This is a genomic window from Kitasatospora sp. NPDC048715, assembly GCF_043198905.1.
GTDB classification, from domain to species: domain Bacteria; phylum Actinomycetota; class Actinomycetes; order Streptomycetales; family Streptomycetaceae; genus Kitasatospora; species Kitasatospora lactacystinica.
This window is the reverse complement of record NZ_JBICVH010000018.1, coordinates 225,178-276,993: the sequence shown is the minus strand read 5'-3', so window position 1 is coordinate 276,993 and position 51,816 is coordinate 225,178. Positions and strand designations below refer to the sequence as shown.

General features: G+C 72.5%; 47 protein-coding genes (1 of these 47 only partly in view). 29 read left to right on the top strand and 18 right to left on the bottom strand.

All coding sequences use genetic code 11. From position 1 onward, the window contains the following. Positions 1-202: 202 nt before the first annotated feature. Both ACGFSC_RS31330 and ACGFSC_RS31325 read right to left on the bottom strand, forming a co-directional pair. A complete protein-coding gene (locus tag ACGFSC_RS31330) occupies positions 203-895 on the bottom strand; it encodes a transposase (RefSeq protein WP_359907266.1) in 693 nt (230 codons plus the stop codon). A 712-nt stretch (positions 896-1,607) separates the two neighbouring features. Beyond that, positions 1,608-3,095 carry a hypothetical protein gene (locus ACGFSC_RS31325; RefSeq protein ID WP_359907259.1) on the bottom strand — a complete coding sequence of 496 codons (1,488 nt, stop codon included), beginning with the start codon at positions 3,093-3,095 and terminating at the stop codon, positions 1,608-1,610. Positions 3,096-3,822: 727 nt separating this feature from the next. Between ACGFSC_RS31325 and ACGFSC_RS31320 the strand changes: the two genes are divergently transcribed. The 8 genes from ACGFSC_RS31320 to ACGFSC_RS31285 all read left to right on the top strand — a co-directional run bounded on the left by ACGFSC_RS31320 (position 3,823) and on the right by ACGFSC_RS31285 (position 14,026). Continuing rightward, entirely contained in the window at positions 3,823-4,437 is a 615-nt protein-coding gene (locus tag ACGFSC_RS31320; RefSeq protein ID WP_359907258.1) for an HAD-IA family hydrolase, read from the top strand. Between the two features lie 146 nt (positions 4,438-4,583). Beyond that, a complete protein-coding gene (locus ACGFSC_RS31315; RefSeq protein WP_359907257.1) occupies positions 4,584-5,288 on the top strand; it encodes a VIT family protein in 705 nt (234 codons plus the stop codon). Positions 5,289-5,553: 265 nt separating this feature from the next. Beyond that, positions 5,554-8,100, top strand: a complete 2,547-nt coding sequence (locus ACGFSC_RS31310) for an ATP-dependent Clp protease ATP-binding subunit (protein WP_359907255.1) — start codon at positions 5,554-5,556, stop codon at positions 8,098-8,100. Between the two features lie 92 nt (positions 8,101-8,192). After that, a complete protein-coding gene (locus ACGFSC_RS31305) occupies positions 8,193-9,449 on the top strand; it encodes a sensor histidine kinase (RefSeq protein ID WP_359907252.1) in 1,257 nt (418 codons plus the stop codon). Then, the gene (locus ACGFSC_RS31300) at positions 9,446-10,123 is read left to right on the top strand and encodes a response regulator transcription factor (protein WP_359907250.1); all 678 of its coding nucleotides are present in this window, start codon (positions 9,446-9,448) and stop codon (positions 10,121-10,123) included. Before ACGFSC_RS31305 ends, ACGFSC_RS31300 begins: the two co-directional genes overlap by 4 nt. Before the next feature lie 269 nt (positions 10,124-10,392). Next, positions 10,393-10,704 carry an SHOCT domain-containing protein gene (locus ACGFSC_RS31295; RefSeq protein WP_359907247.1) on the top strand — a complete coding sequence of 104 codons (312 nt, stop codon included), beginning with the start codon at positions 10,393-10,395 and terminating at the stop codon, positions 10,702-10,704. Next, on the top strand, positions 10,701-11,456 hold the full coding sequence (locus tag ACGFSC_RS31290) for an ABC transporter ATP-binding protein (RefSeq protein ID WP_359907244.1): 756 nt from the start codon (positions 10,701-10,703) through the stop codon (positions 11,454-11,456). The genes ACGFSC_RS31295 and ACGFSC_RS31290 overlap by 4 nt, the downstream gene beginning before the upstream one ends. Then, on the top strand, positions 11,453-14,026 hold the full coding sequence (locus tag ACGFSC_RS31285) for an ABC transporter permease (RefSeq protein ID WP_359907242.1): 2,574 nt from the start codon (positions 11,453-11,455) through the stop codon (positions 14,024-14,026). Before ACGFSC_RS31290 ends, ACGFSC_RS31285 begins: the two co-directional genes overlap by 4 nt. A gap of 70 nt (positions 14,027-14,096) precedes the next feature. Here ACGFSC_RS31285 and ACGFSC_RS31280 read toward each other — a convergent pair whose 3' ends face one another. The 3 genes from ACGFSC_RS31280 to ACGFSC_RS31270 all read right to left on the bottom strand — a co-directional run bounded on the left by ACGFSC_RS31280 (position 14,097) and on the right by ACGFSC_RS31270 (position 15,883). After that, a complete protein-coding gene (locus ACGFSC_RS31280; protein ID WP_380353439.1) occupies positions 14,097-14,912 on the bottom strand; it encodes a metallophosphoesterase family protein in 816 nt (271 codons plus the stop codon). A gap of 347 nt (positions 14,913-15,259) precedes the next feature. After that, positions 15,260-15,673, bottom strand: coding sequence for a DUF4190 domain-containing protein (locus ACGFSC_RS31275; RefSeq protein ID WP_392864270.1), 414 nt, complete (start codon positions 15,671-15,673; stop codon positions 15,260-15,262). Between the two features lie 54 nt (positions 15,674-15,727). Further along, positions 15,728-15,883, bottom strand: a complete 156-nt coding sequence (locus ACGFSC_RS31270) for a hypothetical protein (protein WP_359907236.1) — start codon at positions 15,881-15,883, stop codon at positions 15,728-15,730. A 120-nt stretch (positions 15,884-16,003) separates the two neighbouring features. On the opposite strand from ACGFSC_RS31270, the gene ACGFSC_RS31265 reads away from it, so the two are divergent. The 6 genes from ACGFSC_RS31265 to ACGFSC_RS31240 all read left to right on the top strand — a co-directional run bounded on the left by ACGFSC_RS31265 (position 16,004) and on the right by ACGFSC_RS31240 (position 23,165). Next, positions 16,004-16,633 (top strand): TetR family transcriptional regulator, encoded by a 630-nt coding sequence (locus ACGFSC_RS31265; protein ID WP_359907233.1) that lies wholly within the window; start codon positions 16,004-16,006, stop codon positions 16,631-16,633. A 397-nt stretch (positions 16,634-17,030) separates the two neighbouring features. After that, positions 17,031-17,885, top strand: coding sequence for a serine protease (locus ACGFSC_RS31260; RefSeq protein WP_359907230.1), 855 nt, complete (start codon positions 17,031-17,033; stop codon positions 17,883-17,885). Between the two features lie 215 nt (positions 17,886-18,100). Then, positions 18,101-19,621, top strand: a complete 1,521-nt coding sequence (locus ACGFSC_RS31255) for a S28 family serine protease (protein ID WP_359907227.1) — start codon at positions 18,101-18,103, stop codon at positions 19,619-19,621. A 214-nt stretch (positions 19,622-19,835) separates the two neighbouring features. Then, positions 19,836-20,570 carry a TetR/AcrR family transcriptional regulator gene (locus ACGFSC_RS31250; protein WP_359907224.1) on the top strand — a complete coding sequence of 245 codons (735 nt, stop codon included), beginning with the start codon at positions 19,836-19,838 and terminating at the stop codon, positions 20,568-20,570. Beyond that, on the top strand, positions 20,554-22,188 hold the full coding sequence (locus tag ACGFSC_RS31245) for an acyl-CoA dehydrogenase family protein (RefSeq protein ID WP_359907221.1): 1,635 nt from the start codon (positions 20,554-20,556) through the stop codon (positions 22,186-22,188). Before ACGFSC_RS31250 ends, ACGFSC_RS31245 begins: the two co-directional genes overlap by 17 nt. A 137-nt stretch (positions 22,189-22,325) precedes the next feature. After that, positions 22,326-23,165 carry an amidohydrolase family protein gene (locus ACGFSC_RS31240; RefSeq protein WP_359907261.1) on the top strand — a complete coding sequence of 280 codons (840 nt, stop codon included), beginning with the start codon at positions 22,326-22,328 and terminating at the stop codon, positions 23,163-23,165. On the opposite strand, the gene ACGFSC_RS31235 is transcribed toward ACGFSC_RS31240, so the two are convergent. Next, the gene (locus tag ACGFSC_RS31235) at positions 23,166-23,969 is read right to left on the bottom strand and encodes an inositol monophosphatase family protein (protein WP_359907219.1); all 804 of its coding nucleotides are present in this window, start codon (positions 23,967-23,969) and stop codon (positions 23,166-23,168) included. It abuts the gene before it with no gap. Between the two features lie 213 nt (positions 23,970-24,182). Here ACGFSC_RS31235 and ACGFSC_RS31230 point away from each other — a divergent pair, with 213 nt between their 5' ends. Further along, the gene (locus tag ACGFSC_RS31230) at positions 24,183-25,175 is read left to right on the top strand and encodes an Lrp/AsnC family transcriptional regulator (RefSeq protein WP_359907216.1); all 993 of its coding nucleotides are present in this window, start codon (positions 24,183-24,185) and stop codon (positions 25,173-25,175) included. A 143-nt stretch (positions 25,176-25,318) separates the two neighbouring features. Continuing rightward, the gene (locus ACGFSC_RS31225; RefSeq protein WP_359907214.1) at positions 25,319-25,753 is read left to right on the top strand and encodes a hypothetical protein; all 435 of its coding nucleotides are present in this window, start codon (positions 25,319-25,321) and stop codon (positions 25,751-25,753) included. On the opposite strand, the gene ACGFSC_RS31220 is transcribed toward ACGFSC_RS31225, so the two are convergent. The 3 genes from ACGFSC_RS31220 to ACGFSC_RS31210 form a co-directional block, all read right to left on the bottom strand. Further along, on the bottom strand, positions 25,750-26,637 hold the full coding sequence (locus ACGFSC_RS31220) for a helix-turn-helix transcriptional regulator (protein WP_359907211.1): 888 nt from the start codon (positions 26,635-26,637) through the stop codon (positions 25,750-25,752). The genes ACGFSC_RS31225 and ACGFSC_RS31220 overlap by 4 nt on opposite strands. A 152-nt stretch (positions 26,638-26,789) precedes the next feature. Further along, complete coding sequence (locus ACGFSC_RS31215; protein WP_359907208.1) at positions 26,790-27,272, bottom strand: hypothetical protein; 483 nt, start codon at positions 27,270-27,272, stop codon at positions 26,790-26,792. A gap of 225 nt (positions 27,273-27,497) precedes the next feature. Beyond that, on the bottom strand, positions 27,498-28,205 hold the full coding sequence (locus ACGFSC_RS31210; protein ID WP_359907205.1) for a 4'-phosphopantetheinyl transferase superfamily protein: 708 nt from the start codon (positions 28,203-28,205) through the stop codon (positions 27,498-27,500). Positions 28,206-28,505: 300 nt separating this feature from the next. Here ACGFSC_RS31210 and ACGFSC_RS31205 point away from each other — a divergent pair, with 300 nt between their 5' ends. Beyond that, positions 28,506-29,936, top strand: a complete 1,431-nt coding sequence (locus ACGFSC_RS31205; protein ID WP_359907202.1) for a choice-of-anchor A family protein — start codon at positions 28,506-28,508, stop codon at positions 29,934-29,936. 208 nt (positions 29,937-30,144) lie between these two features. Here ACGFSC_RS31205 and ACGFSC_RS31200 read toward each other — a convergent pair whose 3' ends face one another. Beyond that, positions 30,145-30,774: a TetR family transcriptional regulator gene (locus ACGFSC_RS31200; protein ID WP_359907199.1), complete on the bottom strand. Its 630-nt coding sequence runs from the start codon at positions 30,772-30,774 to the stop codon at positions 30,145-30,147. Between the two features lie 76 nt (positions 30,775-30,850). Here ACGFSC_RS31200 and ACGFSC_RS31195 point away from each other — a divergent pair, with 76 nt between their 5' ends. Then, positions 30,851-31,798 (top strand): hypothetical protein, encoded by a 948-nt coding sequence (locus ACGFSC_RS31195; protein WP_359907196.1) that lies wholly within the window; start codon positions 30,851-30,853, stop codon positions 31,796-31,798. A gap of 52 nt (positions 31,799-31,850) precedes the next feature. On the opposite strand, the gene ACGFSC_RS31190 is transcribed toward ACGFSC_RS31195, so the two are convergent. From ACGFSC_RS31190 to ACGFSC_RS31170, 5 genes are all read right to left on the bottom strand, one after another. Further along, on the bottom strand, positions 31,851-32,348 hold the full coding sequence (locus ACGFSC_RS31190) for a F0F1 ATP synthase subunit B (RefSeq protein WP_359907193.1): 498 nt from the start codon (positions 32,346-32,348) through the stop codon (positions 31,851-31,853). Positions 32,349-32,463: 115 nt separating this feature from the next. Beyond that, a complete protein-coding gene (locus tag ACGFSC_RS31185) occupies positions 32,464-33,228 on the bottom strand; it encodes an SDR family oxidoreductase (RefSeq protein ID WP_359907190.1) in 765 nt (254 codons plus the stop codon). Continuing rightward, positions 33,225-33,860 (bottom strand): TetR family transcriptional regulator, encoded by a 636-nt coding sequence (locus ACGFSC_RS31180; RefSeq protein WP_359907188.1) that lies wholly within the window; start codon positions 33,858-33,860, stop codon positions 33,225-33,227. Before ACGFSC_RS31180 ends, ACGFSC_RS31185 begins: the two co-directional genes overlap by 4 nt. Positions 33,861-33,925: 65 nt before the next feature. After that, complete coding sequence (gene kynU, locus ACGFSC_RS31175; protein ID WP_359907185.1) at positions 33,926-35,152, bottom strand: kynureninase; 1,227 nt, start codon at positions 35,150-35,152, stop codon at positions 33,926-33,928. Between the two features lie 113 nt (positions 35,153-35,265). Then, on the bottom strand, positions 35,266-36,096 hold the full coding sequence (locus ACGFSC_RS31170; RefSeq protein ID WP_359907183.1) for a tryptophan 2,3-dioxygenase family protein: 831 nt from the start codon (positions 36,094-36,096) through the stop codon (positions 35,266-35,268). A 187-nt stretch (positions 36,097-36,283) separates the two neighbouring features. Here ACGFSC_RS31170 and ACGFSC_RS31165 point away from each other — a divergent pair, with 187 nt between their 5' ends. Continuing rightward, positions 36,284-36,745: an Lrp/AsnC family transcriptional regulator gene (locus ACGFSC_RS31165; RefSeq protein WP_359907181.1), complete on the top strand. Its 462-nt coding sequence runs from the start codon at positions 36,284-36,286 to the stop codon at positions 36,743-36,745. Between the two features lie 112 nt (positions 36,746-36,857). After that, a complete protein-coding gene (locus ACGFSC_RS31160; RefSeq protein WP_359907178.1) occupies positions 36,858-37,397 on the top strand; it encodes an NADPH-dependent FMN reductase in 540 nt (179 codons plus the stop codon). A gap of 88 nt (positions 37,398-37,485) precedes the next feature. Here ACGFSC_RS31160 and ACGFSC_RS31155 read toward each other — a convergent pair whose 3' ends face one another. Then, entirely contained in the window at positions 37,486-38,118 is a 633-nt protein-coding gene (locus ACGFSC_RS31155) for a MarC family protein (RefSeq protein WP_359907175.1), read from the bottom strand. Positions 38,119-38,348: 230 nt separating this feature from the next. On the opposite strand from ACGFSC_RS31155, the gene ACGFSC_RS31150 reads away from it, so the two are divergent. The 3 genes from ACGFSC_RS31150 (at position 38,349) to ACGFSC_RS31140 (ending at position 41,797) form a co-directional block, all read left to right on the top strand. After that, positions 38,349-38,909, top strand: coding sequence for a DoxX family protein (locus ACGFSC_RS31150; protein ID WP_359907172.1), 561 nt, complete (start codon positions 38,349-38,351; stop codon positions 38,907-38,909). A gap of 123 nt (positions 38,910-39,032) precedes the next feature. Continuing rightward, positions 39,033-39,659 carry a hypothetical protein gene (locus ACGFSC_RS31145; protein WP_359907169.1) on the top strand — a complete coding sequence of 209 codons (627 nt, stop codon included), beginning with the start codon at positions 39,033-39,035 and terminating at the stop codon, positions 39,657-39,659. Between the two features lie 314 nt (positions 39,660-39,973). Continuing rightward, the gene (locus tag ACGFSC_RS31140; protein WP_359907166.1) at positions 39,974-41,797 is read left to right on the top strand and encodes a glycosyl hydrolase family 18 protein; all 1,824 of its coding nucleotides are present in this window, start codon (positions 39,974-39,976) and stop codon (positions 41,795-41,797) included. A gap of 124 nt (positions 41,798-41,921) precedes the next feature. Here ACGFSC_RS31140 and ACGFSC_RS31135 read toward each other — a convergent pair whose 3' ends face one another. Continuing rightward, the gene (locus ACGFSC_RS31135) at positions 41,922-42,503 is read right to left on the bottom strand and encodes a MarR family transcriptional regulator (protein WP_359907163.1); all 582 of its coding nucleotides are present in this window, start codon (positions 42,501-42,503) and stop codon (positions 41,922-41,924) included. A gap of 144 nt (positions 42,504-42,647) precedes the next feature. On the opposite strand from ACGFSC_RS31135, the gene ACGFSC_RS31130 reads away from it, so the two are divergent. The 4 genes from ACGFSC_RS31130 to ACGFSC_RS31115 all read left to right on the top strand — a co-directional run bounded on the left by ACGFSC_RS31130 (position 42,648) and on the right by ACGFSC_RS31115 (position 47,583). Further along, positions 42,648-43,952: an MFS transporter gene (locus ACGFSC_RS31130; RefSeq protein WP_359907161.1), complete on the top strand. Its 1,305-nt coding sequence runs from the start codon at positions 42,648-42,650 to the stop codon at positions 43,950-43,952. Between the two features lie 187 nt (positions 43,953-44,139). Continuing rightward, the gene (locus ACGFSC_RS31125; RefSeq protein WP_359907159.1) at positions 44,140-45,771 is read left to right on the top strand and encodes a phospholipid carrier-dependent glycosyltransferase; all 1,632 of its coding nucleotides are present in this window, start codon (positions 44,140-44,142) and stop codon (positions 45,769-45,771) included. A 117-nt stretch (positions 45,772-45,888) separates the two neighbouring features. After that, positions 45,889-46,674 carry an ABC transporter permease gene (locus ACGFSC_RS31120; protein ID WP_359907158.1) on the top strand — a complete coding sequence of 262 codons (786 nt, stop codon included), beginning with the start codon at positions 45,889-45,891 and terminating at the stop codon, positions 46,672-46,674. A gap of 324 nt (positions 46,675-46,998) precedes the next feature. Next, a complete protein-coding gene (locus tag ACGFSC_RS31115; RefSeq protein ID WP_359907155.1) occupies positions 46,999-47,583 on the top strand; it encodes a TMEM165/GDT1 family protein in 585 nt (194 codons plus the stop codon). A 56-nt stretch (positions 47,584-47,639) separates the two neighbouring features. On the opposite strand, the gene ACGFSC_RS31110 is transcribed toward ACGFSC_RS31115, so the two are convergent. Then, positions 47,640-48,860: a hypothetical protein gene (locus ACGFSC_RS31110; RefSeq protein WP_359907152.1), complete on the bottom strand. Its 1,221-nt coding sequence runs from the start codon at positions 48,858-48,860 to the stop codon at positions 47,640-47,642. Positions 48,861-49,297: 437 nt separating this feature from the next. Between ACGFSC_RS31110 and ACGFSC_RS31105 the strand changes: the two genes are divergently transcribed. Continuing rightward, the gene (locus ACGFSC_RS31105; protein WP_359907149.1) at positions 49,298-51,370 is read left to right on the top strand and encodes an MFS transporter; all 2,073 of its coding nucleotides are present in this window, start codon (positions 49,298-49,300) and stop codon (positions 51,368-51,370) included. A 44-nt stretch (positions 51,371-51,414) separates the two neighbouring features. Continuing rightward, positions 51,415-51,816: the 5' portion of a hypothetical protein gene (locus tag ACGFSC_RS31100; RefSeq protein ID WP_359907147.1), read on the top strand. It continues 78 nt past the right edge of the window; only the first 402 of its 480 coding nucleotides appear in the window; the start codon lies at positions 51,415-51,417; the stop codon falls past the right edge of the window.

Below are 51,816 nucleotides of genomic sequence, written 5' to 3'. Positions count from 1 at the left end.
CGTTGAACGCCTTCGAGATCGCCTTCGACGGCCGACTCTCCGCCGGCCGCCGCTAACTCAACCCAACCGAGTTACACCGTTCACTGGACACACCCAAACCACCTCGCTCCACTCCAGCGAACTGCCGAACAGACGACCTGTCAGCACTCCTAACAAGATCGCCAACAGAGTCCGCCGTTCAGTTAGGACGGTTGGGGCTGCGTCAAGGGTCGGTTGTGGGCATGTTGATGCTGATGGTGGCTTTGTAGGTGGCTCGGTCGATGCTGGGTCCGCGTGCGTTGTATTTGGAGATCGCTCGTTTGACAATGCGGTCTTTGGTGCGGACCCGCCGTTCGGGCAGGAGCTGGTTCAGTACCTGATGTCCAATGGCGCCGACCAGGTCGATCACGGTGTCGGCGATGATGCCCGCGGCCAGCACGAGCTGGTCGCGGGCGGCGGACAGTGCGACGGTGAAGCCCGCTCGGTCGGGGTCGATGCCCGGAACGCTGTCGGTGGCATCGGTCATCGCGGTCCGCAGTGCCTGGTAGGCGATCAGCAGTGCCCAGACTTCCTGTTCGATCCCGGTCGGGGTGCGGGCGCGCAGGACCCGCCCGCCCAGGATCGTGGATTTCAGCTCGGCGTAGGCCGTCTCGATCTCCCAGCGCTCGTGGTAGAGCCGGACGAGTTCGCGGGCCGGGTGCGCTGACGGGTCGGTGAGGGTGGTCAGCAGGCGATAGTGGCCGGTGTGGCTCCCCCGGGACGTGACGATGCTGATCTCGGCGTCGATGACCCGGACGGTCAGCGCGCCGAGCCGGGCCAGGAACGAGCCGTCGCCGCAGCGGGCCACTGGCGGCAGTCTTCGTCCGGACTTGCAACGCACCAGCAGGTGCGCGCCGGTGGCGGCCAGGCGGTTCAGCAGATCGGCAGACCACAGTCAGCGGCGGGATAGACCGGCCGCAGGTCCGGCACCAAAAATCCCTGACTCGATCGAGTGCCGCCGACTCGTGTGCGGCATTGGTGATCGTGACGACCCCGGTCAGACAGTCCAGCCACGCGACAGCTTGACCACGCGGGCCCGGCAGGTTGACGTACAGCCGATCCTTGCCCGCCCGACGCCACGGGCTGACCGTCAGCTCCTCCACTCTGCTCCTCCGCAGATGACCTGACGCGAGATCAGCACGAGCAAGGAGCTTGGCAAGACGCCGATCGGCCACGCTCGATCGAGGTTCACAGAAGGGGAGGTGAGAGAGGGTTGTTACGACTTTCACTACTTCATCAAGGGCGCGCACGGCGCGCCAGCGCGCGGCCCAGCCGCTCGCCGACATTCCTGTCTTCGCCCCGCTCCGGCGGCGGCCGGCGGCGCACGGGGCTGAGGTCAGAACCGGCGGTGGCTGGGTCGGGCGGCTCCGCGGTTTTACCCACCTCTCCGGACCAGGACCCGAGTCGAGCAAGAACGGGGGCCACTCGGCCAAATTGCGGTCAGGCCCAAAAGCCCTGACCGAGTCGCAACAGCTTACGGCCCCCCCGATCATGTTCGATCCCAGGCCGGACAGGGCACCGGCCAAAACCGCTCCACCGCCCGCGTGCACGTCTCATCTGGTGCGGGCAACCCGATACCGACGATTAAGTCAGTTGACTAGGCGCTCATATCGTTCATGCAAGAGCGAGTACTCGTGGCGGCTTGGGCGAACAATCGGGTCCCCTGCCTCAATTTCCTCGGGAGTGGGCGGCTCAAGCGAGCGCTTCACATCATTCACAAGTTGTTGCAGGTCGTCGTCATCGAGTGCGATGACGAATCCTCGGTGGTCGAGTGCGGTGTCGCGACACCGCTTCAGGAAGAGGTCCTTGTTTTTGAATGATCGACTCGTTAGAATTCCGAGCTTTCCGCGAATCGGCGAGAATCGGGAGGAGATCTGATCAAGCTCAGGGTTCTCGACATCTCGGCTGTAGTTCTTGCACTCTACGAAGATGTACTGGCTGGCTACCTGGTGCTGGCGAAGCCATCGAAAGAAGCCGTCCTGACTGGAGTTCATGTATCGAATATCGATTCTCTTCCGCCCTTCGTGAATCTCGGCCTCTTTTATGGGCATGCTGAGAGACGGGTAGAAGAGGGCGGATAGCAAGGCCTCGATGTTGTGGTGATATGTGGTGGCGTAGTCACGTCCCGCCGGTGTCTCTAGCACGGCCTCCAGGAGTGCGTCATAGTCCGGAGGCAGCCCACCGGCCGATTCGGCTAGTTGCTCATTGGTGAGAGGGGCTGTCTCAGTCAGCCGCTTGACCCGCTTGTAGTGGTTGTAGACTTCTGGGCGCTCTAGCGAGAGTCGCACTACCGCTGGCTTGCTATCGCCGTGAAAGTTCCTCACGTCCTGTCGGTTTACGAATCGGCGACCGGACTTCGCGGTTTGTGCGAGTTGACTCGCCGGATTGTCGAGCTCTTCATCTTGCAGTACTGGAATTAGGTGATTCCGATAATATTCCTCCTTGGAGAGGTGGAGGCTTCTCCGCACAATGACCTTGGGGACCATTAGGAGCTTCTGGTGGGAGGCGACGGGGAGGTCGGTGTAGCCGTCCTCCCATGCCTTGGATGCTGAATTCCATACGGGTCCGCTGTGGACAGTCTCGGTTGGGATGCCGTGGAAATCACACATTGCTTGCGTATATGTTATCAGGGCGCCCCGGATTACGTTCGTAGTGATATCGGAAACAATGTCTTTGCCGACGCCTTCGATGAATAGCGCCGTATCTTCGAGGTCTTCGATTAGTCCGGTCTTTGCTGCCTGGCTTGAGCTTAGCTTCTCGGCAAGGTCATTGCTCATTCCCTTCCCCATGCCTCGGCCCCGCGATCTGCCGTGGGATACTCCGAGATGGGTCTCGTTCGGTTCGCTAAGTTTGCCAAGTAGCGATGAGACGCGTCCCTTTTCTCCGTGCCGCACAGCGTCGAGAACTGCATCGAAGAATGTCGCCAGCAGGACTTGGCATTCTTCGGCCCACATGCCTTCAAGTCGCCTAATGCTGCTTGGGTCGATGTAGACGGCGATATCGTCTGTAGTGTCCACGTCGACGAAGTCGAGCTGCGCCTGGTTCTTGTTCAGGCCATAGTGCGCTGAAATGCGCATGCCGTCCCCTCCATGTGCGAGCCGTGGTGATGGCGACGCGCGCCAACCTGCCTGTCGTATGACGATAGAGCGCAGGGGTGACAGTGCGACAGGGGGCGGAAGGGGTGCGCGTGGAGCGCGAGCGAAGAATCGGTCACGTGTTCGGCTAATGATGGTGACGGGTCGCTCGTCGGGGCAATAAGGGTCAGGTGGCTGATTCGCTCTCAGGGCTCTGTGATCATTTGGGTGCTGCAGATGTTCTGGAGCTTTTCGTGCAGGTCAGGCATCGCGTCCTCACTGTCTCCGATTGGAGCAGCCTGATTGGCATCGATGGGAGAGAATGTCCGGTGGATGCCTGGCTAACGCAGCTGGTCGTTCTAAGATTTGATGAGGATGGCGGTGCGGGTTGGATGAGGTCGCCGACACTGCGTCGTGCCACAGGCGTGCCAGATTGGACGGTGCGTGGCGGTCAGCTGCGGGCGCCGGCGGTGCGCTGGCAGGGGAACTGGCCGGCCAGGCGGGGTGCAGGTCGGGGCGGGTGCCCCACGCCAAGCCTTACAAAGCAGATGCCGGCGGTTCGAAACCGTCCGGCCCCACCACCACGAGGGCCGGTCCGGGAGGTACCACCTCCTGGACCGGCCCTCGGCCGTTTCCGGGTCCTGGCGGTGCGCCGGGCCTGGGGCCCTTCGCCGGTCGGGGGTGGGGGTTGCCTGGTGGCGGTGGTGGGCCGGGGTGGTAGGGAGGGGGGATGTTGACCAGGGCGTTCGATGCGGTGCTGTGCGATGTGGACGGGGTGATCCGGTTCTTCGACGGGGCCGAGGTGGCGGCGTTGGAGCGGGCGGCGGGGGTGGGTGAGGGGAGTACGGCGGAGGTCGGGTTCGCACCGGAGAACGACCTGCCGCTGCTGCTGGGGCGGATCGGAAAGGCGGAGTGGGTGGAGTCGATCGCGCGGGGGCTGGCCGGGCGGGTGACGGGCGCGCAGGCGCGCGGGCTGGCGGAGGCGTTCGCGAACTCGCCGTTCCGGGCGGACGAGGCGGTGGTGGGGCTGTTGCGGCAGGTGCGGGAGCACTGCCGGGTGGTGCTGGTGACCAATGCGACGGCGTGGCTGGACGAGGACCTGGCGCTGCTGGGGCTGACGGACCTGGCGGACGCCGTGGTGAACAGCTCCCGGGTGGGCAGCGCCAAGCCGGACCGGCGGATCTACGAGATCGCCGCCGAACGGGCCGGGGTGGTGCCGGAGCGGTGCCTGTTCGTGGACGACCGGCAGGAGAACGTGGACGCGGCGGTGGCGCTGGGCATGACCGGGGTGCGCTACCGGGGACCGGAGGACCTGCGGCGGGCGCTGGCGCCGGTACTGGGGTAGCGGGTCAGCGGGTCAGCAGGTGTCGTGGGGGCCGCCGTTGAGGTGCCGGGTGCCGGGTGCCGGGGGCGGGGGTACCGCGGGTGGCGGGGGTGGGGGTGGCGGGCGAGGATCGGGGGGACCGGGCGTACCCCTGAGAGCGGTGGCGGATGGCTGAGCAGGTCGGGGAGTCGCGGGCGGAGCTTTCCTCGCGCTTGAACTGGCTGCGCGCGGCCGTACTGGGGGCCAATGACGGCGTGGTGTCGACGGCCGGCCTCGTAACCGGTGTGGCGGGTGCGGAGGGCTCCCGGACGGCGCTGCTCGCGGCCGGGGTGGCCGGGCTGCTGGCGGGGGCGATGTCGATGGCGGCGGGCGAGTACGTCTCGGTCAGCACCCAGCGGGACACCGAGCGGGCCGCGTTGGCGCAGGAGCGGCGGGAGCTCGCGGAGGATCCGGAGGGGGAGCTCGACGAGCTGACCGACTACTACCGGGGCAGCGGGCTGGAGGACGGCCTGGCCCGGGAGGTGGCGACGGCGCTGACGGAGCGGGACGCGCTGGCCGCCCACGCGCAGACCGAACTGGGCATCGACCCGGACGTGTTGACCAACCCCTGGGAGGCGGCGCTGGCGAGCGCGGCGGCGTTCACGCTGGGTGCGCTGGTGCCGCTGCTGGCGGTGCTGCTGCCGCCGGAGTCGTGGCGGCTGATGGTGACGGTGGTGGCGGTGGTGGTCGCGCTGACCGTGTCGGGCTGGACGAGCGCCCGGTTGGGCGGGGCGGGGCCGGGGCGGGCGATCATGCGCAATGTCGTGGGCGGGCTGCTGGCGATGGGGGTGACGTACAGCGGCGGTGTGCTGCTGGATCAGGTCATCGGGTGAACGCGCGTTCCCGGCCCCGTGAACGGTTCCGTGTCGGGCCCGCCCGTACGTCCGCCGCCCGTACGTCCGCCCGCCCGCCCGCACGACCGGCCGCACGTCCGTCCGCCCGTACGTCCGCCCGCATGTCCGCCCGCATGTCCGCCCGCACGACCCGCCCGGCGGCGAGGCCCGGGCTCGCCGGGTGGCGGCGCCGTCCGGCTCGACAGGCGAGGTGCCGCGGCCTGTGTTTGTGTGGCTGCAAACCGCTTGGGAGAGGTGAAGCGCCGTGACCGTGCCCCCGTTCGGATCGAACGATCCGTTCTCCGATCTGCTCAGCCGGTTCTTCGGGATGAGCCCGCTGGCTTCCCCGCCCGCCGTGCAGCGGGTGCCGATCGGGCGGTTGCTCAGCGAGTCCTCGCAGGAGTTGCTCGCGCTGGCCGCGCGGCGGGCGGCCGAGGACGGCTCCAGTGACCTCGACACCGCGCACCTGGCCTGGGCGGCCACCCGGGTGGAACCCTCGCGCCGGATGCTGGAACGGGCCGGTATCGATCCGGACCGGCTCTCCGGGGACCTGGAGCACGCCCTGCCCGCGGGCGATGCCGAGGCGGTGGACGGCCGGCCGGCGCTCACCCCCTCGGCCAAGCGCGCGCTGCTCGCCGCGCACGCCCAGTCGCAGGCGGCGGGCGCCTCGTACATCGGCCCGGAGCACATCCTCGGCGCGCTGCTCGACCAGGAGCGCTCGGGGGCCGGGGTGGCGCTGCGCAACGCGGCGCCCTCGCAGGAGGCGCTGAAGTCGGTGCTGGAGGGGCGCGGCACCGGCGGCGAGCGCAGCAGTACGGGTGCCCGCCCGAGCGAGACGCCGACGCTGGACGAGTACGGGCGCGACCTCACCGAGGAGGCGCGTTCGGGCCGGTTGGACCCGGTGGTGGGGCGGGCCGAGGAGATCGAGCAGACCGTCGAGATCCTCTCCCGGCGGACCAAGAACAATCCGGTGCTGATCGGTGAGCCGGGCGTCGGCAAGACGGCGATCGTCGAGGGCCTGGCCCAGCGGATCGTCTCCGGGGACGTGCCGCAGAGCCTCAGGGAGAAGCGGGTGGTCACCCTCGACCTGACCGCGCTGGTGGCGGGCTCCAAGTACCGGGGCGAGTTCGAGGAGCGGCTGAAGAACGTGATCGACGAGGTCACCGCGGCCGAGAAGAGCGTGATCCTGTTCCTGGACGAGCTGCACACCGTGGTCGGCGCGGGCGGTGGTGGCGAGGGCTCGATGGACGCCGGCAACATCCTCAAACCGGCGCTCGCGCGCGGCGAGTTGAGCGTGGTCGGCGCGACCACGCTGGACGAGTACCGCAAGCACGTGGAGAAGGACGCCGCGCTGGAGCGCCGCTTCCAGCCGGTGCTGGTGCCCGAGCCGAGCGTCGAGGAGACCGTCGAGATCCTCCACGGGCTGCGCGACGCGTACGAGGCGCACCACCAGGTGCGGTTCACCGACGAGGCGCTGGACGCGGCGGCGACGCTCTCCGACCGGTACGTCAGCGACCGTTTCCTGCCCGACAAGGCGATCGACCTGTTGGACCAGGCCGGCGCGCGGGTCCGGCTGCGCAGCCTGAGCGGGTCGACCGAGGCGACCGGGGTGCAGGACCGGATCACCAAGCTGAAGCGGGAGCTGGACGAGGCCGTCGCGGACGAGGAGTTCGTCCGGGCCGCCAACCTGAAGACCGAGCTGCGGCAGACCGAGGACGAACTGGCGGCGATGGCCGAGTCCCGCGAGGAGGTCGTCGATGTGACGGCCGACGACATCGCGCAGGTGCTCTCCTCCCGGACCGGCATCCCGGTCGCGGAGCTGAACGCGACCGAGAAGGAGCGGCTGCTCAAGCTGGAGGAGCACCTGCACGAGAAGGTGATCGGCCAGGACGAGGCGGTCACGGCCGTCGCCCAGGCGGTGCGGCGCGGCCGGGCCGGGATGGGTGACCCGGACCGTCCGACCGGTTCCTTCCTCTTCCTCGGGCCGACCGGCGTCGGCAAGACCGAGCTGGCGAAGGCGTTGGCGGCGCTGCTGTTCGGCGACCCGGACCGGATGATCCGCTTCGACATGAGCGAGTTCCAGGAGAAGCACACCGTCTCCCGGCTGGTCGGCTCCCCGCCCGGGTACGTCGGTTACGAGGAGGCCGGGCAGCTGACCGAGGCGGTGCGCCGCAAGCCGTACAGCGTGCTGCTCTTCGACGAGGTGGAGAAGGCGCACCCGGACGTCTTCAACCTGCTGCTCCAGGTGTTGGACGACGGGCGGCTGACCGACTCCCAGGGGCGTACGGTCGACTTCCGCAACACCGTGGTGATCATGACCAGCAACATCGGCTCCCAGCGGATCCTCGACCATGCGGGGAACGTGGACGAGATCCGTGACGACCTGATGCGCGACCTGAGGCAGCAGTTCCGGCCGGAGTTCCTCAACCGGATCGACGAGGTGATCGTCTTCCACGCGCTCACCCGGAAGGACCTGCTCTCGGTGGTGGACCTGCTGCTGGACCGCAGCCGGCGCCGGCTGCGGGCCCAGGACGTCGAGCTGGACGTCACCGGGACGGCCAAGGAGTACCTGGTCAACCGGGGCTACCAGCCGGAGTTCGGGGCCCGGCCGCTGCGCCGGACGATCCAGTCGGAGTTGGACAACCGGATCTCCAACCTGCTGCTGGACGGTTCGGTGCGGGAGGGGGACACGCTGATCGCGGACGTGAGCGACGGGGAGCTGGTGGTGACGCTGGCGCGGCCGGAGGCGTCGGCGACCTTCGAGGAGGCGGAGGCGAAGGCCCGGGCCGGCTCGGCCGCCGCGGGGGACTGAGGACGACCGGGGCGGGCGTACTCCAGCGGGAGTACGCCCGAACGCCACTGCTGGAGGACGCGCGGGGACGCGTCGCGGTCTAGCTTGTGGGCATGATGCCGCCCACGTCCCCGCCGACCGAGCCGCCCTCGGTGGAGCGGCCACCGGCGCAGCCGCCGGAGGAGCCGCCCGAGCCGTGGCGCCCGCCGTGGGTGCGCGCGGCCAAGGCGGGCTACCCGCTCGGGACGGCCGCGGCGGTCGCGGTGCTCCAGGTGGTCGGCTCGACCTTCGCCGGGCACAACCAGCACGGGCGGGCCCCGCTGGACGCCTTCGGCTACCTCCTGCTGCTGCTCGGGCCGGCGCTGCTGGTGCTGCGCGAGCGCCGGCCGGTCGCGGTGGTGGCCGGCACCTCGGTGGTCACTGCCGGGTACCTGGCCGCCGGGTACCCGTACGGGCCGGCCTTCGTGAGCTGGCTGATCGCCTGCTGCGTGGCGATCGGCTCCGGCCATCGCCGGGCGGCCTGGGCCGGTGCGGGGGGCGTCTACCTGGTGCACCTGCTCGGCACCTTCGTCCTGCCGCAGGGCTGGCAGCGCGCGGCCCCGCCGTCCGGCAGCGTCTGGCTGCAGGAGCTGGGGCTGCTGGCCTGGCTGCTGCTGGTGATGGCGGGGGGCGAGCTGGTCCGGTTCCGGCGCGAGCGGATCGCCGCCCACCGGGCCTACCAGCAGCAGTTGGAGGAGCGCCGGGCCAACGAGGAACGGCTCAGGATGGCCCGGGAGCTGCACGACATCCTGGCGCACAGCCTGTCGCTGATCAGCATCCAGGCCGGGGTCGCGCTGGCGCTGCTCGACCGTCGGCCGGAGGAGGCCCGCGGCGCGCTGGTCACCATCAAGTCGACCAGCAAGGAGGCGCTCGGCGAGGTCCGCCAGGTGCTCGCGACGCTGCGCGGGCCCGGGGCGGCGCCGCGCGGACCGGCCCCGGGGCTGGACCGGCTGGACGAACTCACCGAGCAGGCGGACCGGGTGGGCCTGGCGGCGGAGGTGCAGGAGCGCGGCGAGCGGCGCGCGCTGTCCGCCGCCGTCGACCTCACCGCCTTCCGGATCGTCCAGGAGGCGCTCACCAACGTGGTCCGGCACTCGGCGGCCCGCCAGGCGGTCGTGGTGCTGGACTGGACGGACCCGGCCGTGCTGGTGGTCCGGGTGGAGGACCCGGGGCCGGCGGTGCTCGCGGACGCGGGCGGGTCGGGCAGCGGGCTGGTCGGGATGCGGGAACGCGCGGCGGCGTTCGGTGGCACCATCGCCGCGGGGCCGCTGCCCGACGGCGGCTTCCGGGTCCGGGCGGAGCTGCCGACACCGAAGGCGGAGAGCGATTGATTCGGGTACTGCTGGCGGATGACCAGCTGCTGGTCAGGGCGGGCTTCCGGGCCCTGCTGGACCTCCAGGACGACCTGACGGTGGTCGGCGAGGCGGACGACGGCGAGGCCGCGCTGCGGCTCGCCCGTGAACTCGTCCCGGACGTCGTGCTGATGGACATCCGGATGCCCCGGATGGACGGGCTGGAGGCGACCAGGAGGATCGCCGAGGACCCGGCGCTGTCCCCCGTGCGGGTGGTCGTGCTGACCACCTTCGAGCTGGACGAGTACGTGTTCGAGGCGCTGCGCTCGGGGGCCGCGGGCTTCCTGGTCAAGGACACCGAGCCGGCCGAACTGCTGCGGGCGATCCGGGTCGCCGTCGCGGGGGACGCGCTGCTCTCGCCGGGCGTCACCAGGCGGCTGATCGGCGAGTTCGCCGCCCGGTCGAAGGCGCCCGAGGCCGTGCCGGAGGGGCTCTCGGACATCTCGATGCTGACCGAGCGGGAGCGCGAGGTGCTGGCCCTGGTCGGGATGGGGCTGTCCAACGAGGAGATCGCCCGGCGGCTGGTGGTCAGCCCGCTGACGGCGAAGACGCACGTCAGCCGGGCGATGGTGAAGCTCGGCGTGCGGGACCGGGCGCAACTGGTGGTGCTGGCCTACGAGTCGGGGCTGGTGCGGCCGGGCTGGCTGGGCTGATCCGCTCCTGGCGGTTGCGGTCCATGGGCGGTTGGCCCACGGCTGGTTGGTCCATGGGCGGTCGCGGTCCACGGGGCGGGTGCGCCGGAGGCGTCGCCGTCGCGCGGCTGCTTCCGGCCCCGCGTGTCGCGGGTGGTTCCTACTCTCCCGGGAGTATCCCAACTGCCGCTGCTGGTAGGACGCGTGATGAGACCTCGCTGCGGGACGCTCCAGTCACCTCGGGAACCACCCGAGGTCCTGGAGGCCCACGACCGAGGAGTTGAACCACCATGTACACCCAGCTGGCCGACTGGCACGGCCCCGGCCCATGGATCCTGCTGATCCCATTGATCTGGATCGCCGTGGTGGTCCTGGTGATCGCGGTGCTGCGCCGCACGGTCTGGCGGCGGCACGGCTGCGGGTTCGGGTACGGGTACGGGGTTGGAACCGGAGCCGGAGCCGGAGTCGTGGCGGAGCATCCGCTGGCCGTCCTGGGCCGGCGCTACGCGGAGGGGGACATCGACGCCGAGGAGTACCGCGCCAAGCGGGCCGTGCTCAGCGAGTCGCCGCGGGACGACGCCAAGGGAGGTGGCGCCAGGTGACCACCCTGGACGTCGTACGGGGCACCGCCGCCCGGGTCGCCGACGCCGTGAAGGTCTACGGCGTCGGCGGCACCGAGGTCCGCGCGCTGGACCACGTGACGGTGGAGTTCCCGGCCGGGCGGTTCACCGCGATCATGGGCCCGTCCGGCTCGGGCAAGTCCACCCTGATGCACTGCGCGGCCGGGCTGGACAGGCTCACCGCCGGCAGCGCCTGGATCGGCGACACCGAACTCGGCCCGCTCAACGACCGGCGGCTCACGCTGCTGCGCCGGGAGCGGATCGGCTTCGTGTTCCAGGCGTTCAACCTGGTGCCCACGCTCACCGTCCTGGAGAACATCACCCTCCCGCTCGACCTGGCCGGGGCCGCCCCGGACCAGGCCTGGCTGGCGACGCTGGTCGACGTGGTCGGACTCGGCGACCGGCTGCGGCACCGTCCGAGCGAGCTCTCCGGCGGCCAGCAGCAGCGGGTCGCGGTGGCCCGGGCGCTGGCCGGGCGGCCCCGGGTGGTCTTCGCCGACGAGCCGACGGGCAACCTCGACTCCCGCAGCGGCGGCGAGGTGCTCGGCCTGTTGCGCCGGGCGGTGGACGAGATGGGCCGGGCCGTGGTCATGGTCACCCACGACCCGACGGCCGCCGGCTGGGCCGACGAGGCGCTCTTCCTCGCCGACGGACGGCTGGTGGACCGGATGCGGCAGCCCACCTCCGCCTTGGTGCTGGACCGGATGAAGGCCTTCGAACGGGGGCGGTCGTGAACGCCGTTCCCCTCCGGCTCAGCCTGCGCTCGCTGCGCGCACACAAACGGCGGCTGGCCGGCACCCTCCTGTCCATCTTCCTCGGGGTGAGCTTCCTGACCGGCACGATGGTGCTCGGCGACACCCTGCGGGCCAACTTCGACACCCTCTTCGCCGACGCCAACGCCGGCACCGACGTCGTGGTCCGCAGCGCCGACGTGCTGGACTCGGCGGGCACGGTCGGCGGGGTGCGGGCACCGGTGGCGGTGACGCTCGCCGACCGGCTGCGCACCGTGCCGGGGGTGGCGGCCGCGGAGCCGTCCGTCCAGGGCGCGGGCCAGCTCATCGGGAGCAACGGCAAGCCGATCGGCGGTCAGGGCCCGCCCACCCTGGCGGGCAACTGGCTGGTCGACGGCCGGCTCAATCCGTACCGGCTGGCCGAGGGCCGGGCGCCGGCCGCCCCGGGCGAGGTGGTGGTGAACCGGGGCGCGGCGAAGTCGGGCGGGCTGCGCGTCGGCTCGACCACCGTGCTGCGCACCCCCGATCCGGTGCCGGTCACCGTCGTCGGCATCGCCACCTTCGGGGCGGACGCGGACGGCATGGGGCCGAGCACCTTCACCGCGATGACCTTCGCGGACGCCGAGCGGTACCTCACGCCCAAGGGAGAGGGGCAGGCCGGCTCGATCCAGGTCCGCGCCGCGGGCGGGGTCTCCCAGCGGGAGCTGGTCGACCGGATCACCCCGCAGCTGCCCGCAGGCGTCCAGGCGATCACCGGCGCGGCGGCCACCCAGGAGTCCACCCAACTGGTGTCCGGGCGGTTCCTGACCATGTTCACCACGCTGCTGCTGGTCTTCGCCGGGATCGCACTGCTGGTGGCGACGTTCACCATCCACAACACCTTCGCCATCGTGGTCGCCCAGCGGACCAGGGAGAACGCGCTGCTGCGGGCACTCGGGGCGGTGCGCGGCCAGGTGCTCGGGGCGACCCTGGCGGAGGCGCTGGCGGTCGGCCTGCTGGCCTCGCTGGGCGGGCTGCTGGGCGGGATCGGGGTGGCCGCCGGACTTAAGGCGCTCTTCTCCGCACTCGGCTTCGCCCTGCCGACCGGCGGCATGGTGATCGGCACGGCCGCCGTCCTGCTGCCGCTGCTGGTCGGCACGCTGGTCGCGGTGGGATCCGCGCTGCTGCCGGCCGTCCGGGCCGGGCGGACGGCTCCGCTCGCGGCCCTGCGGGAGACCGGGGTCGACCGGGCGGCGCAGGGGCGCTCGGGCGCCGTCCGGGTGGTGCTCGGCGGCCTGTTGCTGACCGGGGGAGTGCCGGTGGCCGTCCTCGGGGCGACGGACGGCCCGTCCGTGCTGCTGACGGCCGTCGGGGCCCTGGCGGTACTGGCCGGCATGGTGGTGCTCGGCCCGGTCGCCGCGGCCCTCGCGGTGCGGACGCTGGGCGCGCCGCTGCCCAGGCTGCGCGGGGTCTCCGGGGTGCTCGCCCGGCGCAACGCGGCCCGCAACCCGCGCCGGACGGCGGCCACCGCGAGCGCCCTGATGATCGGGGTCGCGGTGGTCACGCTGTTCACCGTCTTCGGCGCCTCGATCAAGGCCACCCTGGACTCCACGGTGAGCAGGTCCTTCGCGGGCGATCTCGCCGTCACCACCGCCTCGTTCGGGGCCGGCGGCAGCGGGATCAGCCCCAAGGTGGCGGACGCCCTGGCCGCCCTGCCCGAGGTGCGGCAGACGGTCGGGCTCGGCCGTGGCGTGGCCCGGATCGACGGGCACGGCCGGACGCTGGACGTGACCGACCCGGCCCGGTTGTCCGGGATCGTGGACCTCGGCCGGGTCGACGGCTCGCTGGCCGCGCTCGGTACGGACGGGCTGGCGGTCTCCCGCAGCGAGGCGCAGCAGCGCGGCTGGCGCCTCGGACAGTCCGTCACCGTGGGCTTCACCGACGGTGCGAGCGGTCCGTTCACGATCCGTGCCCTGTACGAGGGCGGCAGCCTGGCCGGGGACTACCTGATCACCCGACAGGCCTGGGCCCCGCACCGGGGGCAGGACGCGGACACCATGGTCGCGGTCGGGCTGCGCGACGGCGTGCCGGCCGCCGCGGGCAAGGCGGCGGTGGAACGGGCGCTGGTCCCGTACGGCAGCCCGCAGGTGCAGGACCGCGCCGAGTACGCCAAGAGCGCGGCCTCCGGCGTCGACACGATGCTCTCGGTGGTCTACGCGCTGCTGGCGCTGGCGGTGCTGATCGCGCTGCTGGGCATCACCAACACCCTGACGCTGGCGGTGCACGAGCGGACCAGGGAGCTGGGGCTGCTGCGGGCGGTCGGTCAGAGCGGCGCCCAGCTGCGCGGCATGGTGCGCTGGGAGTCGGTGCTGGTGGCGGCCTTCGGGACGGTCGGCGGTCTGGGGCTCGGAGCCTTCCTCGGCTGGGCCCTGGTGCGGGCCTCGGACAGCGCCGGGACGGGATCGTTCGCGATACCGCCCCTCCAGCTGGCCGTGGTCCTGGTGGCCGGGCTGCTGGCGGGCGCGGTGGCCGGACTCCGCCCGGCGGGCCGGGCGGCGCGGCTGGACATCCTGCGGGCGATCGCGACGGAGTAGGAGGCGGTGGAACGGGACCTGGCAGAGCGGGTGCGGTGGAGAAGGAGGTGGGAGCGGCCGAACCGGATGCTCAGTCCGCCGTCTGCGGGAAGACCTCCCGCAGCAGGGGGTTCGGCAGTCCGCGCTTGCGCCACTCGCGCGGGTAGCCGAGCGAGACCTCCGTGAACGGGACGCCGTCGTAGGTGGTCCGGCGCGGGATGTGGAGGTGGCCGTAGATCATCGCCGCGGTGTTGAACCGGGTGTGCCAGTCGGCGGTCAGCTCGGTCCCGCACCACTGGGCGAACTCGGGGTACCAGAGGACATCGGTGGGCTGGCGGACCAGCGGGTAGTGGTTGACGAAGACCAGCGGGACGTCCGGGTCGCAGGCGGCCAGCCGCTTCTCCGTCAGCCGGACGCGCTCGCGGCACCAGGAGTCGCGGTCCGGGAACGGGTCCGGGTAGAGCATCCGCTCGTCCGCGCAGACGACGCCGGTCTCGTAGGCGGCCGCGAGGGAGGCCTCCTTGGTGGTCGTGCCCGGCGCACGGAAGGTGTAGTCGTAGAGGAGGAAGAGCGGGACGATGCGGACCGGACCGCCGGGGCCCTCCCAGACCGGGTACGGGTCCTCGGGGGTCACCACACCGAGCCGGCGGCAGCGTTCCACCAGGTGCTCGTAGCGGGCCACCCCGCGCAGCTGGACCGGGTCCTCGGGGTGGGTCCACAGCTCGTGGTTGCCGGGCACCCACACCACGCGGGCGAAGCGCTCGGCGAGCAGGCCGAGGGCCCACTCGATGCTGGTGGTGAGCTCGGCGACGTCACCGGCGACGAGCAGCCAGTCGCCGGGATGGGAGGGCTGGAGCTTCTCCACCAGGTCGCGGTTCTCCTGGTAGGAGATGTGCAGATCGCTCACGGCGAGCAGCCGTCCACCCGTTGGGGTGGGTCGTTCCGGCTGTGTGTCGCTGCGGTTCTCCGTAGTCACTCCTGCCCCCTGAGGTCGTCCGGCCGATGGGGCCCACCCTACGGGGCGGGCCGGGGGAACGGGGCGGGTTGACGGGATCAGTCGTTCGAACAGTCGCTCCGGCCGTCGGGATCCGCCGAGTGAGCCGCCACGAGAACCGTCGGCGCATCGCTGGGCGCATCACCGGGTTGATCGCTGGGTTGATCGCTGGGCGCATCAAGGGCGAAGGGTGGATCGGGAACGGAGAGCAGCGAGGGGCGAGTACAGGAGCCAGGAGCGGAAGGGGAGTTGGGCCGGATTCAGGAGCCGATGTCGATGAGCACCCCGTGGGAGGTGACGAGGGTGACGGCGAGGATCGCCAGTGAGGCGATGCCGAGGGCCAGGCCCAGGAGGGCGCGGCCGCGCCGGCTGGTGCCGCGGACCAGCGCCAGGGTGGCCAGGGTGATGGCGATCGGCCCGAGGACGATGTTGAACAGCAGCAGACCGGGCAGGCCGAGGAGGAAGGAGGCGATGGCGAGGCCGTCGGCCTCGACGGTTCCCTGGCGGTTCGGTTCCTGACGGTCGGTTCCCTGGCGGTTCGGTTCCTGACGGTCGGTCGTCCGGCGGATGTCCGCCTGGCGGTCGGTCGCCTGGCCGCGGCTCGCCGGGCGGCTGACGATCCGCCGGACGGTGGCCGGAATCGAGGCGGCCGGGTGGTCGGTGACGGTGCTCATGGTGCGGGTCCTCTCTGTGGAGTGGCCGCGGGTGCGGTCCGCGGAGCGGCCGGGTCAGCGGTGCCGGAGGCGGGCGATGCCCTCGCGGGCGCCGAAGGCGAGCAGCCAGGTGGTGATGCCGGCGGAGGCGGCGAGGAAGACCGGGAGCGAGGTGTGGGCGGCGGTGCCGATCAGGACACCCATGGCGACCAGGGCGGAGAACAGGATCACGACTGGCTCCTTCGGCTGCGGCTGGGACTGCGCCGATTTCGGTTGACAAGTGTTCACTGACTTCGGTCCCACTGTACGCTCGGCTGGCCAAGTTCAGCAAACGATTGTTTACTGAATGGCGTGAGTCACACCGTTGGGGCCAGGCAGGCCCAGAAGCAGCAGAGTCGGCGGGCCTTGCTGGACGCCGGACTGCACCTGTTGGCCGATCAGAACCTGGCGAGCCTGGGCGTTCGCGAGGTCACCCGCGAGGCGGGGCTCTCCCCGGCCGCCTTCTACCGGCACTTCCCGGACCTCGCGGCCCTCGGGGTGGCACTGGTCGAGGAGTCGCTGGCCAGCCTGCACATCATGATCCGTGCGGTGCTCGCCGAGGCCGGTGGTGCCGAGGAGCTGATCGACCGTGCGGTGGACGTGATCGAACGACACGTCCGCGAGCACCGGGGGCACGTCCGCTTCCTGGCGCGTGAGCGGCACGGCGGGGTCCGGCAGGTGCGGGAGGCGATCGACGCCGAACTCGGCCGCTTCGCCGCCGAAGTGGGAGCCGCCCTGGCGCCGCAGCCGGAGTCACGGGGGTGGAGCGAGCGGGACCTGCGGATGCTCGCCGAGCTGTACGTCGACCACATGGTCTCCACGGCCGCCGCCTTCCTGGAGGCGCTGGAGACGGACCCGGCGCGGGAGCAGCGGATCGCCGCCACCGCGCGCTTCCAGCTGCGCCTGATCAGCCTCGGCCGGGAGCGCTGGCAGGCGGGTTGACCGTACGGGCACGGCAGTTGACCGGCCGGCGGGGACGCGTGGCCGGCGTGCGGCCGGCCCGCGGTGGGGTGTGGATCCGGCGGCGTTCCGGCCCGGCCGGCCCGCCACCCGGCCCGCGACCGGCTCGCGCGGCCCTTGAGCCGGCTGTGGATCCGGCCGCGATTCGGCCTGCGTCCCGGACTGCGTGCCGGTCCGCACCCCCGGTCCGCACCCCCGGTTCGTACTCCGGCCCGCGCTCCGGACCGCGTGCCCAGTCGCGTGCCGAGCGGCGGCGGTAACCGGCCAATGCGTCTTGGGAGGTTCTTGGTGTTGCTTTGACTCTTGACAGTGGGTCATGTCCGCGACAGCTTTGGTGGACCCCCACCCGTGGACCCTCCCCCACACCGAGAGGTCTCTCATGAAGAAGCCGCTCATAGGCACGGTTGCCACACTCCTGGTCGCCGGGGCCACCGCCTTCGTCGGAGCCGTTCCGGCTCAGGCCGCAGCCACGGCCGCCAAGCCCGCCGCCAAGCCTGTCGCCGCCGTCACCTTCGCCGGGACGGTCGCGCTCAGCAACTGCTCCGGCTCGCTGGTGCGGATGCCCGGTTCGGCCGCGAGCGACCCGGCCCTCGTGCTCTCCAACGGCCACTGCCTGGAGACCGGTATGCCCGGTCCGGGCGAGGTCGTCCTCAACCGGTCCTCCAGTCGGAGCTTCACCCTGCTCAACGCGAGCGGCGGCAGCGCGGCCACGCTGCGTGCGACCAAGATCGTCTACGGCGCGATGACCGACACCGACGTGTCGATCTACCAGCTGAACACCACCTACGCGTCGATCCAGTCCCGGTACGGGATAGCCCCGTTGACCCTCGCCGCCACCCACCCGGTCCAGGGCACCTCGATCCGGGTCGTCTCCGGCTACTGGAAGAAGATCTACTCCTGCTCGGTCGACGGCTTCGCCTACCGACTGAAGGAAGCCGACTGGACCTTCAAGGACTCGGTCCGCTACACCTCCACCTGCAACGTGATCGGCGGCACTTCCGGCTCGCCGGTGGTCGACGCCTCGACCGGCCAGGTGGTCGCCGTCAACAACACGATCAACGAGAGCGGCGAGACCTGCACCCTGGACAACCCCTGTGAGGTCGACCAGAACGGTGCCGTGACGGTTCGTCCTGGCATCGGCTACGCCCAGGAGACCTACGGGATCCCGGCCTGCTTCGCCGCCGGCAACCGCTTCGACCTCACCCTCCCCGGCTGCACCCTGCCCCGCCCGTAGGCAGTCAGGACAACCCCGCTGACCAGCACGTTTCTCCCGATGGGCCATCCGCGAACGGCGGGTGGCCCATTCGGCCGTCCATCGGTCGGCCACCGCACCACCTGCACTATCCGTACAACCAGCGCGACCAGCACGACCAGCACGACCAGCGCGACCCGCGCCGCACGGCCGCACCGGCAGGCGGCATTCATGTCAGTTGAACAGATGGAGAGTTGATGACCACCACCGTGAGAAGGCTGATGGTGTCGGCCCTGCTGATACCGCTGCTCGCGTTCGGCGGCCTGGCGAGCCCGGCGTCCGCCGCCGACAGCCAGGGCGCGCAGGGTGCCCAGGGGGCGCAGGACGGCCAGGGCAATGGGTCCCGCCACGGCCGGAGCCCCGCCGACGACCCGACCGCCGACATCAAGGACCGTCTGGCGGCGATCCCCGGGGTGACCATCACCGAGGAGAAGCCGACCACCACCGGTCACCGCTACTTCATCGCCACGTACACCCAGCCGATCGACCACAACCGCCCCTGGCTGGGCACCTTCCAGCAGCGCTTCAGCCTGCTGCACCGCGGCTACGACCGCCCGACCGTCTTCTACACCAACGGCTACACCCTGGGCACCAACCCGTCCCGCACCGAGCCGACCCGGCTGGTGGACGGCAACCAGGTGTCCATCGAGTACCGGTTCTTCACCCCCTCCCGCCCGAACCCGGCGGACTGGTCCAAGGCCGGCATCCGCCAGGGTGCCGCGGACTCGCACCGGCTGGTGACCGCGCTCAAGCGGATCTACCAGGAGGAGTGGCTGTCCACCGGCGCCAGCAAGGGCGGCATGTCCTCCACCTTCTACCGCCGCTTCTACCCGGACGACGTTGCCGGCACGATCGCCTACGTCGCGCCGAACAACACGAACGTCAACGACTACGCGGCGTACAGCGAGTTCTTCCGGACCGTCGGCACCCCCGAGTGCCGGGCCAGGCTGAACGCCGCCCAGCGTGAGCTGCTGGTGCGCCGCGACCGGCTGGAGGCCCGCTTCGTCGCCGACAACACGGCGGCCGGGTCCACCTTCAACACCCTCGGCACCCCGGACCGTGCGTACGAGGCCGGCGTGCTGGACGTGGTCTGGGCGTTCTGGCAGTACAGCCTGGAGGCCGACTGCGCCAAGGTCCCGGTGGCCGCCACCGCGACCGACGACGAGCTGTACGCCTGGTTCGACTCGCAGTCCGGCATCACCGGCAACAGCGACCAGTCGCTGGCGAAGTACACCGCGTACTACTACCAGGCCGCGACCGAGCTCGGTGCGCCGTTCTTCGACGTCTCGCACCTCAATGGCGTGCTGCACTACGACTACAAGGAGCTCTACTCGGTCCGCAGCTACGTGCCGAAGGAGATCCCGACCGTCTTCAACCCGAACGCGATGCCCGACATCGACCGCTGGGTGAAGCGCGAGGGCGAGCGGATCATGTACGTCTACGGCGGCAACGACCCGTGGGGCGCCAAGCCGTTCCGTCTCGGCCGGGGCAGCGAGGACAGCTACGTCTACACCGTGCCCGGTGGCAACCACGGCTCGAAGATCGAGCAGCTGCCGGCCGCGCAGTCGGCGGAGGCCACCGCCAAGGTGCTGGAGTGGGCGGGCCTGGGTGACCCCGACGCCGCCCGTTCGCTCGCCAAGTCGCCGCAGGCGGGCGCGGAGTTCGGCCCGCTCGACGTCGAGGGCCAGCGGCTGGAGCAGGAGCGCCGCCCGCTGTAGCGCTCGCGCGCAGTAGGCCGCGCCACGAAGCACGAGGAGGAGGCCGCCCCCCGCGTACCAGGGGGCGGCCTCCTCGCGTCGTCCCGGAAGCGCGGACGCGAGGCTGAGACGCGGGGCCGGGAAGCGAGGCTGAGACGCGGGGCGCGAAACGGGGCCCGGGAACGGCCTGGCCGGCCCCCTCCCCGAAGCAGTGAATCAGTGCTTCAATACTTCCATGGCCTACCGACGCACGCCCGCCGTACAAGCCCGCCTGGACGCCCAGCGGGAAGCGGTGCTCCAGTCGGCGGTCGGCCTCCTCGCCGAGCGCGGCTACGGCGGCTGCACGATGGCCGCCGTGGCGGATCGCGCCGGGATCGCCACCGGCAGCCTCTACCAGCACTTCTCCGGCAAGGCCGAGCTGTCGGTGCAGCTCTTCCGGCGGGTGGTCACGCACGAGATCGACGCGGTCAACGCCGCCGTCGCCCTCCGGGACACCCCGCGGCAGCGGATCGCCGCCGTGGTCGAGACCTTCGCCGCCCGTGCCCTGCGCGCGCCCCGGCTGGCGTACGCGCTGCTGGTCGAGCCGGCCGACGCGGTCGTGGACGAGGAGCGCCTGGTCTTCCGGCGGGCGTTCCGGGACGTGATCGCCACCGAGATCGCCGCCGCCGTGGCGAGCGGCGAACTGCCCGAGCAGGATCCGGTGCTGACCGCCGCCGCCCTGGTCGGCGCGGTCGGCGAGGCCCTGGCCGGCCCGCTCGCGGCCGCACCGGTCGCCGCCGCCGGGCCGCCCGAGCGCGGCGACGGCACCACAAGCAGCAGTACCACCACCAGCAGCACCACCCAAAGCAGCAGTACCACCACCAGCAGCACCGCCGGCGGCGCCATCAGGAGCGACAGCGCCGCGGTGGTCCCCGCCCTGGTCTCCTTCACCCTGCGTGCCCTGGGAGGACGCGATGACAGCGACGCATGAGGTCACCAACCAGGTGCCCCTGCCGTACGGCCACGACACCGCCGCCGACCCCACCCTGCTCGATGCCCTCCGGCGGGCCGACGCCGGCTGGGCCGAGCCCGAGCTGCGCGAGCTGGGCCGGCTGGCCGGTTCCGAGCAGGCCGCCGAGTGGGGCCGGCTGGCCAACGAGAACCCGCCGGTGCTGCGCACCCACGACCGCTTCGGCCACCGCATCGACGAGGTCGAGTTCCACCCGGCCTGGCACGAGCTGATGCGCACCGCCGTCTCGTACGGCCTGCACGCCGCGCCCTGGCGCGACGAGCGCCCCGGTGCCCACTCCGCCCGTGCCGCCAGGTTCTTCGTCTGGGGCCAGGTCGAGGCCGGTCACACCTGCCCGGTCTCGATGACCTACGCCGCCGTCCCGGCGCTGCGCGCCAACCCGGCGCTGGCCGCCGAGCTGGAGCCGCTGCTGGCCGCGCGGGAGTACGACTTCGGGCTGCGCGAGCCGCGCACCAAGCGCGGGCTGATCGCCGGCATGTCGATGACGGAGAAGCAGGGCGGCTCGGACGTCCGCACCAACACCACCACCGCCGTTCCGCACGCCGACGGCACCTACCGGCTCACCGGCCACAAGTGGTTCACCTCGGCGCCGATGTCCGACCTCTTCCTGACCCTCGCCCAGGCCCCGGGCGGCCTCAGCTGCTTCGTGCTGCCGCGCGTCCTGCCGGACGGCAGCCGCAACCGCCTCCAGCTGATGCGGCTCAAGGACAAGCTCGGCAACAAGTCCAACGCCTCGGCCGAGCTGGAGTACGACGGCGCGGTCGGCCTGCTGGTCGGCGAGGAGGGCCGGGGCGTCCCGACCATCATCGAGATGGTCAACATGACCCGGCTGGACTGCACCATCGGCGCGGCCTCCGGCATGCGCTACGGCGCCACCCGGGCGGTCCACCACGCCCTGCACCGGCGGGCGTTCGGCAAGGCGCTGGTCGACCAACCGCTGATGCGCAACGTGCTCGCCGACCTGGTGGTGGAGTCCGAGGCGGCCACGATCACGGCCATGCGGCTCGCCCGGGCCACCGACCTGACCCTCGCCGGGGACGGGAACGAGGCGCTGGTCCGGCGGCTGGGCCTCGCGGTGGCCAAGTACTGGGTGTGCAAGCGCGGTCCGGCGCACTCCGCCGAGGCGCTGGAGTGCCTGGGCGGCAACGGCTACGTCGAGGAGTCCGGGATGCCCCGGCTCTACCGGGAGGCGCCGCTGGTGTCGATCTGGGAGGGCTCCGGCAACGTCGCCGCCCTGGACGCGCTGCGTGCCATGGCCAAGCGTCCGGAGAGCGTCGAGGCCTTCCTGGGCGAACTCGACGCCGCGGCGGGCGCGGACCGCCGGCTGTACGCGGCCGTCGCCGCGCTGCGCAAGGAGCTGACCGACCTGGGCGACCTGGAGTACCGCACCCGCCGGCTGGTCGAGTCGATGGCGCTGGCGTTCCAGGGCTCGCTGCTGGTCCGGTACGGCAGCCCGGCGGTGGCCGACGCGTTCTGCGCGAGCCGGCTGGGCGGCGACCACGGCGCGGCCTTCGGCACCCTGCCGGCCGGGGTCGACACCGCGGCGATCATCGACCGCGCCCGCCCGGTGATCGTGTGAGCGGTCAGGACCGGGCAAGCGACCAGGACCGGGCAAGCGACCAGGACCGCGCGAGCGACCAGGGTCGGGAGAACGACCAGGACCGGGCGGGCGGTCAGGAAGCGGACGGCGTACGGCGGTTCTGGCAGGAGCTCGGCCTGCCCGGGCTGATCGACGTGCACACCCACTTCATGCCGAAGAACGTCCTCGACAAGGTGTGGGCGTACTTCGACGCGGCCGGCCCGCTGGTGAACCGGCCCTGGCCGATCACCTACCGCGAGGCGGAGGAACAACGGGTCCGCCGGCTGCGGGACTTCGGCGTCCGGGCGTTCACGTCCATGCTCTACCCGCACAAGCCCGGCATGGCCGGCTGGCTGAACGCCTGGGCCGCCGAATTCGCCGCCCGCACCCCGGAGTGCCTGCACACCGCGACTTTCTTCCCCGAGCCCGGGGCGCCCGGCTACGTGGCCCGGGCGATCGAGGACGGTGCCCGGGTGTTCAAGGCGCACCTCCAGGTCGGCGGCTACGATCCGGCGGATCCGCTGCTGGACGAGGTCTGGGGGCTGCTCGCCGAGACCGGCACCCCGGTGGTCACCCACTGCGGGTCCGGGCCGGTGCCGGGCAGGTTCACCGGCCCCGGCCCGATCGGCGCGGTGCTGGAGCGGCACCCCGGTCTGGTCCTGGTGGTCGCCCACCTCGGGATGCCCGAGTACCGCGGCTTCCTCGACCTGGCCGAGCGCCACCCGGCCGTCCGGCTGGACACCACCATCGCGTTCACCGACTTCGCCGAGGCCGACGTCCCGTTCCCGCGCGGGGAACTGCCGCGCCTGCGCGGGCTCCGGGAGCGCGTCCTGCTCGGCAGCGACTTCCCCAACATCCCGTACCGGTACGTGCACCAGCTGGAGGCGCTGGCCGGGCTGGGGCTGGGGGAGGAGTGGCTGCGGGCGGTCTGCCACGACAACGCGGCCGCCCTCTTCGGCATCAAGCCCGAGGACTGATCACCGCACCGTCCGCAGCAGTTCCAGCGCCCGGGCGTGCAGTCCGGGCGCGGCGGCGAGGAAGCCGTCGGAGCCGGTCGTCCAGGCCGACCCGGCGGCGTCCGTCACCGCGGCGCCCGCCTCGCGCGCGATCAGCGCGCCGGGCAGCAGGTTGCCCGCGTCGAGGCCGTACTCCCAGAACAGCGCCAGGTGGCCGGAGCCGACCTGGGCCACCTGGAGCGCGGTGGGGCCGAGGTTGCGCACCGCCAGGACGGCACCCGCCATCGCGGACAGCGACTCGCCCGCCCGGCGCAGCGCCACCGGGTCGGCGGCCACCCGGGGCGGCTGGCTGGTGGCGGCGACGGTGACGGCCAACTCCCGCTCCAGGGGCGCGATCGGCCGTCCGTCCAGCTCGGCGCCGCCGCCGAGCACCGCCCGGTAGGTGCGGCCGTCCTGTTCCGGGGCGTGCACCACGGCCAGCACCGCCGCGCCGTCCCGGACCAGCGTGGCGGTCACCGCCCAGTGCGGCTGCCCGAGCAGGTACTGCACCGCGCCGTCGGTCGCGTCGCACAGCCACCACTCGCCCTCGGCGGGCACCGACCCGTCCAGCTCCTCGGGCACCCAGCCGGCCTGCGGGTGCAGCGCCGTCAGCCGCTCCCGCAGTACGGCGGCGGCCGGGCCGTCCAGCTCGGCGAAGCGGGCCGCCGCCTCCTCGGCGGTCCGGGCGGTGACCGGGTCGGCGGACCGGCGTGCGGCCAGCCCCGCACCGACCTCCCGCACCGCGGCCTCCACACCCTCCGCCAGCGTCCACAGTTCGTTCGTCACGGTGACTCCTCCTCCTCGATTCCTCACCCCGGGCCGGCGCCCCGACCGGAGCCCCCGGGCCGGCGCCCGAGCGGAGCTTCCGACCGGAGCTTCCGACCGGAGCTTCCGACCGGGGCTCGGGGCCGGTGTGCTCCGGCCGCCCGGGACAAGGAGTACCGTCAGGGCTGCCGAACAGGACGCAGAAGCCGCCGAGAGTGACGGGGATCGGACACCATGGACCTCTCCAGCGCCGATCCGGACAGCGTGCTGGACGTCCTCGACCGCCGCCTGGTGTGCGCCCTCCAGGTGGACGGACGGGCCGAGCCCGGCCGGATCGCCGAGGTCCTGGGCGTGTCCGCGCGGACGGTCACCCGCCGGCTGGGCCGGATGCGGCAGGCCGGGGTGCTGCGGGTGGTCCGGCTGCCGGACGTCGAGGACGCGGCCGTGGGCGCGCTGCTGCTGCGGGTCCGGGTGCTGAGCGGCCGGGTGGACGCCATCGCCCAGGCCCTCGCCGACCGCCCCGACGTCCCGTTCGTCGACGTGATGCTCGGCGGCCACGAGGTCGGCGCCGTGATGCTCACCGACGCCGGTTCCCGCGACCGGCTGCTGTACGGGCAGCTGCCCGCGACCGGCGCCGTCACCGAGACCACCACCCACGCGGTGCTGCACGCCTTCGCCGACGCCGGGCAGTGGCAGGCCGGGCACCTGACCGAGGAGGAGGCCGAGGCGCTCGCCCGGCCCGCCGTCCCGCGCCCCGCCGCACCCCCGCCGCTGGACGGCCTCGACCGCGCGCTGCTGGAGCGGCTGGGCGAGGACGCCCGGCAGTCCCACGCCGTGCTGGCCGCGGCCGTCGGCGCGCCCGAGTCCACGGTGCGCCGCCGGCTGCACCGGCTCGACGGGGCGGGGCTGCTGCGCACCCACGCCACCGTGGACCCGCGGCTGCTCGGCATGGCCGTGGACGCCAACCTCTGGCTGGACGTGCCGCCCGGCCGGATCGCCGAGGTCGGGGCGGCGCTGGCCCGCCACCCGCAGGTGCACGGGGTGTTCGCCACCAGCGGTCCGGCCAACCTGCTGGCCACGGTGTTCTGCCCGGACCACGGCGAGCTGTACCGCTTCCTCACCGACGCCCTCGGCCCGCTCGGCGTCGCCCGCGCCGAGACCACCATCACCGCCCGCGCGGTGAAGCGGGCGGGCGTGCTGCTCCGGCAGCCGCCCCGGAGGCCGTAGGGCGTGTCTGACATGCCCGCCGGGCACGCGACGGCCGTTACCCGCGGGGTAATCGACGCCCGGCGCCGCACCGGGCAGGGTGGTGGCACCCGGTGCGGCCGCCACGGTCCCGGGCTCCCACCCCCGACAGGAGGCGATCCGCCGTGTCCGCCCACGTGAACACCCTCACCCCCGCCAGGCCCGGTTCCGTCTTCTCGCCCCGGACGGTGCGCGGCGCCCTCGCCCTGGACGCCCTGGTCACCGGCGGCAACGGCCTGGCCTACCTGGTCCTCTCCGGCCCGCTCGGCGAACTGCTCGGCGCCGGCCGCACCACCCTGGTCGATGTCGGGCTGCTGCTCCTCGGCTACGCGCTCGCGGTCGGCGCGCTGGCCGCACGCCGGCGGCCGCCGGTGCTCGGGGTGCGGACCGTGATCGACGTCAACCTCGCCTGGGTGGTGCTCAGCCTGGTCGCGATGGAGGTGTGGCTGGAGCCGACCACCGCCGGGTCCGTCTGGATCCCGGTGCAGGCCGCGGCGGTGGCCCTGTTCGCCGTCCTCCAGTTCACCGCCCTGCGGCGGGAGGCCCGCGAGCGGGCCTAGCGTTCGGGCCCGACGGCGGCCTGCAGGAACCGTGCCGTCTCCGTGTCGGCGGGGAGGAAGGTCTCCATGGCCAGCTCGGAGACGGTGACGTCCACCGGCGTGTTGAAGGTCGCGATGGTGGAGAGGAAGGAGAGCACCCGTCCCTCGTGCCGGATCCGCATCGGCAGCGCGAACGGGAACCCGTCGACGGCCGGTCCGCCCGTGACGGGTCCGCCCGCGGCCGGACCGTTCCCGGCCGGTCCGTTCCCGTCAGGTCCACCCGCCGGGTCCTCGACGGGCGGTTCGGGGTAGCCGCGGACCTCCTCGTACAGCCGGCGCAGCGGCTCGGCGCGGACCAGCTCCAGCTGCCGTTCCATCCGCTCCAGCAGGTGCTGCCGCCACTGCGGCAGGTTGACGATGCGCGGAGCCAGCCCGTCGGGGTGCAGGGTGACGCGGATCGCGTTGAACGGCGGTTCCAGCAGGTGAGGGGCGACGCCGTTGATGAGCAACCCGAGCGAGCGGTTGGCCGCCAGCACCCGGAAGGACCCGTCGACCACGACCGCCGGGTACGGGTCGTGGGCGGCCAGCAGCCGTTCCAGCCCGCCGCGCAGCGCGGCCATCGACGGGTCGTCCAGCGGTGTCTCGCGGTAGTGCGGGGCGTAACCGGCCGCCAGCAGCAGGGTGTTGCGCTCGCGCACCGGGACGTCCAGCTGCTCGGCCAGTCGCAGCACCAGCTCGCGGCTCGGCCGGGAGCGGCCGTTCTCGACGAAGCTGAGGTGGCGGGCCGAGGAGTCCGCCCGCAGTGCCAGTTGCAGCTGGCTGAGCTGCCGTCGTTCCCGCCAGCCGCGCAGCAGCGGGCCGACGCCGGTTCCCGTCGGGCTGCCCATGCCCGCCATGATCGTCATGGCCCAGGACGGTACTCGAACGGGCCCGGTCGGCGGGAGGGGGGCGCGACGGTCGGGAGGGCGCGGCGGGAGCAGGGGACCGGAGAGCTCAAGGGAAGCCGGGAGAAGCCGCGAGGAACCGGGAGAGCGGGAGGGGCCGGGGGAGCAGGGCCTCAGACGCCGGTGCTCGACCCCGGGCGGATGACCATGAGCACCACGACCACGGCCCACAGCAGGTTGAACACCCCGGCGGTCATCGGCAGCATCTTCAGGCCGCCGACGGCCTTGGTGTGCTGCTCGTCCGACGGGTCGAGTTCGAGCGCGTCCACCGCGGCCTGCTGGCCGGGCAGCACGAAGAGCAGCAGGGCGAGCGCGGCGATCGCGGTCAGCACCATCGAGACGATCACCCAGGACTGCCCGAGGACGTCCATCACCTGGGCCAGGCCGATGCCCAGCACCGGCACCGCGACCCCGAGCAGCGCGTAGACCTGGGTGATCCGGTGCAGCACGCGCAGCACGCCGGCGTCGGAGGCCCGGTCCGGGCCTCCGGCCAGCGCGGCCTTCGCCCGGCGCGGGAACATGCTGACGGCCACCGCGACCGGGCCTATGAACAGGACCGACACGAGGACGTGCAGGCTCAGCAGGAACTTGGCCATGGCGGGGCACCCTTTGGATCCGGTGGGCAGCTGGTGGGCGGGCACCCGCGTTCGGCGTGCCCACGACCAGGCACGCTAACACCGCTTATTTCCCGGCCCACCGCGCGGGTGGGCGCCGGGGAGCCCGCTCCGGCCCGGTACTCGGCCCGGCGCCCGTCCCGTCCCGTCCCGGCGCCCGTCCTGTCCCGTCCCGGCCCGGCGTCGAGCCCCCTCCGGCCCGGCCGTTCAGCCCGCCGCCGTGAGCTCCACGATCCGGGGCGGGGCGGTGCTGACGGCGCCCACGGCGGCGGCGTGCTCCGGGTCGGTCCAGTCGAGCAGGTGCAGGTCCTCCCACCGGCTGCGCAGCGGCGGGCCCGGCGGGACGGACAGCGGCAGGGCGGAGAGGTCGACCCGGCCGAGGGTGTCCAGGGTGGCCCGTCCGATCTTGATCAGCGATTCCTTGCGCACCCAGAGCCGCAGGAAGGCCTGCTCCGGCTCCGGGTCGGCCTCGACCAGGGCGAGCTCGGCCGGGGCCAGCACCCGGCGGGCGACCGAACGCAGCGAGCCGCCCCGGTCGGACAGCTCGACGTCGACCCCGACCGGCTGGAACCCGGCGCCGGCGGCGACCACGCCCCGGGTGTGCGACAGGCTGACGTGCACCCCGGGGTGGTCCGGCAGGTAGGGCTTGCCGTGGTCGGCGAGCCCGCAGTCCGGGCACTGCTGGGCGAGGACGAGGCCGGCCACCGGTACGTCGAGCAGCCGGGCGGCGCAGAGCCGGACCAGCAGGTGCCCGGCGGTGAAGTCGATCCGACCGGACTCGTGCCGGAAGCGCGCGGCGCGTTCCCGCTCCATGGCGGTCAGCAGGTGTTCGCCCGCCTCGGGGTGCCGCAGTACGGCGTCGGCGGACGCGACGGAGACGAGCGGCGCGCTCTGTTCCTGGGCCTCGGTGGTCATGCCTCCCAACCTAGGCCCTCGCCGCCGGTCGGCGCCCGCCCTGGGGATCCCTGCTCCGTACGTATGAGTTTCAGATCCGATCTGAGGGTCTGTAGGCTGCGATAAGTCCGTTTTGGTATTGGATATCCCGGATCTATGGGATCGCCAGCAGATCATATGGAACGTGGCGGGTCATCCGGTCTCGCCCTTTTCTCGTGCACGGAGGAATTGTCGATGGATCAGGCCACCGGTTCGCCGGATCACAGAACGACCGCCGTGAGAACCCCGGCGACGCGCGGGCGCCGGGCCGTCAGGATCGCGGTGGCGACCGCCGTCACCGCGCTGCCGCTGGCCGCGGTGCTGACGGTCGGTTCGGCCGCTCCGCTGGCCCCGCCGCTGGGCGCCTGCACGGGACCCGACTGCCCCGCCACCTGGCCGCCGCCCAACAACGGCGACTTCACCGGCCGCGACTCCACCATCAACGTCTTCACCGGTGGCAACTACACCGTGAACGGCCGGGCCGCGGAGGCCGAGGGCAAGATCGTCGCGCTGGGGAACCTGACCGTCGACAAGAACGGCGGCGGCATCTACAACATGGGCGTCGTCGGTGTCGGTTCGCGCGTGGTGCCGCCGAACGGCAGCGACTTCGTGACCACCGGCGGCAACGTCGACGTGGTGACCGGCAACGCGATCCTGATCGGCGGCAGCGACTCGCACGGGCCGGCCTTCGGCAACCTGCGGCACGCGGGCTCCGTCACCGGCACCGTGAACATCGACCCCACCGGCGAGTCGATCCAGGATCCGAACGCCGCCGCGCCGTACCAGACGGTGCTGACCCAGATCGAGGAGGTCTCCGACTGCGTCGGCCGGGCCACCGCGACCGGCACCGTCGACATCTCCTCCAGTCAGGCGACCTTCACCGGTGACGGGACCAGCATGAAGCAGGTCTTCAACGTCACCCAGAACCTCGCCTCGCCGTCCGGCGGGCAGATCGGCCTGGTCTTCAACAACATCCCGGCCGGCGCCACCGTCGTGGTGAACATGCTCGGGGACAGCCCGATCATCAACACCTACACCGGTACCGGGCTGGCCGGCGACCAGACCACCGACATGCGCTCGAAGCTCATGTACAACTTCCCGACCGCGACCTCGGCGCAGATCCTCGGCAGCGCCCAGTTCCAGGGCTCGGTCATGGCCGGCAACCCCGGCGGCACCACGACCATCGCCCAGCCGGGCATGAACGGCCGGGTGTACCTGGCGGGCAACCTGATCCACACCGGCACCGGCGGCTACGAGATCCACAGCTACCCGTTCGACGGCGACCTGCCGGACTGCGTCGTGACGCCCAGCCCGTCGCCGACCTCACCGACGCCTTCGCCCTCGCCGACCTCGCCGTCCCCGACGTCTCCGAGCCCGACGTCGCCCTCGCCGACCTCACCGTCCCCCACGTCGCCGTCGCCGTCGCCGACGTCGCCGTCGCCGACCTCTCCGACCCCCACGTCCCCGTCGCCGACCTCGCCCGCGCCCACCTCGCCGTCGGCCAGTGCGACGACGTCGAGTGCCGGTCCGGCCCCGACCAGCCACCGTCCGACCGGGCAGCCGACCAGCCACCACCCCGGTGGCGGCGGTGAGTTGCCCTCCACCGGCGCGGGCAACGCCCCGGTGGTCTTCGGCGTGGCGGGCGTCGGCCTGCTCGGCCTCGGCGGCCTGGCCGTGCTGGCCGCCCGCCGTCGTCGCGGCCGCCACGGCTGACGGTCCGTACGGCTGAGGAGTTGAGGGGCCGAACAGCCGAACAGCCGAACAGCGGCGCAGGCCGCCCGGGTCGACTCGACCGGGCGGCCTGCGCCGTCCCGGTTTCGTTCCCGCCCCAGGCCCGGCCCCCGGCCCGGGCCCAGGCCCGTCCCCGTTCGCGTCTCCCGTTTCCTCCGGCGCGCCGTTCCCCGGCCCCGGCCCCGGCCGCCTACCGCTGCGCCGGGTAGTGGGCGAGGCCCGAGGCGAGCAGGCCGAAGGCCCGGTCGACCGCCGCCTCGACCCGGGCCCGCACGGCTTCGGCGGGCTCCCCGGCCACCATGGCCCGCCGGATCTCGCCGAGCACCGCCCGGTGGGCCCCGGTGACGGCTCCGGCCACGATCCGGGGGAGCGGGTCCTCCGGTGCGGCTCCCGACTCCTCGGCCAGGGCGGCCGCGAGTGCCGCCTCGGCCCGTTCGCCGAGCTCCAGCAGCCGGGCCCGGAGTGCGGCGCTGTCCTCGACGATCCGCCAGAACGCCGCCATCCCCGGGTGCAGCCCGACCGTCGGCTCCCCGCTCGCGAAGGCCGCCAGCAGGTCGGCCCGGACGGCGTCCACGGCCGGGCTGCCCGCGGGGCGGCGCCGGACCACCTCGGCCAGGTGGGCGACGACCTCCTCCTGCCGGTCGAAGAACAGGTCCTCCTTGGTGGGGAAGTAGTTGAAGACCGTGTTCGGCGAGACCCCGGCGGCCCGGGCCACCTCGACCACCGTGACCCGGTCGAAGCCGCGTTCGGCGAACAGGCCCATGGCGGTGTCGGAGAGCAGCTCCCGGGTCTGCTGCTTCTTGAGTTCGCGAAGTCCCATGGCCGGATCCTATCCGCAGTGCATGGTGTCACTCCAAAGTTACAGTGACACCAAAAATATCCGCTACGGTGACGGCATGACCTTCACCTTCGGCATCTACCCCGGCGGACTGGCCGGTGACGACACCGGCGTGATCGCGCCCGTCCGCCCCGACGACCCGGCGCGGATCACCGCCGCCCTGCGCGAACTCCAGGGCGGTGCGGCGGAGTTCCTGGTCCGCGCCTACCGCTCGTACCCGGGCGGCGAGCACACCCCCGCGCGGCCCGAGCAGTACGCCGTCGAGGGACGCCGGCTCGACCTGGTGGTCCAGTACCGGGATCGCGGCGGGGAGTTGGCGGGCTGGCTGGACTTCGTCCGGCGGACGGTCCGCGCGGAGGGGCACCGCCTCGGGCTGCTCCAGATCTGCGAGGAGCCCAACCTGGACCTCCCGCCCGTGGACGGCAGCATCCCCAACGTCCGCCGGGCGCTGGTCGAGGGCGTGATCGCGGCGAAGGAGGAGGCGTTGGCCCGGGGATTCGACCGGTTGGCCGTCGGCTTCAACGCGGTGCCCTCCTTCGACCCCGCGGACACCTTCTGGCCCGAGCTCGGCCGGCTCGCCGACGAACGCTTCCACCGTGCCCTGGACTACGTCGGCCTGGACTTCTTCCCGGACGTCTTCCGTCCCGTCCCACCCGGTCGACTCGCCGACGCGGTACGGGCGGTGCTCACCGGCTTCCGCCGGGACACGCTGCCCGGAGCCGGGATCGGGCCCGGTGTTCCGCTGCGGATCTGCGAGAACGGCTGGCCCACCGGCCCCGGGCGGAGCGAGGCGCGGCAGGCCGAGGTGGTGGCGGAGGTGGTCCGGACGGTCGCCGGGCTCGCCACCGAACTCAATGTCACCGGATACGCGTTCTTCGCCCTGCGGGACGCGGACAGTGCGGGCGCCGGGCTGTTCCCGCACTTCGGCCTGGTGCGCGACGACTACACGCCCAAGCCGGCCTTCGCGGCGTACCGCGCGCTGGTCGAGGAGCTGACGAGGAGCTGACCATGAGCCGACGGCGGGCCGACGGCGGGTCGGCGAGAGCCGGCCGGCTCCGCTAGTTCGCCTCGAAGAAGCGCTCCACCGTGCGGCGCTGTGCGGCGACGGCGTCCACCGGTTCGCCGATCACCCGGCCGGCCAGGGCGACTGCCAGCTCGCCGACGTCCTGCCGCAGCAGGCGGGCCGCCTCGGCCCGGTCGGCGGCGATCCGGGCGCGACCGGTGGCGAGCAGTTCGTCCCGGTCGCGGATGCCCTCCGCGCGGGCCGCGACCATCGCCGCCGCGCCGCGCTCGGAGTACTCCTCCCGGATCCGGGCCGCCTCGTGGCGGGCCTCGGCCAGCTCCCGCAGGCGGGCCTCCCGGGTGGCCTCGGCCTCGGCGAGCAGGGCTTCTGCGCGTTCGGTGCGGCCCTCGGTGGCCTCCCAGCGTTCGGACTGCACTCGTTCGATCCGGGGGAGCAGGTGGCGGCCGAGCAGCCACAGCAGCAGGAAGAACAGTGCCAGGCCGAGGAGCAGCGGGGCAGGTTCGGGCTTGAGCGGGCCGAGTGCGAGGGTCACGCGCTACCTCCCCAGGGTATGACGTTCCGTCGGTCGGAAGCTTCCCCGGAGGTGATGCCGGTCGAACTCGGCCCGGACATGACCTGCGTCACGGCGGCCCGGGCGGCCGCGGGGCTCACTGCCCCATGACGTACTTGACGGTCGGGCCGGCGGTCCAGCCGCCGTCCACCGCCAGCTCGGCGCCGGTGACGTAGGAGGAGTCGTCGGAGAGCAGGTAGACCACGGCGCCGGCGATCTCGGGCGCCTCGCCGACCCGGCCCATCGGGGTGTTGGGGTAGTTGCCCTCACCGCGCCGGATGCCGACCGAGGCGGTCATCGGGGTGTAGGTCATGCCCGGGTGCACCGAGTTGACCCGGATCCGCTCGGTGCCCAGCTCGACCGCGCCGATCTTGCTGAGGCCGCGCACGCCCCACTTGGAGGCGCCGTAGCCGGCGGTCAGTGCCAGGCCCATCAGGCCGGCTGCCGAGGAGATGTTGACGATCGAGCCGCCGCCGGCCGCGCGCATCGCCGGGACGGCGGTCTTCATGCCGATGAACACGCCGGTCAGGTTGATGTCCAGGACCTTGCGGAAGTGCTCGACGCTCTCGTCCGCGAGCAGCGTGCCGGTGGAGATCCCCGCGTTGTTGACCAGGCCGTGCAGGGCGCCGAACTCCGCCACCGCGAAGTCCACCACGCGCTGCCAGTCCTCCTCGGAGGTCACGTCGTGGCGCACGAACCGCGCCCGCTCGCCGAGTTCGGCGGCGACGGTCCTGCCGTCCTCCTCCAGGACGTCGGTGATCACCACGTTGGCGCCGGACGCGACGGCGAGCCGGGCGGCCTCGGCGCCCAGGCCGCGGGCGCCGCCGGTGACGATGACGGTCTTGCCGGTGAGGTCGTTCATGACCTGCTCCTTCGGGGGGTGGGGGAGGAGAGCATGGCGGCGGACATCGTCACCAGGTCGGCGAGGAAGGTCTCCTCGTCCGTCAGGGGGGTGGAGCCGGTGAGGTACTGCTGCGCCCGGTCGGCGAGGGCCGCGCCGATCAGGGTGAGGACCAGGTCGATCCGTTCCAGCCGGATCGGCTCCGGCAGGGCGGAGATCCGGTCCTCGACCAGCTCGATCAGGCGCCAGTAGCCGCCGCCGGCCAGCGTCGGGTGCGGGGTCCGGGTGCGGACGCCGCTGTTGTGGCTGACCTGCGCGGAGATCCGCAGGCAGTGCCGGCCCTGTTCGGTGCGCAGCTCGGTGGCCTCGGCCGCGACCAGGGCGCCGAGCAGTCCGGGCAGGTCCGCGTCCGCGAGGGCGGGCAGACGCGGCGCGAGGGCCTGCTCGGCGCGTTCCTGGCGGCCGGCCATGATCGCGTCGAGCAGGCCCTCGCGGGAGCCGAAGTGGTACTGCACGGCGGACGGGTTGCTCTGTCCGGCCAGTCGGGTGATGTCCCTGGTCAGGGCGGCTTCCACACCGCGGGTGGCGAAGAGTTCCTCCGCCGCGCGCAGCAGCCTCTCGCGGGTCTCGTGGCCCGCCGATGTCCTTGCCATGCGAGCAAGATTAATGCTGCGCATTATTAATGGCAAAGGAGGCGGGCCCGGTCCCGGTCCCCGGCCTACGTCACCTCGCCCCGGCGGGAGAAACGTTCGGCCTGCCACTCACCGCTCTCCAGCACCTCGGCCAGCTGCCGGGCCGCGTCCCAGACCTCGGTGTACGACACGTAGAGCGGCGTGAAGCCGAAGCGCATCAGGTCCGGTGCGCGGAAGTCGCCGATCACCCCGCGCTCGATCAGGGCCTGCACCACCGGGTAGCCGTCGGCGTGCCGCAGCGCGACCTGACTGCCCCGCCGGGCGTGCTCGCGCGGGGTCGCCACCTCGACACCGTCCAGCCCCTCGGTCAGCGAGACGAACAGGTCGGTCAGCGCCAGGCTCTTCGCCCGCACCGCCGCCGGGTCGACCCGCTCCCAGACGTCCAGCGAGGCGTCGAGGGCGGCCTGGCCGAGCAGCGAGGGCGAGCTGGTGAGGAACCGGCCGATGCCCGGCTTCGGTTCGTACCCGGGCTCGAAGGCGAACGGCCGGGCGTGGCCGAACCAGCCGCTCAGCGGCTGGAGCGGGCCGGCCGCCAGGTGCCGCTCGGCGACGTACAGGAAGGCCGGCGAACCGGGGCCGCCGTTGAGGTACTTGTAGGTGCAGCCGACCGCGAAGTCCGCGCCGGCGGCGCCGAGTTCGACCGGCAGCGCGCCCACCGAGTGGCACACGTCCCAGATCATCAGGGCGCCCGCGGCCTGCACCCGGGCGGTGATGCCGGGCATGTCCAGCAACTCGCCGGTGCGGTAGTCCACGTGCGAGAGGACGACCGCGGCGACGTCCCCGTCCAGGTGCCGGTCCAGCTCCTCGGGGCGGATCAGCGCACTGCGCGCGCCCTCGACCAGACCGGTCACGCCCTCGGCGATGTACAGGTCGGTGGGGAAGGCCTCGGCGTCACCGAGCACGGTGCGCCGGCCCGGGCGCAGCCGCAGCGCGGCCGACAGCACCTTGAAGAGATTGACCGAGGTGGTGTCGCAGACGACCACTTCCGCCGGACCGGCGCCGATCAGCGGCGCGATCCGCCGCCCCAGCCGGTACGGCTGCTCGAACCAGCCGGCGTCGTTCCAGCTGCGGATCAGCTCCCGGCCCCACTCCTCCTCGACCACCCGGCGCACCCGCTCGGGCGTGCGCACCGGCAGTGCGCCCAGCGAGTTGCCGTCCAGGTAGATCACCCCGTCCGGCAGGGCGAACTCCTTGCGGAACGCCGCCAGCGGGTCGACGGCGTCCAGCGCCGCGCAGTCCTCGCGCGTGGTCATGCCCGTCCTCTCGTTCCCCTCGCTCACAGCCCGCTCCGTCCCTGCCCGTCCCGTCGCATCGCGCTCTGTCGCATCACGCTTTGTCGCATCGAGCTCCGTCACGGCCCGCTCCGTCACAGCCCGTCCCGGATCGTCCACAGCTCCGGGAACACGTCCTGCTCGGCCGACTTGCGCAGCCAGGTCAGTCCGCTGGAGCCGCCCGAGCCGGGCTTGCCGCCCATGGTCCGCTTGACCGCCGAGAGGTGGCGCTGGCGCCAGCGGGTGACCCGCTCGGCCACGTCCAGCAGGGCCTCGCCGAGCGGCTGGAGCGCGGCGAACTCCGGCTCGGTGTACACCCGCCGCCAGGCCGCCTCGACCTCCGCGGACGGCTGGTGGCGCTCCTCGGAGGGCGCCCGGTGCGGGGCCAGGCCGCGGCGCGCCAGCAGCGCCAGCGCCTCGTCGTACAGGCCGGGGGAGCGCAGGGCCTCGGTCAGCTCGGCCTGGGTGTCGGGCATCCCGTCGTACATCTTCAGCAGCGCGGCGTTCTTGTTGCCGAGCAGGAACTCCAGCCGCAGGAAGGCGGCGGACTGGAAGCCGGAGGCCTCGCCGAACAGCGAGCGGAAGGAGTTGAACTCGTGCGGGGTCATGGTGGCCAGCAGGTCCCAGGACTCCACCAGTACGTCCTGCACGTGGGTGCCCCGGCGCAGCGCGGCCAGCGCGGCGGGCAGGTCGTCCTCGCGCAGTGCCTGCCGGGCGAGCGTCCACTCGTGCCGCAGCAGGTCGAACAGCAGCTCCATCACCTGGGTGGCGACGATGAACGACAGCTCGGCCGGCTCCTTGCTGCGCGGGTGCTGCAGGCCGTGCAGCTCCTCCAGGCGCACGTACTGGGCGTACGGGGTGCCCCGGCCCGGTGCTCCGCCCCGACCGAACGACAGGTTGGGTGTCTCCACCGTGTCGTGCCCCATCCCGATCCTCCTGATCCTCCGGGCCGCATCGCCCGGTCCGGTGAACCAGCCGGACTGCCGGGTTCCACCGGGTGCCCATTGTGCGGCGGCGGTGCCCCCCGTTTGAATGGTCGACGGGCATCGCAACCGCCTTCGGAGCTGTTGTTCGCGATGCGTTCCGCCGATTCGCTTTACGAATGGAAATCCCTTGATCCCGACCACCCGGGAGGTCGCCTTGGACGCCGTTGACCGCCGCCTGCTCGCCGAGCTCCAGGCCGACGCCCGGCTCTCGTACAACGAACTCTCCCGCCGGGTGAGCCTGTCCGCACCCGCGGTGGCCGAACGGGTCCGCCGGCTGGAATCCGAGGGGGTGATCAGCGGCTACCACGCCCACGTGGACCTCACCCGGGCCGGGCTGCCGATCACCGCGCTGGTCCAGATCCAGTGCTACGGCCCGCGCTGCGTGCTGCGCGATCCGGAGGTGCCGACCTGGCCGGAGGTGGTCCAGCTGCACCGGGTCACCGGCGGGGCGTGCTGCGTGCTGCTGGTCGCGGTGTCGACGATGGCCGAGTTCGAGGCGGTGTGCGACCGGCTCGGAAGCTACGGCCAGCCGTCCAGCTCGATGATCCTCTCCAGTCCGGTGCCCTGGCGGCCGGTGGTGCCGCGCTGACCGCTGCCGCTGCCACTGGTCCACGGCCGGTGCCGATGGCCGGTGCCGATGACCGGCGGCGGGCGGCGGGCGGCTGTCCTTGACGCGGACGTCAAGGAGTAGGTTGCCCGGCATGCCGAACGAGCGCCACATCCTGCTGCTGCCCGGGAGCCTGCGAGCCGGTTCCACCAACGAGACCGTGCTGCGCACCGCGGCCGCCGTGGCCGCGGCCGCCCCGGGCCTGCGGACCACGTACTACGCCGGGCTGGCCGGGCTGCCGCACTTCAACCCGGACCACGACACCGACCCGCTGCCGGAGCCGGTGGCCGAGCTGCGGGCCGCGATCGAGGCGGCCGACGCGCTGCTGGTCTGCACCCCCGAGTACGCCGGGACGCTGCCGGGTGCGTTCAAGAACCTGCTGGACTGGACGGTCGGCGGGATCGAGATCTCGGACAAGCCCACCGGCTGGATCAACGCCGCCGGTCCGGGCCGCGGCCAGGGGGCCGAGGCCACCCTGCGCACCGTCCTCGGCTACACCGGCGCGGCCGTGTTGGACGAGGCCTGCGTCCGGCTTCCGCTGGAGCGCGGCGCGGTCGGCCCGGACGGGCTGGTCGCCGATCCACTGGTCCGCGGGCGGATCGGCGAGGTGCTGGCTCGCCTCGCGGCCGGCTGACCCGGGCGGGCGCCGGGCTCGGCGCCGTTCAGCGCCGGTGAGCGCCGTTCGGCGCCCGTCGGGCCCTGGCGCGGGTGCGGTGGCGGGCTCAGTGCCCGTCCGGCAGGTGCACTCCCAGCCCGGCCAGGCCCTCCAGGAACAGTTCGACGCCGACCGCCGCCAGCAGCAGCCCGAGCAGCCGGGACAGCACCTCCAGCGAGGTGCGGTGGGTGCGTCGCATCAGCGGCGCGAGCACCGCCACACAGAGGTAGTTGATCACCGCGACGGCCACGTACGCCCCGGCGACGGCGGCCTTCCAGCCCAGGTTGTCCTGGTTGAGCGAGGCGACCAGGACGGCCGTGATGGCGAGCGGGCTGGCGATGTACGGCAGCAGCAGTTCGCGGATGCCGTCCACCAGCGGGTTCGACAGGTGTTCGTCGTCGTCGGCGTCCGAGCCGAGGTGGACGCCGAAGACCAGGGCGACGGCGTAGACGAAGAAGATCGCCCCGCCCGCGAGCTGGAGCGACTGGTCGCTGATGTGGAAGAGGGTGGTCAGCTCGTCGGCCCCGAAGCCGAGCACCAGGCCGATCACCGCCGCGATGGCCGTGCTCAGCGCGGCCAGCCGGCGCAGCTCCCGGTTGCTGCGGGTCCCGGCCAGCCGGGCGAAGGCCAGCAGGGTCTTCGGCGGGCCGACCACGGCGAAGAAGGTGATGAAGGCGCTGCCCAGGTTGAAGACGAACATGGGCCAAGCATGACCTCGGGGCCCCGGGCGGCCGGTCCGCCACGCCCCGCGGCCGGGCGCGGCGTGGATCACCCGCCGGCGGTTCATTCCCGGTCATTCCCGGTCGCGGCCGAATTCGCCCGGATGGCGGCCCCGGCTCGAAGGCACGGGCGCCCTCGGTTGCTATGGAGGCAGGACCGTCACCACTGTCACCGAGCGGGGTCACTCCGCCGCGGAAGCGAGGATGCGACATGTGCCTGAACCGTAAGGACCTGGGCCTGCTGGCCCTGCGCGGCGCGGTCGGCGGCGTGCTGATCGCGCACGGCACCCAGAAGCTGTTCGGCTGGTTCGGGGGCGGCGGCCTGGAGGGCGCCACCCACGCCATGGAGCAGATGGGTTTCCACCCGGCCCGGCAGAGCGCGCTGGCGGCCGGCCTCGGCGAGGCGGGCGGCGGCGCGCTGCTGGTGGCCGGGCTGGCCACCCCGGCGGCCGGCGCGGTGGTGGCGGGGACGATGGCGGGCGCGGTGTCGGTGCACGCCCCGGCCGGCTTCTTCGCGATGTCCGGCGGCTACGAGTACCCGGCCTTCCTCGGTGCGACCGGCCTGGCGCTCGGCCTGGCGGGCGCCGGCCGGTACTCGCTGGACCACCTGACCGGCCACGTCTTCGACCGGCCGTGGCTCGGCCTGGCCTCCTTCGTGGCGAGCGCCGCCGGGGCGTACGGCGTCGTCGCGCGGCGCCGTCACCTGGTGCGGCTGCGCGAGGAGCGGGCCGCGGTGGAGTCGGACTCCCAGGAGGGTTCGGGGCTGTCCTGACGCGCTGTCCCGGCCCGGCTCACCCGGAGGCAGCAGCCCTGCTGGCGGCGGCCCCGCGGCCCTCGGAGGGTGGGCGTGGAGGTGTGCCGGGCAGCCCGGCGCCGACCGGAAACGAGGGACCGCATGAACCGCCAGCCGCTCACCCGAGCCAGCTCCCCGACCCCGCCGAGGGTCACCGCGCAGGACCTGGACGCACCACCGGTGCGTCACCAACGCCGGGCGGTGGCGGGGGTGTTGGTCGCGGCGGTGGTCGGCGCGGCGGCGCTCGCGGGCTGTTCCTCCTCCGGGAAGACCGTGAGCGGCGTGGCCTCCGCGGCGGCGTCCGCGGTGGAGAAGGGCGCGAGCGCCGTCGCCTCCGCCGCCTCGGCGCTGGGTTCGGCGGCCGGCGGGGCGGGGTCCGCGATCGCCTCGGTCGAGGCGCAGGCCTCGGCGGCGGTGTCGGCGGCCTCCTCGGCCGTCTCCGGGATCAAGGGCGGGCTGGACGCGAAGGGGGACGTCACCGCCGGGGCGGTGACCACCGGTTCGGACGGCAAGCCGCAGGTGCCGCTGACCGTCACCAACCACGGGCAGCAGTCGTACCGGTACGTGATCCAGGTGAACTTCACCGACGAGTCGGGCAAGGTGCTGGACGCGGCCGCGGTGACCATTCAGGACGTGGCGGTCGGGCAGAGCTCCCAGGCCACCGCGCACGCCCACCGGGACCTCTCCGGCACGGTCAAGGCCGAGGTGGCCAACGCCGTCCGCTACTGACTCCGGGGCTGTCCCGGGGTGCGGCGGCCCAGCTCAGCGCGGGGGTGGAACCTTAAGCGGGTCTCAAGGCCCAACGGCACCCCTTGACGGGTGAGTTGGTCTAGTCCATTTTTATTGCCCAGGTGCAGGGAGCCCCTGAACCGGCGTCGGCGGCCTCGTGCCGCGGGCGCCGGTTCGGCACATCCCGGTAGTCCGTCATGGTCTGATCCCGCTCGATTCCCCACCCACACCTGTCATGTCCCGGTCGTCCGGCCCCACCCCGGACGCGCGCCCCCGGGACGACGGGAACCCCCACAACCAGGAGTCACGCACCCATGCTGCGCTCACGCATTGAAAGGGCCGGGACCCCGGCGCCGCAGGGCGGCCGCCGTCGCCGCCCGAAGAGCATGGCCGCCATCGCGGCCGGCACCACCGCCTCCCTGCTGCTCGGTGCCGGCCTCGCGCTGTCCGGCGGCGGCGCGGCCAACGCCGCGACCACCAACTCCACCGGCGCGCCCGCCACCAGCGGCGGCATCAAGGTCGCCTACTTCGACCAGTGGTCGGTCTACGCGAACGCGTACTACCCCAAGACGATCCAGGACACCGGCGTCGCCAAGAACCTGGACTACATGATCTACTCCTTCGCCAACATCCACCCGACCGACCTGGGCTGTTTCGAGGCCACCAAGGCCGCCGACGGGAACGACAACAACCCCAACGCGGGTGACGGCGCGGGCGACGCGTTCGCCGACTACCAGAAGAGCTTCGGCGCGGACATCTCGGTCGACGGCGTCGGCGACGTCTGGAACCAGCCGATCGCGGGCAACTTCAACCAGCTGAAGAAGCTGAAGGCGAAGAACCCGAACCTCAAGGTCCTGCTCTCGCTGGGCGGTTGGACCTACTCCAAGTACTTCTCGCCGGCCTCCGCCACGGACGCCTCGCGCAAGCACCTGGTGTCGTCCTGCATCGACATGTTCATCAAGGGCAACCTGCCCAGCGACGCCGGCTTCGGCGGCCCGGGCTCGGCGGCCGGCGTCTTCGACGGCATCGACATCGACTGGGAGTACCCGGGCGGCGGCGGCCACACCGGCAACCTCTCCAGCCCGGCGGACAAGCAGAACTTCACCGCCCTGCTGAAGGAGTTCCGCACCCAGCTGGACGCGCAGGGCGCGGCGGACAAGAAGACCTACGCCCTGTCGGCGGCGGTCGGCGCCGGCCAGGACAAGATCATGAACGTCGAGACCGACAAGGTCGGTCAGTACCTGACCTTCCTCGACGTCATGACCTACGACATGCACGGCGGCTGGGACGCCCAGGGGCCGACCAACCACCAGGCCGCGCTCTACTCGACCCCGGACGACCCGTCGACCCCGGCCAAGCCGGGCAACGGGAAGTACTCGATCGACAACGCGATCAAGGCGTGGACGGTCGGTGACAAGGAGTACGGCATCCCCGGCGGCTTCCCCGCCAACAAGATCAACATGGGTGTGCCGTTCTACTACCGCGGCTGGACCGGCGTGAAGGACAACGGCAAGCACGGCCTGTACCAGCCCGCCACCCAGCCGGCGGCCGGCGCGGCGATGTCCGGCAACGTCCCCGGCATCCAGATGTACAAGGAGCTCGCGGGCTTCGTCGACAACCCGTCCAAGACCTTCTGGGACGACGGCGCCCAGGCCACGTACTTCTACGACGGCAACACCTTCTGGAGCGGTGAGGACGCCAAGTCCATCCAGGCCAAGCTCGACTACGCGCACTGCAACGGCCTCGGCGGCTCCTTCGCCTTCTCGCTGTACGACCTGGGCACCAAGACCGCCCTGTTCGACAAGATGGTGAGCGCCACCAACGGCTCCGCGTCCGCCTGCCCGGCCCCGCCGACCGGCACGCCGACCCCGACCTCCACCGGCACCCCCACGGGCACGCCGACCGGTACCCCCACGGGTACGCCGACCGGTACCCCCACGGGCACCCCGACCGGCACCCCGACCACGCCGGCCTCCTGCCCGGCCGCCCCGAGCTGGGACGCCAACACCACCTACGCGGCCGGCGGCACCAAGGTCTCGTGGAAGGGCCACTACTACACCAACAAGTGGTGGACCAAGGGCGACGACCCGAGCCTGAGCGGCCAGTGGGGCGTCTGGACCGACAACGGCCCCTGCTGACGGTCCACCGGACCGCCGAGGGCCTGACGGATCCTCGCAGCACCTGAAGCGACGGGTCCGGCCCGCCGGGAGGAGCATCCTCCCGGCGGGCCGGACCCGTTTCGCGTTCCCCGGCCTCCCGGGGTCAGTCCAGGCCGGCGGTGCGCCCGAGCGCGTCCGGCCGGCTCTCCTCGATCCGCCGCAGCATCCGGCCCAGCATCGCGGAGAGCGCGGTCCGCTCCTCGCCCACGACGTCCTGGAGCAGCTCCTCCTCGAAGACCGCGGCCATCCGCATCGACTCCAGCCACTTGTCGCGGCCGGTCTCGGTGAGCTCGATGATCACCCGCACCCGGTTGGTCTCGTCCCGCTCCCGGGTGACCAGTCCGTCCGCCACCATCCGGTCGATCCGGTGCGTCATCGCCGCCGGGGTGAGCCCGAGGCGCTTGGCCAGCTCGCCCGGCCCGAGCCGGTACGGGCTGCCGGACACCACCAGCGCCTTGAGCACCTCCCACTCGGCGGAGGTGATTCCGAGCACAGTCAGCTGCCGGTCGTACGCCACGCCCATCCGCCGGGAGACCCGGTTGAGGGTCTGCACGATCGTCTCCACCTGGGGGTCGACGGTGGGGAATTCCCGCTGGTAGAGGGCCACCTGCTCGGCGATGCCGAACTCCAGGGGGGTGGCCGGGGCGGGCTTGCCGGCAGCCGGCGGCGGCTTGTCCGTAGTCATGCGGACCAGTGTCGCACGAGGGTGCACTCCTTAAGCCTTTGACTCAGCAGTCTTCGGGTGCTAAGACTTTATCTCGTCAAACTTTAGCTCTGAAATCTTCTGGACTTAAGAGTATCCAGTTGAAACCAGGAAGGGATGTGCACGGTGACCGGCACGGTGAAGCAGCAGAGGCAGCAGCGGCGTGGAGCGGGCGGCCCGCTGCGCCGCGTCCAGATCGGCAACGCGCTCAGTGCGTTCGGCAGCGGCTTCACGATGCCGTACATGTTCGTGTACGTGGACCAGGTGCGCGGGCTGGGCTCGCTGGCGGCCGGGATGGTGTTCACCGTCTTCGCGCTGGCGGCCCTCGCCGTCCTGCCGTTCACCGGCCGCGGCATCGACAGGTACGGTCCCCGCCCGGTGCTGCTGGCCGGTACGGCGCTCGCCGCCACCGGCGCGTTCGCCTTCGGCCACGCCACCGGCACCCCGGCCCTGCTGGTCTCCTCCTTCCTGTTCGGCGCCGGTGTCACCACCTGCCAGCCGGCGCTCGCCACGATGATCGTCCGCTGCTCCACGGCGGCCACCCGCTCGCACGCCTTCGCGCTCCAGTTCACCCTGGTCAACCTGGGCATGGGCATCGGTGCGCTGGTCGGCGGGCAGATCGTGAACGTGTCGGACCCGGCCAGCCTGACCCGGCTGTTCACCATCGAGGCGGTGACGTTCCTCGGCCTCGCCCTGGTCACCGGCACCGCCCGGATGCCCAGGACCCAGCTGACCGCCGTCCACGGGAAGGCCGACGGCCCGACCGGTCTGCGCGCCCTGCTCGCCGACAAGGCGATGGTGCGGCTCAGCATCCTCGCCGGGCTGATCTTCTTCACCTGCTACGGCCAGTTCGAGTCCGGCGTCGCGGCCTTCGCCACCGACACCGTCGGCACCGCGCCCTCCACCCTGGGCTTCGCGATCGGCGCCAACGCGCTGACCATCGTGGTGCTGCAGATGTTCATGGTGCGGATCACCGCCAAGCGCCGCCGCACCACCGCGATGGCCGCGGCCGGCGTGGTCTGGCTCGGCGCCTGGGCGATGGCCCTGGTGGCCGGCCTGATACGGACCGAGACCATGGCCGCCACGGTCGCCATCGTCTCGATCTACGCCCTCTTCGGCGTCGGCGAGTCGCTGCTCGCGCCCACCATGGGCCCGATCGTCGCGGACCTCGCCCCGGCCCGGCTGCTCGGCACCTACAACGCCGGGTACGCCCTGGTGAAGCAGATCGCGATCGCGGTCGGCCCGGCCGTCGGCGTGCTGCTGGTCGGCTCCGGCACCTGGCCGCTCTACCTGGCGGCCATGGCGGGTTCCACGCTGCTGATCGTCGCCATGGCGCTGCGGCTGCGCCCGTACCTCACGCCGGAGCAGGACAACGCGGCCCCGGCCGTGGTCCACACCGTCCCGGTCCGGGAGCTGCAGACCGCCGCGTAGCGGAACGGGCGGCAAGGGGGTTCGAAACGGGCGCCGACCAGGTCACCTGGTCGGCGCCCGTCGCGCTTGGCTTCGCGCGCACCGCCACATAGTGTCAGTGGCTGTTGACCGCCCTGCCCCGGCCGGAGCGGCACGACCCGGGCGGAGCCAGGACCCGGACAGAGCAGACAGGCGAATCGGCGAGGCTATGACGCAAGCGGCGCTCACGCACCCACCGGCGGCCCCGGCCACCGCCGCCCCGGCACCGGCCCCGCGCGGGGGCCTGGTTCGCTGGGCGGCCGACCGCTCCGGCTGGCTCGGACCGATCGCCGTGGCGCTCTTCGCCGGCCTGCTGCGGTTCTGGAACCTCGGCCACCCCGACTCCTTCGTCTTCGACGAGACGTACTACCCCAAGGACGCCTGGTCCCTGCTCCAGCAGGGCTACGAGGGCACCTGGCCCGACCACGCCAACGCCGACATCCTGTCCGCCCCGCAGGCGATCCCGCTGACCTCCGCGCCCGAGTTCATCGCCCACCCGCCGCTCGGCAAATGGGTGATGGCGGTCGGCGAGCAACTGTTCGGACTGAACCCCTTCGGCTGGCGGTTCATGACCGCCCTGCTCGGCACCGTCACCGTGCTGATGCTGGCCCGGATCGGCCGCCGCCTCTTCGGCTCCACCCTGATCGGCTGCACCGCCGCGCTGCTGATGTCGGTGGACGGCCTCCAACTGGTGATGAGCCGGGTCGGCCTGCTCGACGGCATCCAGATGTTCTTCGTGCTCGCCGCCTTCGGCAGCCTGCTGATCGACCGCGACCACGTCCGCGCCCGGCTCGCCGTCGCCGCCGAGACCGTCGGCGGTGACGCCGTCCGGCTCGGGTGGCGCCCCTGGCGGATCGCCGCCGGGCTGCTCCTCGGCGCCGCCTGCGCGGTCAAGTGGAACGGCGCCCCGATCCTCGCCGCCTTCGGCGTCCTGACCGTCCTGTGGGACCAGTCCGGCCGCCGCGCCGCCGGCGCCCGCCGCCCCTGGCGTTCCATGCTGCGCCGGGACGCCGTCCCCGCCTTCCTCGCCATGGTCGGCTCCGCCGTGGTGGTGTACGTCGGCGCCTGGAGCGGCTGGCTCGCCACCGGCGGCTCCGGCCCGACCGGCGGGGGCGGCTACGACCGGCACTGGGCCGACGGGCGCGCCGGGCTCTCCCCGGACAGCGTCCTCGGCATCCCGCTGCCGCAGGTCCCGATGAGCTGGGTGCCCGCCTCGCTGCGCAGCCTGTGGCACTACCACTCGCAGATGTACGACTTCAATACCGGTCTGAGCACCCCGCACACCTACCAGTCCAACCCCTTCGCCTGGCTGGTCGACGGCCGCCCCGTCTCGATGTACTGGGAGCAGATCCCGTACGGGCAGCGCGGGTGCACCTCCTCGGGCGGCTGCGCCTCGCAGATCCTCGGCCTCGGTACGCCCTTCCTGTGGTGGACGGCCTGCTTCGCGCTGGTCTACCTGCTGTGGCGCTGGTTCTTCCGGCGGGACTGGCGCTCGGGCGCGGTGCTGTGCGCGGTGGCCGGGATCTACCTGCCCTGGTTCCGGTACCAGGAGCGGACGATCTTCTCCTTCTACATGGTCGTGCTGGTGCCGTTCCTGTGCCTGGCCGTCGCCCAGATGCTCGGGGCGGTGCTCGGCCCGCCCGGGTGCACCCCCGAGCGACGCCGGATCGGGGCGATCGGGGCCGGGGCGATCGTGCTCGCGATCGTCGGCTGCTTCGCCTTCTTCTACCCGCTGTACACGGCGGAGGTGATCCCGATGTCGTCCTGGCAGGACCGGATGTGGTTCACCAGCTGGATCTGAGGGCCCGCGCCCGATGGGCCGGATCTGGACGGATTGGATCTGCGCGAGTCGGATCTGCGCTAGTCGGATCTGCACGGGTGGGATCTGTGCGGGTCGGATCCGAAGGGGCCGGATCTGATGGCCCCGGCGGACCTGGCGGCCTCCGGCGGCCAGCTGCTGCCGGTCACCCCGGTGCTCGGGGTGGTCACCGCCGTGCTGCTGCTGGCCGCCGTCGCGGTGGCCGGGCGGGGACTGCTCGGCCACGGGCACGCCGTGCTGCGGGCCGGGCTGCGCGCCGTGGTGCAGCTGGCCGCCGTCGCCGCGGTGATCAGCTGGGTGGTCGCTTCGCTCTGGTGGTCGGCGCTGTTCGTGGTGCTGATGTTCTCGGTCGCGGTGCGCACCGCCGGACGGCGGATGACCCCGGGCCCGGCCTGGGTCTGGGCGGCCGCCCCGATCGGCGCCGGGGTGCTGCCGGTGCTCGCCCTGCTGCTGGGCGTCGGGCTGCTGCCGCCCGAGGGCCTGTCCGTCATCCCGGTCGCGGGCATCCTGATCGGCGGGGCGCTCAGCGCGACCTCGCTGGCCGGGCGGCGCGCCCTGGACGAGCTGCGGCTGCGGCGCGGCGAGGTGGAGGCGGCACTGGCGCTCGGCTTCGAGGACCGCGACGCCCGGCTGGAGATCTGCCGGACGGCGGCGGCGACCTCGCTCGTCCCGGCGCTGGACCAGACCCGGACGGTCGGCCTGGTCACCCTGCCCGGGGCCTTCGTCGGGATGCTGCTGGGCGGGGCCTCGCCGGTCCAGGCGGGGGCGGTGCAGCTGTTCGTGCTGATCGGGTTGCTGGCGGTGGAGTCGGTGGCGATCGTGGTGGTACTGGAACTGGTCGGGCGCGGGCTGATCGCGGCCGAGCCGGACGGGGGCGCCCGGTAGGCGGGTCGAGCGCCGTTGGCCGCCGTCGAGCGCCGTTGGCCGCCGTCGGACTCCGTCGATCTCCATGGATCCCCGTCGACCTCGGTGGATCTCCCGGGGCGGGTCGGTCGACGCCGTCGGGTACGCTTGGGGCCGTTGAAGGGGAGTAGCCCTCCACCGGACCGTCGACATACTGGCCCCCAGGGGCCCGGCGCCCGGGGTACCGCTCGATGAGCGGTGCCGGCGAGACCTTCGGCCGCAGTGCTGTGACCATGACCAGTGCTGTCGGGCCGAAGCGTCCCCTGACGGACCTGCGGAGGCCGGGCAGCCCGACCGAGGACTCCTATGAGTATCACCGTTGCCGCGTTGACCTTCGGCATCATCTTCCTGGCCGAACTGCCGGACAAGACCGCGCTGGCCAGCCTGGTGCTCGGCACCAAGTACCGCGCGAGCTACGTCTTCGCGGGCATCGCCGCCGCCTTCGCCCTCCAAGTGGGCCTCGCGCTCGTCGCCGGGCACCTGCTCACGCTGCTGCCGCACCGCTGGGTGGAGGGCGTCACCGGCCTGCTGTTCCTGGTCGGCGCGGCGATGCTGCTGTTCCACGGCGGCGAGGAGGAGGACGAGCACGCGGCCAAGGAGCCGTCCTCGAACAGCTTCTGGAAGGTGGCCGGGGCCAGCTTCGTGGTCGTCGCGATCGCCGAGTTCGGTGACCTGACCCAGATCATGACCGCCAACCTGGCCGCCAAGTACGCCGACCCGCTGGCCGTCGGCCTCGGCTCCTGGCTGGCGCTGTGCGCGGTCGGCGGGGTCGCCATCGTGGGTGGGCAGAAGCTGCTCAAGTACGTGCCGATGAAGCTGATCATCCGGGTGGCGGCGACGATCATGGTCGTGCTGGCGGGCATCAGCATCTTCGGGGCGATCACCGGCTGATCCGGGGGACGACCGGCGGTCGGCCCGAGGGGTGACCGCCGGCCGGGCAGTTCCGGTCAGCAGGTGCTGTGCTTGTCCAGGGCAGCACGGGTGTTGGGGCCGAAGATGCCCCGCTTGTCGCCCTTGACGTCCCACATCCACTGGACGTAGCCGACGGTGTTCACGGTGGTGTCGTCGTACTGCCCGGTCACCGGCACACTCGCCCAGCAGACGACGACGGCGAGCTTCTGCTGGAGGGCTGTGACGTCGGGGCCGCTCATTCCGTACTGCAGGACCCGCGGCGTCGAGGTGGCGGTGGGCGTCGGGGTCGGGGTGGGGGTGCTCGGCGCCGGCGCGGTCGGCGTGGGGGCCGCGGCGGGGGGAGCGGCCGGTGCCTCGGCGGTCGGCGTGGCGATCGGGGGCGGGGTGGCCGTCTTCGTCGGGCTGGGCTTGCGGGTGGGGGTGGGTGTGGGGCTCGGTGCCTCGCTGGTCGGCGCCGCGGCGCTCGGAACGGGTGTCGCCAGGGTGGGCGGGTCCACCGGCGCGGGCGCCAGGGTGGTCGTCGGCAGCGGCTGCGCCTGCTTGGCCGACGGCTCCTTGGAGGGCGTCACGGCGTACGCGACACCGATGGTGAGCGCCACCAGGGCGGCGCCGACCCCGGCGAGCAGCCCCTTGCGCCGGGCGAGCGGGTGCCGGTCGGCCTGTTCGGCCGCCCTTCTGGCGGCCCGTCCGCCACCGGCCCCCGGCCCGGGTACGGCCTGGCCGGCGTTCGGGCCCCGGCCGGCGTTCGAGGCGGGCCCGGGGTCCGGCGCCTGCCCGAAGGCGAAGAGGCCGATCTCGTTCCCGGCCGGCCCCGAGGGCGGCACCGGCGGCAGCAGGGTGGTGGCGTACGCCTCCGGGTGGGCGCCGAGGTCCGGGTAGCCGTCGCCTGCCGGGTAGCCGTCGGTGCCCGGGTGGGCACCGGCGCCCGGCCCGAACGGGGCCTGCCCCGGGGCGACGGGCGGCAGCACGGTGGTGGCGTACGCGTCCGCGTCCGGTCCGAGCGGCGGAGCGGCCGGCGGCCCGGGCTGCCCCGGGGGTGCGGGCGGCAGCACCGTGGTCGCGAACGGGTCCACCACCGGTGCGTTCGGGTGGGTCTCGTCGGCCAGCTGGTCGGCGGTCTGCGGGACGTACGGGCGGACCAGTGGCGGGCCCTCGATGTGGGGCAGGACGGCGGTCTCGGTGAGGCTCGGGTCCGGGAGGCAGCCGCACCCGGTGGAGCGTGCGGTGCCGCACGTCGGGCAGTGCTGGTCCGGCATCGGCCGGTCCTCCTCGGTTTCGCGTCGACTTCGCGGGCGGCTGTTCGGTCGTCGGGCTGTTCGGTCGTTCGGTCGTTCGGTGCGCCGTCCGGGCGGAACCGGGCGCACGATCGCGCCTGATTATGCAGGACCGCCCGAAGGGTGGACAGGGGCGTCCGTCCCCCCGCGGGGAGGTTGTGCCGATTGGTGCCGGTTGGCTCTCCGGAGAACGCCCGGGGCGCGGCGGTTGTCCCCGGCGCTTACGCTCGGCTCAACCCGGTGGAACAAATCGGGACGAACCAGCGAGCGTTGTGAGCTGGGAGTGATCATCTGCCCGGCCCGGCCGACGGGCCCGCGACCCCCCACGGAGACGCCATGCCCACGGAGACGTCGTGATGTCGACGGAGAAGCCATGGCCGACGGAGAAGCCATGAGGGAGAAGCCATGACGGAGACGTCATGACGGAGCCGCACGCCGCGTCCGACCGGAGCACCGCGGCCGGGAGCGGCCCGCCGGCGGTCACCGTCCCCAACCTCTGGGTGCCGATCGGCGCCCTGCTGCTGGCGATGCTGCTGGCCGCACTCGACCAGACCATCGTCTCCACCGCGCTGCCGACCATCGTCAGCGACCTCGGTGGCCTCGACCACCTCTCCTGGGTGGTCACCGCCTACCTGCTGGCCTCCACCGCCGCGACCCCGCTGTGGGGCAAGCTCGGCGACATGTACGGCCGGAAGCGCTTCTTCCAGGCCTCCATCGTGATCTTCCTGCTCGGTTCGGTGCTGTGCGGGATCGCCCAGAACATGGGCGAACTGATCGCCTTCCGCGCGCTCCAGGGCCTGGGCGGCGGCGGGCTGATGGTGCTCTCCCAGGCGATCGTCGGCGACCTCGTCGCCCCCCGGGACCGCGGCCGCTACCAGGGCCTCTTCGGTGCCGTGTTCGGCGTCACCAGCGTGCTCGGGCCGCTGCTCGGCGGAGTGTTCGTCGACCACCTCAGCTGGCGCTGGGTCTTCTACATCAACCTGCCGATCGGCATCGTCGCCCTGGTGGTGATCGCGACGGTGCTGCACGGGCGGGAGGTCCGGCGCGAGCACCGGATCGACTACCTCGGCACCGTCCTGATCGCCGCCGTCGCCACCTGCCTGGTGCTGATGACCTCGCTCGGCGGGACCACCTGGGCCTGGACCTCCTGGCAGATCGTCGGCCTCGGCGTGCTCGGCCTGGTGCTGCTGCTCGCCTTCGTCCTGGTCGAGCGGACCGCGGTGGAGCCGGTGCTGCCGCTGCGGCTGTTCCGCTCGCGGACGTTCAGCCTGGTCGCGGTGATCTCCTTCGTCATCGGCTTCGCGATGTTCGGCGCGCTGACCTACCTGCCGACCTTCCTCCAGGTGGTCCAGCGGGTCTCGCCGACCATGTCCGGCATCCACATGCTGCCGATGGTGCTCGGCATGCTGCTCACCTCGATCGGCTCCGGCCAGATCGTCGCCCGCACCGGCCACTACCGGATCTTCCCGATCGCCGGGACGGCCGTGACCACCGTCGGGCTGCTGCTGCTCTCCCGGCTGGACGAGCACAGCAGCACCGCCGAGATGAGCTTCTACTTCCTGGTCTTCGGCCTCGGGCTGGGCCTGGTGATGCAGGTGCTGGTGCTGATCGTGCAGAACTCGGTCGGCTACGAGGACCTCGGCGTGGCCACCGCGGGCGCCACCTTCTTCCGCTCCATCGGGGCCTCCTTCGGCGTCTCCATCTTCGGGACGGTCTTCGCCAGCGGCCTGCGCAGCCGGCTCGCCGACGCGCTGGCGGGGGTGCCGCTGCCGCCCGGCTTCCAGCCGGAGGCCATCACCGCCGACCCGCGGGTCATCCCCCAACTGCCGGCCGCCGTCCAGCCGGCGGTCTACCACGCGTACGCCGAGTCGATCACTAGGGTGTTCCTGTACGCGGTGCCGGTCGCGGTGGTCGCCTTCGTGCTGTCGCTGTTCCTGCGCGAACAGAAGCTGCGCTCCGCAGTCACCGGGCCGGACCTCAGCGAGTCCATCGGCGTCAATCCGGTCGAGCGCAGTTCGCTGGACGAGATCGCCCGCGCGCTCTCGGTGCTGAACAGTCGCGAGGCCCGGCGCGACCTCTTCCGGCGGATCACCGAGACCGCCGGACTGGACCTGCGGCCCGCCTCCAGCTGGCTGCTCCTCCAGATGCACCAGCACGGCTCGGTCGAGCCGGCCGAACTGGCCGAGCGGCGGATCGTCCCGGTGGCCGTCGTCGAGGAGGCCGCCCGGGAGGTGGAGGGCCGGGGGCTGGCGGTGCGGTCCGGCGGGCTGCCGCTGCGGCTCACCGAACCGGGGGAGGAGGTGGCGCTGCGGCTGGTCGCCGCCCGGCGCGCCCAGCTCGCCGAGCTGCTGGGGGACTGGGACGAGGAGCGGTACGCCGAGCTCGCCGGGGTGCTCAACCGGCTCAGCTCCTCGCTCTGCGCGGACCTGCGGGACCGGCCGGACTCCTCGGGGCCGGAGCCGCCGTACCGTGGGGAGGGGCGGTCGTTCTGACCGTGCGTCGGCCTGTCGGGTGCGGCAGGGAAGGGTGGTGCGGCATGCCGCTCGAAATCGAGCGCAAGTTCCTGCTGGAGGCCTTCGAGCCGCCGGGCACGGCGGTGCGGCAGCGCATCGAGCAGGGGTACATCGCGATCAAGGACGACGGGACGGAGGTGCGGCTGCGGCGGATCGCCGGCAGCTGCGTCCTCGGTGTCAAGCGCAAGGACTCCTCGGCCGGCGCGCCGGTCCGGATCGAGGTGGAACGCGAGCTCGGGGAGCGGGAGTTCACCGAGCTCTGGCCGGCCACCGAGGGCGCCCGCCTGGTCAAGGACCGCTACACCTTCGAGGCGTCCGGCGTCACCGTCTACGCGGACGTCTACCAGGGGGAGCTGGCCGGGCTGCGCACCGTCGAGGTCGAGTTCGGTTCGGAGGCCGAGGCGGAGGCGTTCTCGGCGCCGGAG

Coding starts and splice junctions, on each gene's coding strand:
- ACGFSC_RS31325 (WP_359907259.1), bottom strand. CDS start 3,095: ATGCGCATTTCAGCGCACTATGGCCTGAACAAGAACCAGGCGCAGCTC.
- ACGFSC_RS31320 (WP_359907258.1), top strand. CDS start 3,823: ATGTTGACCAGGGCGTTCGATGCGGTGCTGTGCGATGTGGACGGGGTG.
- ACGFSC_RS31315 (WP_359907257.1), top strand. CDS start 4,584: ATGGCTGAGCAGGTCGGGGAGTCGCGGGCGGAGCTTTCCTCGCGCTTG.
- ACGFSC_RS31305 (WP_359907252.1), top strand. CDS start 8,193: ATGATGCCGCCCACGTCCCCGCCGACCGAGCCGCCCTCGGTGGAGCGG.
- ACGFSC_RS31295 (WP_359907247.1), top strand. CDS start 10,393: ATGTACACCCAGCTGGCCGACTGGCACGGCCCCGGCCCATGGATCCTG.
- ACGFSC_RS31275 (WP_392864270.1), bottom strand. CDS start 15,673: ATGAGCACCGTCACCGACCACCCGGCCGCCTCGATTCCGGCCACCGTC.
- ACGFSC_RS31260 (WP_359907230.1), top strand. CDS start 17,031: ATGAAGAAGCCGCTCATAGGCACGGTTGCCACACTCCTGGTCGCCGGG.
- ACGFSC_RS31255 (WP_359907227.1), top strand. CDS start 18,101: ATGACCACCACCGTGAGAAGGCTGATGGTGTCGGCCCTGCTGATACCG.
- ACGFSC_RS31250 (WP_359907224.1), top strand. CDS start 19,836: ATGGCCTACCGACGCACGCCCGCCGTACAAGCCCGCCTGGACGCCCAG.
- ACGFSC_RS31245 (WP_359907221.1), top strand. CDS start 20,554: ATGACAGCGACGCATGAGGTCACCAACCAGGTGCCCCTGCCGTACGGC.
- ACGFSC_RS31230 (WP_359907216.1), top strand. CDS start 24,183: ATGGACCTCTCCAGCGCCGATCCGGACAGCGTGCTGGACGTCCTCGAC.
- ACGFSC_RS31220 (WP_359907211.1), bottom strand. CDS start 26,637: ATGACGATCATGGCGGGCATGGGCAGCCCGACGGGAACCGGCGTCGGC.
- ACGFSC_RS31215 (WP_359907208.1), bottom strand. CDS start 27,272: ATGGCCAAGTTCCTGCTGAGCCTGCACGTCCTCGTGTCGGTCCTGTTC.
- ACGFSC_RS31210 (WP_359907205.1), bottom strand. CDS start 28,205: ATGACCACCGAGGCCCAGGAACAGAGCGCGCCGCTCGTCTCCGTCGCG.
- ACGFSC_RS31200 (WP_359907199.1), bottom strand. CDS start 30,774: ATGGGACTTCGCGAACTCAAGAAGCAGCAGACCCGGGAGCTGCTCTCC.
- ACGFSC_RS31195 (WP_359907196.1), top strand. CDS start 30,851: ATGACCTTCACCTTCGGCATCTACCCCGGCGGACTGGCCGGTGACGAC.
- ACGFSC_RS31185 (WP_359907190.1), bottom strand. CDS start 33,228: ATGAACGACCTCACCGGCAAGACCGTCATCGTCACCGGCGGCGCCCGC.
- ACGFSC_RS31180 (WP_359907188.1), bottom strand. CDS start 33,860: ATGGCAAGGACATCGGCGGGCCACGAGACCCGCGAGAGGCTGCTGCGC.
- kynU (WP_359907185.1), bottom strand. CDS start 35,152: ATGACCACGCGCGAGGACTGCGCGGCGCTGGACGCCGTCGACCCGCTG.
- ACGFSC_RS31170 (WP_359907183.1), bottom strand. CDS start 36,096: ATGGGGCACGACACGGTGGAGACACCCAACCTGTCGTTCGGTCGGGGC.
- ACGFSC_RS31160 (WP_359907178.1), top strand. CDS start 36,858: ATGCCGAACGAGCGCCACATCCTGCTGCTGCCCGGGAGCCTGCGAGCC.
- ACGFSC_RS31155 (WP_359907175.1), bottom strand. CDS start 38,118: ATGTTCGTCTTCAACCTGGGCAGCGCCTTCATCACCTTCTTCGCCGTG.
- ACGFSC_RS31150 (WP_359907172.1), top strand. CDS start 38,349: ATGTGCCTGAACCGTAAGGACCTGGGCCTGCTGGCCCTGCGCGGCGCG.
- ACGFSC_RS31145 (WP_359907169.1), top strand. CDS start 39,033: ATGAACCGCCAGCCGCTCACCCGAGCCAGCTCCCCGACCCCGCCGAGG.
- ACGFSC_RS31140 (WP_359907166.1), top strand. CDS start 39,974: ATGCTGCGCTCACGCATTGAAAGGGCCGGGACCCCGGCGCCGCAGGGC.
- ACGFSC_RS31135 (WP_359907163.1), bottom strand. CDS start 42,503: ATGACTACGGACAAGCCGCCGCCGGCTGCCGGCAAGCCCGCCCCGGCC.
- ACGFSC_RS31125 (WP_359907159.1), top strand. CDS start 44,140: ATGACGCAAGCGGCGCTCACGCACCCACCGGCGGCCCCGGCCACCGCC.
- ACGFSC_RS31120 (WP_359907158.1), top strand. CDS start 45,889: ATGGCCCCGGCGGACCTGGCGGCCTCCGGCGGCCAGCTGCTGCCGGTC.
- ACGFSC_RS31115 (WP_359907155.1), top strand. CDS start 46,999: ATGAGTATCACCGTTGCCGCGTTGACCTTCGGCATCATCTTCCTGGCC.
- ACGFSC_RS31110 (WP_359907152.1), bottom strand. CDS start 48,860: ATGCCGGACCAGCACTGCCCGACGTGCGGCACCGCACGCTCCACCGGG.
- ACGFSC_RS31105 (WP_359907149.1), top strand. CDS start 49,298: ATGACGGAGCCGCACGCCGCGTCCGACCGGAGCACCGCGGCCGGGAGC.